50 protein-coding genes, 3 tRNA genes and 1 pseudogene (1 of these 54 cut by a window edge) are annotated in these 57,671 nt (G+C 59.2%); 22 read left to right on the forward strand and 32 right to left on the reverse strand.

Annotation, left to right across the window (positions count from 1 at the left end; translation table 11 throughout):
- Positions 1-1,739, forward strand: partial view of a di-heme-cytochrome C peroxidase gene (locus H3028_RS12460; protein WP_181297323.1) — the 3' portion only. The gene continues 133 nt to the left of window position 1, outside the view; 1,739 of the gene's 1,872 nt are visible here — the last part of the coding sequence; the start codon falls outside the window, past its left edge; the stop codon is at positions 1,737-1,739.
- Positions 1,740-1,762: 23 nt separating this feature from the next.
- Positions 1,763-2,899, forward strand: a complete 1,137-nt coding sequence (locus tag H3028_RS12465) for a catalase family protein (protein WP_181297324.1) — start codon at positions 1,763-1,765, stop codon at positions 2,897-2,899.
- 573 nt (positions 2,900-3,472) lie between these two features.
- Here the strand turns inward: H3028_RS12465 and fabF are convergent.
- Together fabF and H3028_RS12480 are read right to left on the reverse strand one after the other, a co-directional pair.
- Positions 3,473-4,765: a beta-ketoacyl-ACP synthase II gene (gene fabF, locus H3028_RS12475; RefSeq protein ID WP_181297325.1), complete on the reverse strand. Its 1,293-nt coding sequence runs from the start codon at positions 4,763-4,765 to the stop codon at positions 3,473-3,475.
- Between the two features lie 115 nt (positions 4,766-4,880).
- Positions 4,881-5,427, reverse strand: a pseudogene (locus tag H3028_RS12480) (PaaI family thioesterase).
- Positions 5,428-5,548: 121 nt separating this feature from the next.
- Here H3028_RS12480 and H3028_RS12485 point away from each other — a divergent pair.
- Complete coding sequence (locus H3028_RS12485) at positions 5,549-5,836, forward strand: SDR family NAD(P)-dependent oxidoreductase (RefSeq protein ID WP_219920132.1); 288 nt, start codon at positions 5,549-5,551, stop codon at positions 5,834-5,836.
- 177 nt (positions 5,837-6,013) lie between these two features.
- Here the strand turns inward: H3028_RS12485 and H3028_RS12490 are convergent, their stop codons facing one another.
- Entirely contained in the window at positions 6,014-6,580 is a 567-nt protein-coding gene (locus H3028_RS12490) for a TetR/AcrR family transcriptional regulator (protein ID WP_181297326.1), read from the reverse strand.
- Between the two features lie 708 nt (positions 6,581-7,288).
- On the opposite strand from H3028_RS12490, the gene H3028_RS12495 reads away from it, so the two are divergent.
- The 5 genes from H3028_RS12495 to H3028_RS21285 all read left to right on the forward strand — a co-directional run bounded on the left by H3028_RS12495 (position 7,289) and on the right by H3028_RS21285 (position 11,296).
- Positions 7,289-8,287, forward strand: a complete 999-nt coding sequence (locus H3028_RS12495; RefSeq protein WP_181297327.1) for a D-cysteine desulfhydrase — start codon at positions 7,289-7,291, stop codon at positions 8,285-8,287.
- Positions 8,288-8,400: 113 nt separating this feature from the next.
- Positions 8,401-9,198, forward strand: coding sequence for a cystine ABC transporter substrate-binding protein (gene tcyJ, locus H3028_RS12500; RefSeq protein ID WP_181297328.1), 798 nt, complete (start codon positions 8,401-8,403; stop codon positions 9,196-9,198).
- Positions 9,195-9,860 carry a cystine ABC transporter permease gene (gene tcyL / locus H3028_RS12505; RefSeq protein WP_181297329.1) on the forward strand — a complete coding sequence of 222 codons (666 nt, stop codon included), beginning with the start codon at positions 9,195-9,197 and terminating at the stop codon, positions 9,858-9,860. Before tcyJ ends, tcyL begins: the two co-directional genes overlap by 4 nt.
- Complete coding sequence (gene tcyN / locus H3028_RS12510; protein WP_181297330.1) at positions 9,860-10,618, forward strand: L-cystine ABC transporter ATP-binding protein TcyN; 759 nt, start codon at positions 9,860-9,862, stop codon at positions 10,616-10,618. Before tcyL ends, tcyN begins: the two co-directional genes overlap by 1 nt.
- A 333-nt stretch (positions 10,619-10,951) precedes the next feature.
- Positions 10,952-11,296, forward strand: a complete 345-nt coding sequence (locus H3028_RS21285) for an aldehyde dehydrogenase family protein (protein WP_309109543.1) — start codon at positions 10,952-10,954, stop codon at positions 11,294-11,296.
- Positions 11,297-11,510: 214 nt separating this feature from the next.
- Here the strand turns inward: H3028_RS21285 and H3028_RS12520 are convergent.
- The 3 genes from H3028_RS12520 to H3028_RS12530 form a co-directional block, all read right to left on the reverse strand.
- Positions 11,511-11,595, reverse strand: a tRNA-Leu gene (locus tag H3028_RS12520).
- 46 nt (positions 11,596-11,641) lie between these two features.
- A tRNA-His gene (locus H3028_RS12525) sits at positions 11,642-11,717 on the reverse strand.
- Between the two features lie 31 nt (positions 11,718-11,748).
- A tRNA-Arg gene (locus H3028_RS12530) sits at positions 11,749-11,825 on the reverse strand.
- A 272-nt stretch (positions 11,826-12,097) separates the two neighbouring features.
- Between H3028_RS12530 and folD the strand changes: the two genes are divergently transcribed.
- Positions 12,098-12,952: a bifunctional methylenetetrahydrofolate dehydrogenase/methenyltetrahydrofolate cyclohydrolase FolD gene (gene folD, locus H3028_RS12535; protein WP_181297331.1), complete on the forward strand. Its 855-nt coding sequence runs from the start codon at positions 12,098-12,100 to the stop codon at positions 12,950-12,952.
- 99 nt (positions 12,953-13,051) lie between these two features.
- On the opposite strand, the gene H3028_RS12540 is transcribed toward folD, so the two are convergent.
- The 6 genes from H3028_RS12540 to H3028_RS12565 are packed head-to-tail and all read right to left on the reverse strand — an operon-like array spanning position 13,052 to position 18,980.
- On the reverse strand, positions 13,052-14,791 hold the full coding sequence (locus H3028_RS12540) for an ABC transporter substrate-binding protein (protein ID WP_181297332.1): 1,740 nt from the start codon (positions 14,789-14,791) through the stop codon (positions 13,052-13,054).
- A gap of 41 nt (positions 14,792-14,832) precedes the next feature.
- Positions 14,833-15,105, reverse strand: a complete 273-nt coding sequence (locus H3028_RS12545) for a DUF2160 domain-containing protein (protein ID WP_168423838.1) — start codon at positions 15,103-15,105, stop codon at positions 14,833-14,835.
- 10 nt (positions 15,106-15,115) lie between these two features.
- Positions 15,116-15,916 (reverse strand): carbohydrate ABC transporter permease, encoded by an 801-nt coding sequence (locus tag H3028_RS12550; RefSeq protein WP_181297333.1) that lies wholly within the window; start codon positions 15,914-15,916, stop codon positions 15,116-15,118.
- Positions 15,917-15,929: 13 nt separating this feature from the next.
- Entirely contained in the window at positions 15,930-16,793 is an 864-nt protein-coding gene (locus H3028_RS12555; protein WP_168423839.1) for a carbohydrate ABC transporter permease, read from the reverse strand.
- A complete protein-coding gene (locus tag H3028_RS12560) occupies positions 16,790-17,887 on the reverse strand; it encodes an ABC transporter ATP-binding protein (RefSeq protein WP_181297334.1) in 1,098 nt (365 codons plus the stop codon). Before H3028_RS12560 ends, H3028_RS12555 begins: the two co-directional genes overlap by 4 nt.
- A gap of 10 nt (positions 17,888-17,897) precedes the next feature.
- Positions 17,898-18,980 carry an ABC transporter ATP-binding protein gene (locus tag H3028_RS12565; protein ID WP_181297335.1) on the reverse strand — a complete coding sequence of 361 codons (1,083 nt, stop codon included), beginning with the start codon at positions 18,978-18,980 and terminating at the stop codon, positions 17,898-17,900.
- A gap of 220 nt (positions 18,981-19,200) precedes the next feature.
- Between H3028_RS12565 and H3028_RS12570 the strand changes: the two genes are divergently transcribed.
- A complete protein-coding gene (locus H3028_RS12570; protein WP_181297336.1) occupies positions 19,201-21,069 on the forward strand; it encodes a sigma-54-dependent Fis family transcriptional regulator in 1,869 nt (622 codons plus the stop codon).
- A gap of 136 nt (positions 21,070-21,205) precedes the next feature.
- Here the strand turns inward: H3028_RS12570 and cysS are convergent, their stop codons facing one another.
- Together cysS and H3028_RS12580 are read right to left on the reverse strand one after the other, a co-directional pair.
- A complete protein-coding gene (gene cysS / locus H3028_RS12575) occupies positions 21,206-22,591 on the reverse strand; it encodes a cysteine--tRNA ligase (RefSeq protein ID WP_181297337.1) in 1,386 nt (461 codons plus the stop codon).
- The gene (locus tag H3028_RS12580; RefSeq protein ID WP_181297338.1) at positions 22,591-24,261 is read right to left on the reverse strand and encodes a glutamine--tRNA ligase/YqeY domain fusion protein; all 1,671 of its coding nucleotides are present in this window, start codon (positions 24,259-24,261) and stop codon (positions 22,591-22,593) included. Before H3028_RS12580 ends, cysS begins: the two co-directional genes overlap by 1 nt.
- A gap of 201 nt (positions 24,262-24,462) precedes the next feature.
- On the opposite strand from H3028_RS12580, the gene H3028_RS12585 reads away from it, so the two are divergent.
- Both H3028_RS12585 and lpxH read left to right on the forward strand, forming a co-directional pair.
- Positions 24,463-24,957 (forward strand): peptidylprolyl isomerase, encoded by a 495-nt coding sequence (locus H3028_RS12585; RefSeq protein ID WP_168423845.1) that lies wholly within the window; start codon positions 24,463-24,465, stop codon positions 24,955-24,957.
- Positions 24,958-24,962: 5 nt separating this feature from the next.
- Complete coding sequence (lpxH, locus tag H3028_RS12590) at positions 24,963-25,685, forward strand: UDP-2,3-diacylglucosamine diphosphatase (RefSeq protein ID WP_181297339.1); 723 nt, start codon at positions 24,963-24,965, stop codon at positions 25,683-25,685.
- A 4-nt stretch (positions 25,686-25,689) separates the two neighbouring features.
- Here lpxH and H3028_RS12595 read toward each other — a convergent pair whose 3' ends face one another.
- Positions 25,690-26,295: a tRNA-(ms[2]io[6]A)-hydroxylase gene (locus H3028_RS12595; RefSeq protein ID WP_181297340.1), complete on the reverse strand. Its 606-nt coding sequence runs from the start codon at positions 26,293-26,295 to the stop codon at positions 25,690-25,692.
- Between the two features lie 174 nt (positions 26,296-26,469).
- Here H3028_RS12595 and H3028_RS12600 point away from each other — a divergent pair, with 174 nt between their 5' ends.
- Positions 26,470-27,330, forward strand: coding sequence for a universal stress protein (locus tag H3028_RS12600; protein ID WP_181297341.1), 861 nt, complete (start codon positions 26,470-26,472; stop codon positions 27,328-27,330).
- Positions 27,331-27,385: 55 nt separating this feature from the next.
- On the opposite strand, the gene H3028_RS12605 is transcribed toward H3028_RS12600, so the two are convergent.
- The gene (locus tag H3028_RS12605; RefSeq protein WP_181297342.1) at positions 27,386-27,853 is read right to left on the reverse strand and encodes a DUF1289 domain-containing protein; all 468 of its coding nucleotides are present in this window, start codon (positions 27,851-27,853) and stop codon (positions 27,386-27,388) included.
- 397 nt (positions 27,854-28,250) lie between these two features.
- Between H3028_RS12605 and acnB the strand changes: the two genes are divergently transcribed.
- Positions 28,251-30,860: a bifunctional aconitate hydratase 2/2-methylisocitrate dehydratase gene (gene acnB, locus H3028_RS12610; protein ID WP_181297343.1), complete on the forward strand. Its 2,610-nt coding sequence runs from the start codon at positions 28,251-28,253 to the stop codon at positions 30,858-30,860.
- A 207-nt stretch (positions 30,861-31,067) separates the two neighbouring features.
- Here acnB and H3028_RS12615 read toward each other — a convergent pair whose 3' ends face one another.
- From H3028_RS12615 to ppsA, 7 genes are all read right to left on the reverse strand, one after another.
- Positions 31,068-32,060 (reverse strand): OmpA family protein, encoded by a 993-nt coding sequence (locus H3028_RS12615; RefSeq protein WP_181297344.1) that lies wholly within the window; start codon positions 32,058-32,060, stop codon positions 31,068-31,070.
- A gap of 99 nt (positions 32,061-32,159) precedes the next feature.
- Entirely contained in the window at positions 32,160-32,726 is a 567-nt protein-coding gene (gene sigX, locus H3028_RS12620) for an RNA polymerase sigma factor SigX (RefSeq protein ID WP_181297495.1), read from the reverse strand.
- 107 nt (positions 32,727-32,833) lie between these two features.
- The gene (locus H3028_RS12625) at positions 32,834-33,664 is read right to left on the reverse strand and encodes a mechanosensitive ion channel domain-containing protein (RefSeq protein ID WP_181297345.1); all 831 of its coding nucleotides are present in this window, start codon (positions 33,662-33,664) and stop codon (positions 32,834-32,836) included.
- 2 nt (positions 33,665-33,666) lie between these two features.
- Complete coding sequence (locus H3028_RS12630; protein ID WP_181297346.1) at positions 33,667-33,912, reverse strand: CrfX protein; 246 nt, start codon at positions 33,910-33,912, stop codon at positions 33,667-33,669.
- Between the two features lie 54 nt (positions 33,913-33,966).
- Positions 33,967-34,962: a zinc transporter ZntB gene (locus H3028_RS12635; RefSeq protein WP_309109544.1), complete on the reverse strand. Its 996-nt coding sequence runs from the start codon at positions 34,960-34,962 to the stop codon at positions 33,967-33,969.
- A 63-nt stretch (positions 34,963-35,025) separates the two neighbouring features.
- Positions 35,026-35,514: a ribonuclease E activity regulator RraA gene (gene rraA, locus H3028_RS12640; RefSeq protein ID WP_181297348.1), complete on the reverse strand. Its 489-nt coding sequence runs from the start codon at positions 35,512-35,514 to the stop codon at positions 35,026-35,028.
- A gap of 215 nt (positions 35,515-35,729) precedes the next feature.
- Entirely contained in the window at positions 35,730-38,102 is a 2,373-nt protein-coding gene (ppsA, locus tag H3028_RS12645; protein ID WP_181297349.1) for a phosphoenolpyruvate synthase, read from the reverse strand.
- A gap of 584 nt (positions 38,103-38,686) precedes the next feature.
- Between ppsA and H3028_RS12650 the strand changes: the two genes are divergently transcribed.
- Positions 38,687-39,505, forward strand: a complete 819-nt coding sequence (locus tag H3028_RS12650) for a pyruvate, water dikinase regulatory protein (RefSeq protein WP_181297350.1) — start codon at positions 38,687-38,689, stop codon at positions 39,503-39,505.
- 149 nt (positions 39,506-39,654) lie between these two features.
- On the opposite strand, the gene prpF is transcribed toward H3028_RS12650, so the two are convergent.
- From prpF to H3028_RS12675, 5 genes are all read right to left on the reverse strand, one after another.
- Entirely contained in the window at positions 39,655-40,848 is a 1,194-nt protein-coding gene (gene prpF, locus H3028_RS12655) for a 2-methylaconitate cis-trans isomerase PrpF (protein ID WP_181297351.1), read from the reverse strand.
- A 114-nt stretch (positions 40,849-40,962) separates the two neighbouring features.
- Entirely contained in the window at positions 40,963-43,560 is a 2,598-nt protein-coding gene (gene acnD / locus H3028_RS12660) for a Fe/S-dependent 2-methylisocitrate dehydratase AcnD (RefSeq protein WP_181297352.1), read from the reverse strand.
- A 73-nt stretch (positions 43,561-43,633) separates the two neighbouring features.
- Positions 43,634-44,761: a 2-methylcitrate synthase gene (prpC, locus tag H3028_RS12665; protein ID WP_181297353.1), complete on the reverse strand. Its 1,128-nt coding sequence runs from the start codon at positions 44,759-44,761 to the stop codon at positions 43,634-43,636.
- A gap of 80 nt (positions 44,762-44,841) precedes the next feature.
- The gene (gene prpB / locus H3028_RS12670; protein ID WP_181297354.1) at positions 44,842-45,729 is read right to left on the reverse strand and encodes a methylisocitrate lyase; all 888 of its coding nucleotides are present in this window, start codon (positions 45,727-45,729) and stop codon (positions 44,842-44,844) included.
- Positions 45,726-46,448, reverse strand: a complete 723-nt coding sequence (locus H3028_RS12675) for a GntR family transcriptional regulator (RefSeq protein WP_168423862.1) — start codon at positions 46,446-46,448, stop codon at positions 45,726-45,728. The genes prpB and H3028_RS12675 overlap by 4 nt, the downstream gene beginning before the upstream one ends.
- 276 nt (positions 46,449-46,724) lie before the next feature.
- On the opposite strand from H3028_RS12675, the gene H3028_RS12680 reads away from it, so the two are divergent.
- From H3028_RS12680 to pabB, 4 genes are read left to right on the forward strand one after another with little or no spacing between them, the layout of a single operon-like run.
- Positions 46,725-47,261, forward strand: a complete 537-nt coding sequence (locus H3028_RS12680; protein WP_181297355.1) for an ATP-dependent zinc protease — start codon at positions 46,725-46,727, stop codon at positions 47,259-47,261.
- Between the two features lie 4 nt (positions 47,262-47,265).
- A complete protein-coding gene (locus H3028_RS12685) occupies positions 47,266-48,792 on the forward strand; it encodes an inactive transglutaminase family protein (RefSeq protein WP_181297356.1) in 1,527 nt (508 codons plus the stop codon).
- 3 nt (positions 48,793-48,795) lie between these two features.
- Positions 48,796-49,779, forward strand: a complete 984-nt coding sequence (locus H3028_RS12690; protein WP_168423865.1) for an alpha-L-glutamate ligase-like protein — start codon at positions 48,796-48,798, stop codon at positions 49,777-49,779.
- Positions 49,780-49,826: 47 nt separating this feature from the next.
- Positions 49,827-51,182 carry an aminodeoxychorismate synthase component I gene (pabB, locus tag H3028_RS12695; protein ID WP_181297496.1) on the forward strand — a complete coding sequence of 452 codons (1,356 nt, stop codon included), beginning with the start codon at positions 49,827-49,829 and terminating at the stop codon, positions 51,180-51,182.
- Between the two features lie 119 nt (positions 51,183-51,301).
- On the opposite strand, the gene thrH is transcribed toward pabB, so the two are convergent.
- Entirely contained in the window at positions 51,302-51,919 is a 618-nt protein-coding gene (gene thrH / locus H3028_RS12700) for a bifunctional phosphoserine phosphatase/homoserine phosphotransferase ThrH (RefSeq protein ID WP_181297357.1), read from the reverse strand.
- A 186-nt stretch (positions 51,920-52,105) separates the two neighbouring features.
- Here thrH and H3028_RS12705 point away from each other — a divergent pair, with 186 nt between their 5' ends.
- Positions 52,106-52,840 carry a phosphoadenylyl-sulfate reductase gene (locus tag H3028_RS12705; protein WP_181297358.1) on the forward strand — a complete coding sequence of 245 codons (735 nt, stop codon included), beginning with the start codon at positions 52,106-52,108 and terminating at the stop codon, positions 52,838-52,840.
- Between the two features lie 138 nt (positions 52,841-52,978).
- Here the strand turns inward: H3028_RS12705 and cysB are convergent, their stop codons facing one another.
- Positions 52,979-53,953 (reverse strand): HTH-type transcriptional regulator CysB, encoded by a 975-nt coding sequence (cysB, locus tag H3028_RS12710; RefSeq protein ID WP_181297359.1) that lies wholly within the window; start codon positions 53,951-53,953, stop codon positions 52,979-52,981.
- Between the two features lie 329 nt (positions 53,954-54,282).
- On the reverse strand, positions 54,283-55,236 hold the full coding sequence (locus H3028_RS12715; RefSeq protein ID WP_181297360.1) for a putative 2-dehydropantoate 2-reductase: 954 nt from the start codon (positions 55,234-55,236) through the stop codon (positions 54,283-54,285).
- A gap of 275 nt (positions 55,237-55,511) precedes the next feature.
- Here H3028_RS12715 and H3028_RS12720 point away from each other — a divergent pair, with 275 nt between their 5' ends.
- A complete protein-coding gene (locus H3028_RS12720; protein WP_181297361.1) occupies positions 55,512-56,588 on the forward strand; it encodes a 3-deoxy-7-phosphoheptulonate synthase in 1,077 nt (358 codons plus the stop codon).
- Between the two features lie 46 nt (positions 56,589-56,634).
- On the opposite strand, the gene H3028_RS12725 is transcribed toward H3028_RS12720, so the two are convergent.
- A complete protein-coding gene (locus H3028_RS12725) occupies positions 56,635-56,925 on the reverse strand; it encodes a GNAT family N-acetyltransferase (RefSeq protein ID WP_181297362.1) in 291 nt (96 codons plus the stop codon).
- A gap of 418 nt (positions 56,926-57,343) precedes the next feature.
- Between H3028_RS12725 and H3028_RS12730 the strand changes: the two genes are divergently transcribed.
- Positions 57,344-57,598, forward strand: coding sequence for an Lpp/OprI family alanine-zipper lipoprotein (locus H3028_RS12730; RefSeq protein ID WP_168424042.1), 255 nt, complete (start codon positions 57,344-57,346; stop codon positions 57,596-57,598).
- Positions 57,599-57,671: the final 73 nt, after the last annotated feature.

Here is a 57,671-nt window from a genome sequence, read left to right on the forward strand (position 1 = left end):
AATGGAGCGAGGCGGACCGACACGTCTTCTACTACACGCCGCAAGGTACTCAGGTTAAGGGGCTGGAGTACGACTGGTTCCGAGCGCTGGAGCTGCCCTTCAGCCAGGAAAAGTTCGCCGCGCCCAACTACCTAGCACGCTTCGGTTTTCTGATCGATCCCCGCCAGCAAGCCACAGCACAGAACCCGGGAAATTTGCCGGTCGGTTTTGCCCGTCATGAGGATGATGAAACCGGGCGTGCCTATCTGGATATCACTTGTGCGAGCTGCCATACCGGCGAGCTGCGCTACAACGGCCAGGCCATCCGTATCGATGGCGGCGCCGCGATGCATTCGCTGGCCTCGACGGTGCCTACCGTGCGTGGCGGCTCCTTCGGTCAGGCGCTCGGCATGAGCATGGCATTCACTTACTACAACCCTCTCAAGTTCCGCCGCTTCGCCCACGAAGTGCTGGGCGTGAACGACGAACGCGACCGCGATCAGCTGCGCCACGACTTTAAGCAGGTGCTCGACCGGCTACTTGGCACGGCCTATAACGACTGGCACCGCGGCCTGTATCCGACAGAGGAAGGCTTTGGCCGCACCGATGCCTTCGGCCGCATCGCCAACACGGTGTTTGGCGATGCGCTCGATCCGACAAACTACCGCATCGCCAACGCGCCAGTGAGTTACCCGCAGCTCTGGGACATCTGGAAGTTCGATTGGGTGCAGTGGAACGGTTCGGCCATGCAGCCGATGGCCCGCAATATTGGTGAAGCCTTGGGCGTCGGGGCTCGGATGCAACTTTTGCAAGAAAACGGCCAACCGGTACCCGAGGCCGGGCGTTATGCCTCCGGTGTGCGCGTGCGCGACCTGCATACCCTGGAAACTACTCTGATGCGCCTTGCGCCGCCGCGCTGGCCCGAGGAGGTATTGGGCAAAATCGACCTTGAGCAGGCCAGCCTCGGTAGAGCGCTGTACGGCGAGAATTGTGCGTACTGCCATGAGGCCACACCCAAACCGGTCGACAAACGCTTTGCGCCCGACCGCGATCCAGAATGGCGCATGCGAGTGGTGCCCATCTCGATCGTCGGGACCGATCCGAACACGGCGGACAACATCGCCGATCACCGCTTCGATCTGACCCGCCTGGGTTGGACCCAAGGGGAGCTGGATCGGCTGGATGTGCGCCTGTACGGCACATCGTCCGGGCCACTGGACCTGAGCAGCGTTTCCAGTGCCAAGGGCCTGGCCTACATCACCGCCTATGTGGAGGATCGCGCCTATCGCGACGCCGGTATCGGTCCGCAAGAACGCGCCGATTTCAACGGCTACGGCCTGCCGATTGGCGTGCAGGAACTGCGCGGGTACAAGGCACGGCCGCTGGACGGCATCTGGGCGACTCCGCCATTCCTGCATAACGGCTCGGTACCGACGCTCTTTCAGTTGCTGTCACCTGTAGCCGAGCGACAAAAGACTTTCTGGGTCGGCAGTCGCGAGTACGACCCGAAGCACGCGGGCATCCGCACAGAGCGCTTCAAAGGCGGCTTCCTGTTCGATACCTCAACCACCGGTAACAGCAATCGCGGGCATGAATTCCGCGCAGGTTGTCGCGGCGAAGGCGTCATTGGCAGGGCGCTGGCGCCGCACGAGCGCTGGGCGTTGGTGGAATACCTCAAGGTACTCGGCGATCCGCGCATCGAGCCGCTGCTGGAAGAGCTTCCGCCGCGCCCCTACAACCCCGGGCGCACCTGCCCCTGATGGTCTGCACAAGGATTTGCATAATGCTCAAGAGATTCTGGCTCTGGCTCGGTCGCCTGCTTGGCCGATTGCTGATCGCCGTAGTTGCGCTTGGCCTCGTCGGCTGGGCAATTGGCGCCCTCGTCTTTCATTCCAAGTACAGCGGGCCCGTTTCCACAGAAGAAGTGATCGCGCCAACAGAGGATGCCGACACCCAGGCGATCATTGCGGACGCCATCGCTGTAGTCGAACAGCACCGCGATAACACCCGTGTGCTGCGTGACGCGCATGCCAAGGCCCACGGATGCGTGAGGGCTGAAGTTAGAGTCCGTGAGGATATCGCTCCCGCGCTTCGATACGGCGTGCTCAGCGAGCCAGGCAAACAGTGGGACGCCTGGATGCGCCTGTCCAACGGCAACGCCTATCCGCAGTTCGATCGCATCAACGACGCTCGCGGCATGGCAATCAAGCTGCTCGAGGTACCTGGAGACAAGCTCACCGCTGGTCCACGCCACGCCGGCGACCAGGACTTCGTGATGTTCAACCACCCGGTATTCTTCGTCCGCGATGTTGCCGAGTACCGCAGTAATTTCGCGGCCCAGGCCGAGGGCAAGAAGGTGCTGGCTTTCTTCCCCAATGCCGACCCCCGCAGCTGGGAGCTGCGGCATTTGGTGATTGCGCTGCAGACGCTCGCCCCCGCTCCGCAGAGCCCGGTTGCGACCACCTACAGCTCGGTGGCGCCGTACAAGCTCGGCCCGCACAACATTAAATACCGGGTCACCCCTGCTCCCGAACAATGCCCAGACTACCGATTGCCGGAGCAGAACCGCGACCTGCCGAACTTCCTGCGCAGCGCACTCTATCAGCAGCTATCGCTGGACCGAGCCCCGGCCTGCTTTGTCCTGCAAGTACAAAGGCAGAACGCCGCTTATTACATGCCCATCGAGGACACCAGTATCGAGTGGGACGAGGCGATCTCTCCCTTCGAGACGGTTGCCGATGTCAGGCTGCCCGCGCAGGATTTCGACAGTCCCGAGCAAAATATTGATTGCGACAACCTATCCTTCAATCCTTGGCATGCCCTTCCCGAACACCGCCCCATCGGGGGCATAAACCGCTTGCGCAAAGCCGTCTACGAATCCATCAGCAGCTATCGGCTTGAGCGTAACGGTGCGAACTAACGCACCATACGTTAACCACACTGACGTTCGCCTTCTCCGGCACGGGAGAGCCAAACCAAAGCGTCTGTAAACTTGGCGGCGCTTACCCTATCGCCAGCCCGCCAAAAGCTGCATCTGCGCGTCGTTTGGTCCACGTACCGCGCGTGACGCACGAGTCTTCGTCTTGTTTCTCCAAGTGTGAATGCTGCACCTCGATGTGTCCAAAGTTGCGGTCACATCCGTTTGAGACACGCCGTAGCGGGCCGCGCTGTCTGCTGAGACGCGCTTCGGTGTGCGGTGTTGAAATAACGCTGGTGAGTATTGCGGTAGGCCACTTGGGGAAATTTCAACCTGGATGGTCGGGCTCCGCGACCGAGTCGAATATCCAGCGACGGAACGCGGCGACCTTGGGTCGTTCGTGCTGGGCTTCGGGGTAAACCAGATAGTAGGCAAAGTCCTCTAGCAATGTGACCTCCGCATTGAGCCACTTGACGAAGACCGTGTAGACATTCCAGAAGACGGGGCTGTGGTTAAGTTGAGCGCAACTTCGGGCCGCCTTTCTAAGAGGCGGCCTCTTCCGCTTAGGGGCAGGCGCTATCCACGAGAGGGCTCCCAGCGCTTGAACAGCACGCTGGCATTGACACCGCCGAATCCGAACCCATTCGACATGGCGTACTTCATCGGCATTTTCCGCGCGCTCAGGCCAACCAGATCGAGCCCTTCAGCCGCCTCGTCGGGATTCATCAGGTTCAGTGTGGGAGGAACGACCTGGTCGCGTAGCGCCAGGACGGTGAAGATGGCTTCGATACCACCGGCGGCGCCCAGAAGATGCCCTGTACTGGACTTGGTCGAGGTAATGGCCACCCCCGAACCCGTCCCGAAAACCGAGCGGATGGCCGCCAGTTCGCCCCGGTCGCCAACCTGAGTCGACGTCGCATGGGCGTTGATGTGCTGAACCTCACCCGTAGCTACGCCGGCCTGCTTGAGCGCCTGCTTCATTGCCCGTCGCGCACCGTTTCCATCGGCAGGGCCGGCAGTCAGGTGATAGGCATCTGCGCTCGTACCGTACCCGACCAACTCGGCTAAGGGTTGCGCGCCGCGGGCCAGAGCGTGCTCGAGCGATTCGATGACTAACAGGCCAGCACCCTCGGCCATGACGAAGCCTTCCCGGTCACGGTCGAACGGACGAGACGCCTGCTGCGGGCGATCGTTGAATCCGGTTGAAAGTGCACGTGCAGCCGCGAAGCTTCCGAGGGTGACGCGATGAATCGCCGCCTCGGTCCCGCCGCATATGGCGATGTCAGCTTCACCGCTACGGATCAGCCGCGCCGCGTCGCCAATGGCTTGCACGCCAGCGGCGCAGGCAGTGACAGGCGCGCCGAGCGGGCCCTTGAAGCCATGCTGTATAGAGATGTGCCCGGCCGCCATATTGGCGAGAAACGACGGCGCCGTGAACGGTGAAAGCCGGCGTGGCCCTCGATTGTCAGTGGTGCGCACAGCCTCAGCGATAGCATCGAATCCACCGACGCCCGAGGCGATGATGGTCGCGGTTCGCTGCTGCCCTGCCTCGTCGGCAGGATGCCAGCCTGCGTGTGCAAGTGCTTCCTGCGCAGCGACAAGCGCGAACTCGATGAAACGATCCATCTTCTTGCGATCCTTCGCAGCGATATAGCGTTCCGGGTCATAGCCCGCCTCGCTATCCTCCGCCACGCTTGGCACGCGCCCCGCTATGCTGCACCCGGTCCCCTCTGCCAAATCCTCAGGCAGCGCGCGAATACCCGACTGGCCTGCCAACAGACGAGACCACGCAACCTGCGTTCCACATCCCAATGGACCCACGAGCCCGGTTCCCGTGACGACTACTCGGACCGCATTCTGAACACTCATGTCATACCTCGCTATTTTTGAATAGTCCGCACCCGGTCAGGCAATGCCCGTCTCGCAGCCTCCTGGTACCTGCGTGTTCGTGAGCACGTGAACGCTCAGTCTCAACCTCGCACGTTTAAGCTAAGACGTTCGTCCCGAGAATCAAACAGCTGGTCGAGCCGATGGCATAGAGGCGATCATCCACGTCGTAAAGCCGTCCCTCGGCCACCGCGGTCGAGCGACCGACATGCACCACCCTGCCCTCTGCACGCACCGGTCCGACGCCAGCACGAAGCGCACGAATGTAGGTGATGCGCAGATCGGTCGTCGTGTAGCCCTGCCCCGGCTCCAACCGGGTGTGCACTGCACAACCCATGCAGGAGTCGAGCAACATCGCCGCGTATCCGCCGTGAACGCTTCCCAGCGGGTTGTAGTGGCATTCGCCTGGCGTGCCCTGGAAGACGAAATAACCTGTCGCCCATTCCACCGGTACGAAATCCATCAGGTCTTCCATGGGCGGGCGCGGCAGCTCGCCCCCGCCGATCGCATCGAAGAAAAACCAGCGGGGACATGGCCAGCGCCTCTCCGGGTGGCACGGTGCCGACCGGTCCCATCTGGCCACGCATGGCCTCTTCGGCGCCCAGCCAGGCGGCTAACCGTGCTTCACGATCTGCGTATCTCATAGCGAGTCCTCGGCTATCAGCGGTTGCAAGCCATTGGATTATGGTCGACATATAAAACATATGTCGACCATCATGTAAAGCACTCATAAACAGGCACCACGGCGCTGTTAAACATGTTGCGCTGAACGTCACCGCACCAACCCGGCCCGTTCAGGCAGCAGCCATAAATTTCCCCACGTCCGGGCGAGGCGTCGTCATCAACCTCGGATCGGCGGTGGCGCTCGCCCCGGGCCGTTTCAACGTTCCCTACATGGCAACGAAGGGTTATATGCTCAGCCTGTCCGAGGCGTTGCAGGAAGAACTGGCACCAGCCGGCGTGCGGGTGCAAGCCGTGCAGCCTGGAATCACGCGCACAGATATCTGGAAACGCAGCGGGACCGGCATCGAGCAACTGCCGGCGCATATGTGATGGAACTCGAAGCAATAGAGGACGCAGCCTTGCGCGGCTTCGATCTGGGCGAGACCGTCACGCTGCCCTATTGTTTATTGCCAAATTCCGAGGAACTGTAGTCGCTTGCAGCAGCAGGCGCAGCGCTCGGACCGAACCTGTCGAGTGACAAGTGCCCCCTCGCTACCGAAGCGACGACTAGGTTTCGGGCAGCTCGGCGTTAATGAGCCTAAGCAGGCTGGCGCGGGTTTCATCGAGCAGGCGATCAGACACCTGCGGATCAACTACGCTGCGCGACAGCAACAACGCGCCAACCATGGCACTGAGTACCAGCGCCGCATCCTGGCTGCTATCAATGTGAGCGCTGATTTGAGCGAGCCGTTGATTCACCGCCTCGTCGGTTACTGGACTGGCCTGCCCCCGCTGGCCCAACTCAGCCGAGATGGTCGGAAACACGCACCCCTTCGCCGGCTCGGCTCTATGGGTCTTGGACAGATAACGGCGAATGAGGCTCTCCAACGGCTGATCTCCAGCCAGGCTGACTGGAGTGACAGCATCGAGCTCGATTGCGCAATGACGCAAAGCCTCCTCGACCAGCTCGTCCTTGGACTTGAAATGGGCGTAGAACCCACCGTGCGTGAGGTCCAGCGCTTTCATCAGCGTCTGCACGCTGGTCGCGCTCACACCATCACGACGAAAGCGGCGCGCGGCTTCTTCAACGATGCGCTGGCGAGTCTGAGCCTTGTGATCTTCGGAATACCGCATGGACGCCTCAGGAATTCATATGTTGCCCGTCATGCTACGCCTCTGAACCGATTCGGCAAGCTGCGGCGCAGGCGCTCATAAGGGCCAGAACTCGTGGAAAGAGTGAGCAGGAAGGGTTATCAACGACCCACGCAGTGAACCGTAAGCAAGCGAATCGCTTCGCTAAGGATCCGTAGCCGATATCTGATCGGTGGCTGGGCGCTGGCCAATTGTCCGTGTGTCTGGGCTTGGCTAGGCCAGGGCCGGTTCTCGTCTCGATCATCAACGCATCGAGCCAGGCGTCGAAAGGACGATCGAGGGTCGGTGGTGACCAGGATTAGGGTGCGCGTTCTTTTCCTGAGGACATTGATGGTTCTTCGCTCGGTCTCGGCGTCCAGCGCGGACGTGGGTTCGTTGAGCAGGATGTGGGCGTGCCACGGGCGAGCGCCTGGGCAATGGCGATGCGTTGTTTTCGCCGCCGGAGACGGCAGTGGCATCAAAGCCTACGTGCTTGCCAGCCATGTCCTTGCCTGTGGCGTAGTCATCCAGTCCGAGGTCGCTACGAAGTGATTGCTCTGTGCTGCTGTGATAACAGAAGATCAATATTTAGTTGTCATATTCCTTCAAGGGATATGAATCGCAGCGCGATACTCCGCTGGATATCAGCTTGCCGCAGCTCTCGATCGTCTTCTACAGTGATCACATAGCTCTGCGCAGAAGCCTGCTCCCATGCTCACCGACGCCCTCGCCCGTTTCCCTCGCCTTGAACTGATTGCCGCCGCAACGCCGCTGGAACATCTGCCGCGTCTGTCACGTCACGTGGGTCGGGATATCTGGATCAAGCGCGACGACCTCACCCCGCTAGCCCTCGGTGGCAACAAGGCCCGCAAGCTCGAATACCTCGGCGCCGACGCCCTGACCCAGGGCGCCGAGGTGCTGGTCACCGCCGGCGCCATCCAGTCCAACCATGTACGCCAAACCGCGGCGCTGGCGGCCAGGCTCGGCCTGGGCTGCCTGGCGCTGCTGGAGAATCCGCTGGGTACTGCCGAAAGCAACTACCTGAGCAATGGTAACCGCCTGCTGCTCGACCTGTTCGGCTCCGAGATCGAAGCTGTCGCCAACCTGGATAGCGCCGACGAGCTGCTACAGACGACCGCCGAGCGCCTGCGCAGCGCCGGGCGTAAACCCTACGTGGTGCCCATCGGCGGCTCCAATGCGCTCGGCGCCCTGGGTTATGTGCGCGCCGGCCTAGAGCTGGTGGAGCAGATGCACAGCAACGGCGAGGAGTTCGCCGCCGTGCTGCTCGCCTCCGGAAGCGCCGGAACCCACAGTGGCCTGGCCCTGGCGCTGGAATATGCACGGCCAGGCAGCCGGGTGGTCGGAGTCACCGTATCGCGCCCGGATGCGACCCAGCGGCCCAAGGTCGAAGGCCTGCTGCAACGCACCGGCGAGCTGCTCGGTGTCGATGTGCCGACGGGGCTGCAGATCGAACTGTGGGACCAGTATTTCGCCCCGCGCTATGGCGAGCCGAATGCCGGCACCCTGGCCGCAATCCGCCTGCTTGCCGAGCAGGAAGGCCTGCTGCTCGACCCGGTGTACACCGGCAAGGCCTTCGCCGGCCTGCTCGACGGTATTGTCCGCGGCGCCTTCCCCGGCCGGGGTCCGCTGCTGTTCCTGCATACCGGCGGTGCCCCGGCGCTATTCGCCTATCATCCATGGGCACTGTGAGCGCGCACCAGTTATTCCGCACAGTAAGAGGATGATAATTTCTAATTGTTATATGGAATAAATCTCCGCCTTTAGAGTTGTATGACTTCCCCCCGCCCATATAGAGGCCTGCCATGAAATTCACCACTCTGCGTCGCCGTTTCCTGCTCGGCAGCCTAAGCCTGCTGCTCGGTTCCAGCCTTTTCATTCCGGTGTTCGCCGCCGATCTGCTGGATGAGATCAAGGCCAACGGCACCCTCAAGGTCGGCATCGAAGGCACCTACCCGCCCTTCAACTATCAGGACGAAAGCGGGCAGTTGACCGGTTTCGAGGTCGACTTCGCCAACGCCCTGGCCAAGCAGCTGGGGGTCAAGGCCGAGTTCCAGCCGACCAAGTGGGACGGCATCCTCGCCGCCTTGGAATCCAAGCGCCTGGACGTGGTGATCAACCAGGTGACCATCTCCGAGGAACGCAAACAGAAGTACGACTTCTCCACGCCCTACACCGTCTCCGGGATCCAGGCACTCACCCGCAAGGCCGATGCCGACAGCATCAAGAGTCCGGCTGACATGGCCGGCAAGAAGGTCGGCGTCGGCCTCGGCACCAACTACGAGCAGTGGCTGAAAGAGAACGTGCCACAAGCCGATATCCGCACCTACGACGATGATCCGACCAAGTTCCAGGACCTCAACGTCGGCCGCACCGACGTGATCCTGGTCGACCGTCTGGCCGCCTTCGAGATGGTAGAGAAAACCGGTGATCGCCTGGCCGTGGCCGGCGACGCCTTCTCCCGCCAGGAGTCTGGCATTGCCCTGCGCAAGGGCAACCCGCGACTGCTCGCCGCCATCGACGCGGCCATCGCCAAGCTGCGCGCCGACGGCACCCTGAAACAGCTTTCCGAAAAGTGGTTCAAGACTGACGTCACGCAATGATCAGCAGCCTACAGCTGGCGCTGGACTCGCTGCCCTTCCTGCTCAAGGGCGCGTGGTGGACGGTGGTGCTGAGCCTGGGCGGAATGTTCTTCGGCCTGCTGCTGGGCTTCGGTCTGGCCCTGCTGCGGCTGTACGGCTACCGGCCGCTGCAGTGGCTGGCGCGGATCTACGTGTCGTTCTTCCGCGGTACGCCGCTGCTGGTGCAGCTGTTCATGATCTATTACGGCCTGCCGCAACTGGGCATCCAGCTCGATCCGCTGCCAGCCGCGCTGATCGGTTTCTCGCTGAACATGGCGGCCTACACCGCCGAGATCCTGCGCGCCGCCATCGCCTCCATCGACCGCGGCCAATGGGAAGCGGCCGCCAGTATCGGCATGAGCCACGCGCAGACCCTGTACCGGGCCATCCTGCCGCAGGCCGCACGTACCGCCCTACCGCCACTGGGTAATAGCTTCATCTCACTGGTCAAGGACACCGCCCTGGCCGCCACCATCCAAGTGCCAGAGCTGTTCCGCCAGGCTCAGCTGATCACCGCACGCACCTTCGAGATATTCACCATGTACCTGGCCGCCGCGCTGATCTACTGGTTGCTCGCTAGCGTGCTGGCGTATTTCCAGGGTCGCCTGGAAGACCGAGTCAACCGCCACGAGCAGGACGCCTGATGATTTCCGTGCGCAACCTGAAAAAATCCTTCAACGGCCAGGAGGTGCTCAAGGGCATCGACCTCGACATAGCCCCCGGCGAAGTGCTGGCGATCATCGGCCCCAGCGGTTCGGGCAAGACCACCCTGCTGCGCTGCCTCAATCTGCTGGAGCAACCCAGCGCCGGGCAGATCAGCGTCGGTCCGATCCACATCGACGCCGATAAACCGCTCAAGGCGCAGCAAGGGCTGATCCGCCAGCTGCGCCAGCACGTCGGTTTCGTGTTTCAAAACTTCAACCTGTTCCCCCACCGCACCGCCCTTGAGAATGTCATCGAAGGCCCGGTGCAGGTGAAGAAGGAGCCACGCCCCCAGGCCCTCGAACGCGGCCGCGCATTGCTGGCCAAGGTCGGCCTGGGCGGCAAGGAAGGCGCCTATCCCGGACGCCTCTCCGGCGGCCAGCAGCAGCGCGTGGCGATTGCCCGCGCGCTGGCCATGCAGCCGGACGTGATCCTGTTCGACGAACCGACCTCGGCGCTCGATCCGGAACTGGTCGGCGAAGTGCTCGCCACCATCCGCGGCCTGGCCGAGGAAAAGCGCACCATGGTCATCGTCACCCACGAGATGAGCTTCGCCCGAGACGTGGCCGACAGGGCGATCTTCATCGATGACGGGGTGATCGTCGAACAGGGCGACGCCAGGCAGTTGTTCAGTGCGCCGCAGCACGAACGCACACGGCAGTTCCTCAGCAAGTTTATCGGCGACTACCAGGCGCACTAAACCGCCCAGCCGGCGTCCGCCTCCATCCGTTCAAGAGCATGAGCACTACATGTCCCGAGTTTCTGTCGACGCGACCTACCGCTCATCACCGCCAAGCAGGAAGTGCTCGCACGGATTGCCCAGCGCTAGCAGGCCCTCGCCCTGATCCCCAGGACCTGCGGCTGAAGATAACGCTGTATGCCGCCGAGGCGCTGCTCGACGAGATGGTCGTGCTGTATCGGCGAGGATTGTCCGGCGCAGCGCCAGGATGAGCTGCTGGGGACGGGCCCTCCTGCATGGGCGGCTCGCATCCTTTGCTCTAGCGAGAACGTATTGTTCGCTGGATCGACCTGAGTGGCTCTCCGCCGAAAGCATGAAGAAGTTGTCGATGGAGTCGGGCGGCAATGCACCGACTTTATTTTCGACGACGCCGATCTCGACCTGACCGTCGAGAACGCCATCGCCGGCAAGTTTCGCAATGACGGCCAGACCTGCGTCTGCACTAACCGTTTCTACGTTCAGGACGGCAGCTACGACGAGTTCGCCCAGCGCCCCATCGCTCGGGTCCGCCATCTGTCGGCAACGGCTTCGATGAAGGCGCCGAGCAGAGGCCCACTGATCAACCAGGCTGCGGTTCAGCAGAGTCGAAGCCCATGGCCGCTCGCGCTCATCATGAATGCAGATCACCAGGACGGATGATACGTCTAACTCATTGATAATCAATGACTTTCAGGCTCATCCGGAATGACCTTACCCGTTTTTTATGGGTCAGACTAAATCGCGGCAACAGCTAGAAAGGCGGGGTTTTGACCTGCCGCACACATCCATGGAATGCGCAGGGAACACATACGCGCACTTTCGCACTACCCCAGACACACGAAAGCCCCGAGTTACGGGGCTTCAGCGTTTTACATGGTGCGGACGGAGAGACTCGAACTCTCACACCTTGCGGCGCCAGAACCTAAATCTGGTGTGTCTACCAATTCCACCACGTCCGCAAACTTTTAAACGAAAACGCCAGGCACTGCCTGGCGTTTCGGAATATGGGGTGGACGATGGGGTTCGAACCCACGACCGCAGGAGCCACAATCCTGTGCTCTACCAACTGAGCTACGCCCACCATATTGCCTTGCTTATGCCAGAGCCCTTAATGGCGCACCCGGCAGGACTCGAACCTGCGACCATCCGCTTAGAAGGCGGATGCTCTATCCAGCTGAGCTACGGGCGCTTTTATCTGCATCCTATCTGAGCGCAGACTTCAAGCTCCAGCCATTGAAGGCCTTGGGCCTTCAAAAGCCGTCTTACCCAGCAGCAAGCTGTGCTCGACAAGCGGGGCGAATCTTAATGGGCCGCCCGCAAGTCGTCAACACCAAAACCGAAAAAAATTCAGTCAGGTAAAGGAGTTACGGGAATCTACCGTCGCATCGCCTTTGCCGGACGTTGTCACCGTGCGAGAATGCCCGTCCTTTTTCAATCCTTCTCCATGGTTAATCACGCGTCATGACCGCAAAACTGATCGACGGTAAAAAGATTGCTGCCAATATCCGCCAGCAGATAGCCGGCCGGGTTGCCGAGCGATCTCGGCAAGGTCTTCGGGTCCCGGGGCTGGCAGTGATCCTCGTGGGCACGGACCCGGCCTCTCAAGTCTATGTGGCACACAAGCGCAAGGACTGCGAGGAAGTCGGGTTCAAGTCCACTGCCCATGATCTGCCGGCGGCGACCAGCCAGACGGAGCTGTTGGCACTTATCGATCAGCTCAATGATGATCCGCTTATCGATGGCATTCTCGTGCAGCTTCCCTTACCCAAGCATCTGGACGCTTCGCAGCTGCTGGAGCGCATCCGTCCGGACAAGGACGTCGATGGCTTCCATCCCTACAATATTGGCCGTCTTGCACAGCGTATGCCTCTGCTCCGCCCTTGCACGCCGAAAGGCATCATGACGCTGCTGGAAAGCACTGGCGTCGGTCTGCATGGGCTCAACGCAGTGGTTGTCGGCGCGTCCAATATCGTCGGGCGGCCCATGGCGCTGGAGCTGCTGCTAGCAGGCTGCACGACGACCGTCACCCACCGGTTCACTAATGACCTGGCCGACCACGTCAAGCGTGCCGACCTAATCGTGGTCGCGACGGGGATCACCGGCCTGGTAAAAGGCGATTGGATCAAGGAAGGCGCTATCGTCATTGATGTTGGAATCAACAGACAGGCCGATGGCAAGCTGGTTGGCGATGTTGAATTCGACGTAGCGGCAAAGCGCGCCAGCTGGATTACACCGGTGCCCGGCGGTGTTGGCCCAATGACCCGAGCCTGTCTGTTGGAAAACACGCTGCACGCGGCGGAGCATTTGCACACATGACCTGAGCGGAGGGTGGATATCACCACGCTCTCGATCCAATGCTAATAAAAACGGCACCCTCAGGTGCCGTTTTTATTAGCGCTTACAAAAGCATCGGGCTTAGCGGTCCTGCTCCCAAGACTTGATCAGCTCGTCATAGCTGACGGTCTGGCCCTGGGGCTTTTCGTTGTCCAGCTTGGGTTTCGGCGAGCCGGGCTGGCTAAGCCAGTACTCAGGATCGCGTGGCTCATTTAGTTTGGGTCCGCATTTCGGCTGTACGTTGGCCCGTTCCAGTCGCGCCATCATGGTGTCCTGCGCTTCGGCTAGACCGTCCAGCGCTTCCTGAGGCGTCTTGTCGCCGCTGGCCGCTTCGGCGATGTATTGCCACCACAACTGCGCCAGGCGCGGATAATCTGGAACGTTAGTTCCGGTCGGCGTCCACTGGACCCGCGCCGGGCTGCGGTAGAACTCGACCAGCCCACCGAGTTTCGGCGCAGCTTCCGTCATCGCATCGGAGTTGATGTCAGATTCGCGAATTGGCGTCAGCCCAACCAGCGTTTTCTTCAACGACACGGTTTTCGCGACGGTGAACTGCGCATAGAGCCACGCAGCAAGGCGACGCTTCTCGGGTGTGGAGTTCAGGAAGGTCCAGGAACCAGCATCCTGATAGCCGAGCTTCATGCCCTCCTCCCAGTACGGCCCTTTGGGTGACGGCGCCATCCGCCACTTCGGCGTGCCATCCTCGTTGACCACCGGCAGACCCGGCTTGGTCATATCGGCGGTAAAGGCGGTGTACCAAAAGATCTGCTGGGCGATGTTGCCCTGCGCTGGAACCGGACCGGACTCGGAGAATGTCATGCCCTGAGCCTCACGCGGCGCGTACTCACGCATCCAGTCGACATATTTCTGCGTCGCATAGACCGCCGCCGGCCCATTGGTTGCACCGCCGCGGGCAACGCTCGATCCGACCGGATGGCAATCCTCGACGCGAATGCCCCACTCGTCTACCGGTAAGCCGTTTGGCAGGCCCTTGTCGCCGGCGCCCGCCATGGAGAACCAAGCATCGGTGAAGCGCCAGCCTAGCGATGGATCTTTCTTGCCATAGTCCATATGGCCATAGACGCGCTCGCCGTCGATTTCCTTGACGTGCTTGCTGAAGAACTCGGCGATGTCTTCATAAGCGGACCAGTTCACAGGCACGCCGAGCTCGTAGCCATAGCGTTCCTTGAACTGCTGCTTCAGCTCGGGTCGTTCGAACCAGTCGGCACGAAACCAATACAAGTTGGCGAACTGCTGTACCGGCAGCTGATAAATTTTGCCGTCAGGCCCGGTGGTGAACGAGATCCCGATGAAGTCATCCAGGTCGAGCGTTGGCAGCGTGTAATCCTTGGCTTCGCCCTCAATCATGTCGCTGATGGCAACTGCCTTGCCGTAGCGGAAATGCGTGCCGATCAGATCGGAATCGTTGATATAGCCGTCATAAATGTTCTTGCCGGACTGCATTTGCGTCTGCAGTTTTTCGACAACATCGCCCTCCTGCATCAGGTCATGCCGCAGGCGAATGCCAGTGATTTCGCTGAACGCCCGGGCCAGGGTTTTGGACTCATATTCATGCGTGGTGATGGTTTCCGACGCGACATTAATCTCCATTCCGCGGAAGGGCTCGGCGGCCTTGATGAACCAGCGCAGCTCCTCCATCTGTTGTTCCGGCGATAGGGTCGATGGGTTGAATTCCGACTCGATCCATTTCTTCGCCGCATCCTCATAGGCATCGGCCCACGCCGTACCTGCCAAGCCGGACAACGTCAGCAGGGCCGTGAGCGCCATGCCATGTCGGGTGTTGTTTTTATTCTCGAACATAAACACCTCCTTTGAGTTTTTCGGAGGGATGAGCTGCGAGCTCAACCCCAGCGCATCACTGCAAACAACCAGACGAGAGACAGCGCGGACGCTATCCAGATGCTCCAGTCGGTCAGCCCTATCAGCAGAAGATGCCAATAGGCGCTGCCCAGAAGTCCAATGAACAACCGATCGCCGCGCGTGGTGACGATGGGCAGAAAGCCTTTGCGTGGCACACAGGGCCGCCTCAGCTCCCATGCGCTCATCAGTGTCAGCATCAGACCGATGACCGCGAAAAACACTGCGGTCGGAGTGGTCCAGGCCATCCAGTTCATGTGCTATCTCCTATACCCGACCCAGGGCGAAGCCCTTGGCCACGTGATTGCGGACGAACCAGATCACCAGCATGCCGGGAAGAATAGTCAGCACACCGGCGGCCGCCAGCACGCCCCAGTCGATCCCAGAAGCCGAAACGGTACGAGTCATCACCGAGACAATGGGTTTGGCGTCCACCGAGGTCAGCGTGCGAGCCAGCAACAGCTCAACCCAGGAAAACATGAAGCAGAAGAACGCCGTCACACCAATGCCCGAGCCAATCAGAGGGATGAAAATCTTTACGAAGAACTTGGGAAAGCTGTAACCGTCGATGTACGCGGTTTCATCGATTTCCTTCGGCACGCCAGACATGAAGCCTTCGAGAATCCATACCGCCAGGGGAACGTTGAAAAGGCAATGGGCCAAGGCCACCGCGATATGCGTATCGAACAACCCGATTGACGAGTAAAGCTGAAAGAAGGGCAGCAAAAAGACCGCCGGCGGCGCCATGCGATTGGTCAGCAACCAGAAGAACAAATGCTTGTCGCCGAGAAAGCGAAAGCGGGAAAAGGCATAGGCGGCGGGCAACGCCACGGTCAACGAAATGATTGTGTTCAAACATACGTAATACAGCGAATTGATGTAGCCGCTGTACCAGCTACGGTCGGTAAAGATTACCTTGTAGTTATCCAGTGTCAGGTCTTGTGGCCAAAGCGTAAGCCCACCGAGAATTTCAGTGTTGCTCTTGAACGACATATTGATCAGCCAGTAGATCGGCACCATTAAAAAGGCGATGTAGAGGATCAGTACCACTCGCTTGCGCAGGTTCATGGGCGGGGCCTCGTCATTTCTGGTCGCCATGGGTCATGGCCGTATAAAACAGCCATGACACCAGCAGGATGATCAGGAAATAGATCAGCGAGAACGCCGCCGCCGGGCCTAGATCAAACTGCCCCACCGCCATTTTGGTCAGCGTCTGACTGAGGAACGTCGTGGCGTTGCCCGGACCGCCACCGGTGAGTACGAACGGCTCGGTGTAAATCATGAAGCTGTCCATAAAGCGCAGCATCACAGCGATCAGCAAAACGCTCTTGAGCTTCGGCAACTGGATGTAGCGGAACACCGCCCAAGCCGACGCCCTGTCGATACGTGCGGCTTGATAGTAGGCATCCGGGATCGCTCGCAAGCCGGAGTAGCACAGCAGCGCGACTAACGAAGTCCAATGCCATACATCCATCACCAGCACCGTCACCCAGGCATCCCGAGTGTTGGACGCGTAGTTGTAGTCAATGCCCAGTTCGCGAAGGCTGTAACCCAGCAGGCCGATGTCGGCGCGCCCGAAGATCTGCCAGATCGTCCCGACAACGTTCCAAGGTATCAGTAGCGGAATCGCCATCACGATCAGGCAGAGAGAGGCCCAGCGGCCGCGGGTCGGCATCGTCAGCGCTACCGCGATGCCCAACGGAATTTCGATTAACAGGACGCAGCCGGAAAAGATGAACTGCCGCAACAGCGAGTCATGCAGGCGAGGGTCATGGAGAATCTGGCGATACCAGTCTGCGCCGACAAAAAAGCGCGTCGAGGAATCGAAGATGTCCTGAACCGAGTAATTCACCACGGTCATCATCGGTAGGATGGCGCTGAAGGCGACCAGCAGAAACACAGGCAATACCAGCCACCAGGCGCGATTATTCTGGATTTTGGTCATGGCCGCTCCTCTACCAGCCGGTCATCGGCATAGAGCATCAGCCACTGGGCAGGAAAGCCCACCCAGGCCTGCCCTTTTGGTACGGGCTGATCCTCTGGCAGGCGCGCCTTGAGCAGATGGCCTTGCAGCCGGAGCGTGAGTATTTTGTAGGTACCGAGGTCTTCTACCCGCACGACCTCGGCCTGCATCCCACCGGTTGTTGTTTCTTCCGTCACCTGAACGAATTCCGGGCGGATGCCAATCTGCAGACGACTTTCCGCCAGGTCGGCCGACCGAGCCGCCAGCGCTCCGGAGAGCGGCAGGTGCTGATCGCCAAAACCAACACCGCCTACCTCGGCACGGACCTCGATCAGATTCATGCCGGGACTGCCGACAAAGAACCCGACAAAGGTGTGCTGTGGCCGCTCGAACAGCTCCCGCGGCGTACCGAACTGGACGATCTGCCCGCCATGCATCACCGCGATCTTGTCGGCGAACGTCGAAGCCTCCAGCTGATCGTGAGTTACGTAGATCATCGTGATATTGAACTGCTCATGAATTTGCTTGAGCTTGCGGCGCAACTTCCATTTCAGATGCGGATCGATCACGGTCAGCGGCTCGTCGAAGAGAATCGCCGACACGTCGTCCCGTACCAGACCGCGCCCCATGGAGACCTTCTGTTTCTCATCCGCGGTCAGGTTGCGGGCTTTGCGCTTGAGCAATGGATGAAGGTCAAGCACCTCGGCAATTTCGTGCACCTTGCTGGTGACCCGCGCTTCCGGGACGCCCTGGTTACGCAACGGGAAGGCCAGGTTGTCGAACACGGTCATGGTGTCGTACACCACCGGAAACTGGAAAACCTGGGCAATATTGCGCTGTTCGGGCGTCATCCTGCTCACCTCGCGGGCGTCGAACAGCACCTGGCCCTCGGATGGGCTGAGCAATCCGGAAATGATGTTGAGCAACGTCGACTTGCCGCATCCGGAGGGGCCCAAAAGAGCGTAGGCACCGCCCTGCTCCCACACATGGTCCATCTCACGAATCGCATAGTCCTCCGCCCCGCGCGGCTGCGAGTTGTAGCTGTGGGCAAGGTTCTTCAAGCGAATCTCAGCCATGGTGCTCTCCTCAGATGCGTCGAGCCGGTGCCTGGGCCAACTGGCCAGCGGCATCGAACACAAACAGCTTGTGGGTCGGCACATACACCCGAATCGGCGAATCCACCGCGTAGTCGTGCAGGCCCTGCAGGTGCAGCACGAGACTGAAATGGTCGTTGCGCACATGGAGAAAGGTTTCCGAGCCACTGATTTCCGCTAGCTCGACGATCCCGGACACCTCCAGATCGTCGTCATTGGAGGGCACGAGCCCAATATGGCTGGGACGAATGCCGAACTGGTACTCGCCCTCGCTCAGGGTCCGCAGGTCTGCGTTAAGCGGAAAATGCATGCTGTCCTGAAAGCTGACTTCGTTGGCGCCAATCCTGCCCGGCAGCAGATTAATCGGCGGCTCGGAGAACAGCTCGGCACTGAGCATGTGGCTGGGCCGGTGATAAACCTCGGAAGTCGGCCCGCTCTGTATCACTCGGCCCTCATGCAGGACGGTTGCCGTTCCGCCCAGCGCCAGCGCCTCATTGGGCTCGGTGGTGGCATAAACGGCGATGCTGCGCCGAGTCTTGAAGAGCTCGCGCATCTCCTGACGGAGCTCTTCACGCAACTTGTAGTCGAGGTTGACCAGCGGCTCGTCGAACAGAACCAGATCCGCATCCTTGACCAGCGCTCTAGCCATCGCGGTGCGCTGCTGCTGGCCGCCGGATAGTTCCAGTGGATACCGCTGAAGGAATTCTTCGATATGCAGCATCTCGGCAGTTTCACGCACCTTGCGCTCGATATCCGCCTTGCTCACCCCAGCCTGACGCAGCGGCGAAGCAATGTTCTCGAAGACACTCAGCGTCGGGTAGTTGATGAACTGCTGGTAGACCATCGACACGTTGCGCTTGCGCACGGGTACCCCGGTCACGTCCGCGCCGTTCATCAGGATTCGCCCTTTGTTCGGTTTGTCGAGCCCGGCCATAAGGCGCATCAGCGAGGTCTTGCCCGACAGGGTTCGCCCGATCAGTACGTTGAACGAGCCGGGTTCGAAAACCAGGCTGGCGTCGTCGATATGCAGGTGGCCATCGACTGTCTTGGTGACGTGTTCCAGCGTGAGGGACATGCCGCATCCTTCTAATTGTTATGGAAAGACGCAGAGCGATATCCATGCCAGCCCCGAACAACGGCTCTAGCGTGTGGTTTGCTGCGAGAACTGTGTTCTCAACCGTTCAAAATGAACAATTGTGAACATTGACACTGAACATAAATGAACAAGACTGTTCAAAGCAGCCAGACGCGACGGCAGCCTATAACAACAAGAATTGCACCCTCAGAGAGGCAACATGGCCGACCCAGCCCAGTCCATCTCACATCAGGCTCTGGTAGAGGATTCCTGGAGCCGCTGCGAACGCTACGGGTTGAATCCGCTTAGCATCCCCAGTTTCGGCCAGCCGGCAGAGCAGGACGTTAACGCCCTGTTGGAGCGTCAGCGAAGCCTGGTGCAAACCACCCAACGCGAAGTGCTGCCGTACTACGAGAACATCCTTTCGAACTCGAGCTGCCTGATTCTTCTGGCGGACAGCGGCGGGCAGTTGCTCGAATCCTGGGGGGATCGGCGCTTCGTCGAGCCCGCGCAGCAACGAGGCTTCAAGCCCGGCGCGAGCTGGATGGAGCGTGACACGGGGACCAATGCGATCGGCACCGCGTTGGCCAGTGGGCAGGCCGTTCATATTCAGCGCGATGAGCACTTCCTCAAGGCCAACCGCTATCTGTCCGGTGCGGCGTCACCGATCTTCGACGCGCAGCGCCAGTTGATTGCGGTGCTCGATGTCTCCAGCGACAGCTACCTTCCGCCTTCGCACACCCTCGGCATGGTCAAGATGATGAGCCAATCGGTGGAGAATCGGCTGATCCTCAATCTTTTCCACGATGATTATTTCCAGCTGACCTTCAACACCGGCCAGGACAACCTCGACAGCCAGTGGGCTGGATTGCTGGTATTCGACGAGTCCGGGTTGATCGTCTCGGCTAACCGGCGTGCCGACAATCTGCTCGGCGTGGCGTTGGCGCGCACCCGCATCGACAGGTTGTTCGACATTCCCCTTCTGCAGCTGGTCAATCAACCCGAAGACCAACCCTTGCTATTGCGAGCGATGGGCCGCCATCGTTTTCACGGCATCGTTCGACGCCCACAGAAGCCACGCATCCAGCCTCGCGACTTCCGCAAGGCACCCAGACCGGAACAGCCTATCGATCTGGCTGGTATCGACCAGGGCGACCCGCAGGTCCATAAAGTGATTCACCAGGCCCAGCTCATGCTGGAAAAGAACGTTCCGATCCTCGTGCACGGTGAGACGGGCGTCGGTAAGGAAATACTGGTCAAGGCGTTACACGCAGCCAGCTCGAGGGCTAAAGCCCCTTTGATCGCGGTGAATTGCGCGGCGATTCCCGGCGAGCTTATTGAAGCAGAACTGTTTGGCTACGAGAAAGGCGCATTCACCGGCGCACATCAGAAAGGCAGTCTCGGCTTGATCCGCAAGGCTGACGGGGGCGTATTGTTTCTCGACGAGATCGGCGATATGCCGCTGAACCTGCAGGCACGCCTGTTGCGTGTGCTGCAAGACCGTAGCGTCCAGCCGCTCGGTGGCGGACAGCCCTTCCCGGTCGACTTTCGGTTGATTTGCGCAACGAATCGCTCGCTACGCCAAGACGTCGAAAGCGGTCGTTTCCGCCAGGACTTGTTCTATCGCGTCAGCGGCCTCAGCGTGGAGCTGCCACCGCTACGAGCCCGTCGCGACAAGCAGGCCCTGATCCAGCGCATCTGGGAGCAACACCGGGAGCCCCAGCAATGGGCTGGATTGAGTGCCGACGTACAGCGCCTGTTCGAAAACCACCCCTGGCCGGGAAACATACGCCAGCTGAGCAGCGTGATCCAGGTTGCGCTGGCGTTGGCCGAGGATCAGCCGATCCGCCTGGAGCATCTGCCGGACGATTTCTTCGTCGACCTTGAGAAAAACGCCGACACCCACGACCGAACGGAGCTACTCCAGCCCTCGCCCAAGACCACCCAGCTTCCATTTACTTCAAATCAGTCGTTGCGTTCGCAATTCGAGGCCTGTCGCGGCAACGTTTCGCACCTCGCCCGGCACCTGGGTGTCAGCCGCAACACCCTCTACAAGCGCCTGCGTGCCGAGGGAATCTGGAAAGGATAAGGCGTCGAGGCGCCGGTCGGCCCGCACGCCAAGCGCCAAAAAGCACAGCGCCTTACACCGCACCGCTGGCGCGCCCCGCGGCGAATGCAGGCCGAAGGCCTGCCCGATCACCTCAGAACAAGCACAACAGTCAGGGTTATTCGCCCAGACGCCAGGTCGTGCCGCCTTTGCCGTCTTCCAGCACCACACCCATGGCGGTCAACTGGTCTCGGATACGGTCGGACTCTGCCCAGTTCTTCTCGGACCGGGCTTGCAGTCGAGCGGCAATCAGCGCCTCTACCTGGGCCGCATTCACCTTGCCTGCGGCGCCGGCCTGCAGAAAGGCGTCTGGGTCCATCTGCAACACGCCGAGCACACTCGCCAGTTCTTTCAAGCGAGCCGCAAGTGCCCCGGCGCCTTGCTGATCGGTTTCGCGCAAACGGTTGACCTCGCGAGCCATTTCGAACAACACGGCGCACGCTTCAGGAGAGTTGAAGTCATCATCCATGGCATCGCCGAACCGCGAGGTGAAACTCTCGCCGCCTTCGGCAGACACGTCGGGAAGGCCCCTGAGCGCGGTATAAAACCGCTCCAGCGCGCCTTTAGCCTCTTTAAGGCTGTCCTCGGAATAGTTGATCGGGCTGCGGTAATGGCTCGAAACCAACAGGTAGCGCACCACTTCCGGCTGGTACTTATCCAACACATCGCGAATGGTGAAGAAGTTGCCCAACGACTTGGACATCTTCTCGCCATCGACGCGGACCGCACCGGCATGCATCCAGGCATTGGCGTACTGCTTGCCGGTGGCCGCTTCGCTTTGCGCGATCTCGTTCTCGTGATGCGGAAACACCAGATCAGGACCACCGCCGTGAATATCGAAGGTCTCGCCCAAGCAGCACGTGGACATGACCGAGCACTCGATATGCCAGCCCGGACGGCCCGCGCCCCAGGGCGACTCCCAGCTCGGCTCGCTCGGCTTGGCCGCCTTCCAGAGCACGAAGTCCAGCGGATCTTCCTTGGCTTCGTCGACTTCGATGCGCGCACCGATTTTCAGATCCTCGATCTTGCGCCGCGACAGCTTGCCGTAGCCGACGAATTTGCCGACCCGGTAGTAGACATCGCCGTTCCCCGGCGCGTAAGCGAAGCCTTTGTCGATTAGGGTCTGGATCATGCTGTGCATGCCAGCGATGTACTCGGTGGCACGCGGCTCATTATCGGGACGCAACACGTTGAGCCGCGCCTCATCCTCATGCATGGCGGCGATCATGCGCCCGGTCAACGCTTCGAAGGTCTCGCCGTTCTGCTGAGCGCGACGGATGATCTTGTCGTCGATATCGGTGATGTTGCGCACGTAAGTCAAATCGTAACCACGCTGGCGCAACCAGCGTGAAACCACATCGAACGCCACCATGACCCGCGCATGACCGATATGGCAGAAGTCATAGACCGTCATGCCGCACACGTACATCCGCACCTGATTGCCGACCAGCGGCTTGAGCGGCTCCTTGGCTTTGGTCAGGGTGTTGTAGATCGACAACGCCATTACTGGCCTCCCCAAGAATCACGCAGCGTCACAGTACGGTTGAACACCATGGCGTCCGGCCGGCTGTCTTTGCGGTCGACGCAGAAATAGCCTTCGCGCTCGAACTGGAAGCGATCTTCAGCTTCGGCCGAGGCCAGCGAAGGTTCGGCGCGGCAACCCTTGAGCACGATCAGCGATTCGGGATTGATGTTGTCAAGGAAGCTACCGCCATCCCCGTCTTTCTCGGGATTGGCAGAGCGAAACAGGCGATCGTACAGACGCACCTCACACTCGACGCTCTCAGCGGCTGGGACCCAGTGAATAACGCCCTTGACCTTGCGGCCTTCCGGGTTCTTGCCGAGGGTTTCGGGGTCATAGCTGCAACGCAGCTCGACCACGTTGCCTTCGGCATCCTTGATTGCCTCGTCGGCACGGATCACGTAGCTGCCACGCAGACGAACCTCACCGTTAGGCTCTAGGCGCTTGAATCCCTTCGGCGGGTTCTCCTCGTAATCTCCGGCGTCGATATAGATCTCGCGTGAGAACGGCAACTGGCGCGCCCCCATGTCCTGCTTCGGATGGCGAGGCAGCTCGAGGTTTTCTATTTGGCTTTCAGGATAGTTGGTGATGACGACTTTCAGCGGCTTGAGGACGCACATGGCACGTGGCGCATTGGCGTCCAGGTCCTCGCGAATCGCGAATTCGAGCATGCCGATATCAACCACGCCGCCCGCGCGGTTCACCCCGATCATGTCGCAGAAGGTACGGATCGACGCCGGCGTGTATCCGCGCCGGCGATAGCCGCTGAGCGTCGACATCCGCGGGTCGTCCCAACCACCGACGTGCTTTTCATCGACCAGCTGCTTGAGCTTGCGCTTGCTGGTGATGGTGTAGTTCAAGTTGAGGCGGGCGAACTCATACTGACGCGGGCGCGCCGGAACCGGCAGGTTTTCGAGGAACCACTCGTAGAGCGGACGGTGATCTTCAAACTCCAGGGTACAAATCGAATGAGTGATGCCTTCGATGGCATCCGACTGGCCATGGGTGAAATCGTAACTCGGGTAGATGCACCAGTCATTGCCGGTCTGATGGTGATGCGCATGGCGGATTCGATAGAGAATCGGGTCGCGCAGGTTCATGTTCGGTGAGGCCATGTCGATCTTCGCGCGTAACGCCTTGGCACCGTCAGGAAATTCGCCGGCCTTCATCCGAGCGAACAGGTCCAGGTTTTCTTCCACCGAGCGATCCCGGAACGGGCTGTTCTTACCCGGCTCGGTCAGACTGCCGCGGTACTCCCGAGCCTGCTCTGACGTCAGGTCGCAGACGTAGGCCTTGCCAGCCTTGATCAGTTCGATGGCCCAATCATGCAGCTGGGCGAAATAGTTGGAGGCGTAGCGTTCCTCGCCCGCCCACTGGAAACCGAGCCACTGGACGTCGCTCTTGATGGCATCGATGTATTCCTGATCTTCTTTCGCCGGGTTGGTGTCGTCGAAGCGGAGGTTGCACTCGCCACCGAACTCCTGGGCCAGACCGAAATTCAGGCAAATCGACTTGGCATGGCCGATATGCAGGTAACCATTGGGCTCGGGCGGAAAGCGCGTGACGATCTTGGCATGCTTGCCGGATTCCAGGTCGGCCTGGACGATCGGGCGGAGAAAATTGGTGGCTGCGGTAGTCTCAGGCTTGCTCATGGTGTCCTTAACGATCTGCGAGTGCGCGCCTCAGGGTAGGCCCGCCAAATCAAAGCGCTTATGATAGCGGACCCGTCAACCCCCTGACAGAGCAAAGCGCCCGGCTGCGCAACGCACTGCGGCAGCGACGTTCATCCTCGCTATCGCGCCGGCCACGCTGTCGCGACACGACTTCTACCTTTTCTCATAAGGAAGGCCTCAATGATCAAGCTGCATACCAATCATGGCGTCATTACCGTCAAGTTGTTCGAAGACAAGGCCCCGGAAACCACCGCCAACTTCAAGGAATACGTGAAGAGCGGCCACTACGACGGCACGATCTTCCATCGCGTGATCAGTAACTTCATGGTCCAGGGCGGCGGCTTCGAGCCCGGCATGAAGCAGAAAGCCACCCGCGCCCAGATCAAAAACGAAGCCAACAATGGCCTTTCCAATAAGACCGGCACTTTGGCCATGGCACGCACCATGGAGCCGCACTCGGCATCCGCCCAGTTCTTTATCAACGTCAAGGACAACGATTTCCTCGACCACACCGCGCCGACCGTCCAAGGCTGGGGCTACGCCGTGTTCGGCGAAGTGGTCGAAGGCATGGACGTGGTCGAAAAAATCAAAGGCGTGCCCACCACTATGAAGTCCGGCCATCAGGACGTCCCAGTAGAAGATGTGGTTATCGAGAAAGCCGAGATCGTCGAGTAACCGTATTGATTCTGCTGATTTCTGATCTGCATCTAGAGGAAAAACGCCCGGACATTACCCGGGCGTTTCTTCGTTTTCTCGAGACTCGAGCGATCCAGGCCGAGGCGCTTTACATCCTCGGAGATTTCTTCGAGGTTTGGGTCGGCGATGACGGCATGACACCCTATCAGCACGAAATAGCCGGAGCGCTGAAAGCGCTAAGTCAACGTGGAACCCGTATCTACCTGATGCATGGCAACCGCGATTTCATGGTCGGTAAAGCATTCTGTCGCGAGGCAGGATGTACGCTTCTGGCCGATCCGCATATCGCACAGCTAGCCGGCGAGCGGGTATTGCTGATGCACGGCGACAGCCTGTGCACCCGAGACGAAGGCTATATGCGGCTACGGCGCTGGCTGCGTAACCCGATCAGTCTGTTCATCCTGCACAACCTCTCCCTCGCCAAGCGTCAGAAATTGGCCCAGAAGCTGCGATCGAGCAGCAAGGAAGAGACGCGGATGAAAGCCAGCGATATCGTCGACGTTACGCCCGACGAAGTGGCCCGGGTCATGCAACGCTACAACGTCCGTACACTGGTTCACGGTCATACCCACCGTCCCGCCACGCATTCGCTGCAGATCGATGGGCAACCCGCCAGGCGCATCGTATTGGGTGATTGGGATCGCCAAGGCTGGGCCTTGCAGGTCGACGAAGCTGGCTTTCATCAGGCGCCGTTCGACCTTAGCTGATAGATCAGGCGGCGCTCGGTACGCCGCTGTGAAAGCGAAACTCGCTATCGGGGCTTTCGATCAGCTCGCGTTCACGTTCACGCACCCGAACGATGGTCTCATCGATATCCGCCACATCCCCATAGAGATACGCCAGCTTCAGATAATCCTGAAAGTGCCTCGCCTCGGATTTCAGCAGGCCGTGGTAGAACTTGCTCAGCTCTTCGTCCAGATGTGGCACCAGCATCGCAAAACGCTCGCAGGAACGCGCCTCGATAAAGGCTCCGATCACCAGTGTATCGGTGAGCCGATAGGGCTCATGGTTACGCACCAATTCCCGCAAGCCAGCGGCGTAACGTGATGAGCCGATGTTACGCAGGCCAATCTCACGCTTGCGGATGATCGATAACACCTGTTCGAAATGCCGCAGCTCTTCCCGGGCCAGACGCGACATTTTGTTCTGCAGGTCGGGCTTGTCGATATACCTGAACATCAGCTGGAAGGCCGCGCCTGCAGCCTTTTTCTCGCAATTGCCGTGATCGATGAGCATCACGTCCTGATTTTGCAGCGCAGCGTCGACCCACGCAGCGGGTGTGGCACAGCCAAGAAATTCATTCAATTCGGGAAGCATGGTGAGGTCGTATTCGCAAAATAAGGTGAACGGCAGTGGATACCGACTCAATGCCGCGGACGGCGCATTATACGAAGCATGCTCTCCACGGCCAGTGCTGGTTGGCCTGAGTCAGACCCAGAAGGGTTCCCTTGGCTATAGTGAAGTCATACGAAACCGCAAGCGGAGCCGATCATGCAAGCCATTCGCTGTATTCTCGTAGTAATCGATCCAAAGCTGCCTGAAAACCTGGCACTGAAGCGGGCGCGCCTGATCGCTAGCGTCAGCCAGACACAACTGCGCCTGCTGGTTTGCGACGGTAAGCATGATCACCGCGACTACCTCGCCAAGCTTCGTGCGGAGCTGGAGAACCAGGGGCATACCGTAGCCACCCAACAAGCCTGGCACGACAATCTTCACCAGACGATTATCGCGGTACAGCAAGCCGAAGGCTGTGGCCTGGTGATTAAACAGCACGTCGCCGATAACCCGCTGAGGCGCACATTGCTGACTCCGGACGATTGGAAACTACTGCGTTATTGCCCCTGCCCCGTGCTGATGGTCAAGACCGAAGCGCCCTGGACTGGCGGTACGGTGCTCGCGGCTGTCGATGTAGGCAACGCAGATCTCGAACACCGCACGCTCCACGCCAGCATCGTTAATCATGGCTACGAAATCGCCTCGCTAGCCGAGGGCAGCCTGCATGTCATCAGCGCCCATCCCTCAGCCATGCTTTCAGCCGCGGACCCCGCTTTCCAACTGAAGGAAACCATCGAAGCGCGCTATCGAGATGCCTGCAAACAGTTCCAGACCGACTTCGATATTCCAGGTAGCCATCTACACATCGAAGAGGGTCCGGCAGATGCCCTGATCCCCCGCGTCTGCCATCAACTACAGGCGGTTGTTACGGTCATCGGCACGGTCGCCCGCACTGGCTTCTCAGGCGCACTGATGGGCAATACCGCCGAAGTGGTGCTCGATGCCCTGGAAAGCGACGTCTTGGTATTGAAACCGGACGGCATTATCGAACATCTGGAGGATCTGGCACGCCGTTAGCGGCATGGATGGCGCCAGCAGCAGCCGGACGCATGCCGCTACTGCTTGTGCCAAGCTAGCCGTTGGTTTCGCTCGGAAACCCTGGCGCGATGTAGCGCTGGTAATGCGCTTCTGACAGAAGAAAGAATTCCCGGTCGATGGCGTCACGAAGCTCGGGTAGAGACCAGTCACGGAATTCGGGAAGCAAAACGACGCCGTACGCCTCGAGCTGTTGAATAACCCGCGCGCCACGAGCGATAAGGTGATAGGCCCAGCAGTACGGCGACTGGTCCGCGACAAAGCGAATCTGCCGGCTTTCCAACTGGCGGCGCAACAGTTCCGCGTCGAAGATATCCAGCTTCGCAGCCATTACCTGCGCCAGCAGTAGCTCCAGCCTCAGCCAGACGGCGCGCTTGCCCTCCTCGCCATAAGCATTCCAGTTCACCACTTCATGGTGGAAACGCTTGCAGCCGCGGCAGACGAGATCACCGTAAACGGTGGAACAGAGGCCCACACAAGGAGTTTTGATGCGCTGATTGGACATAACGGGCGGTGAATCGAAGGACAGCGCCGCATCTTAGACTTTTGTCCAAGCCGGGTCACGGAAGAATCCACCCAGAAGCCCGCTCCTGGTTGCGCAGCCCGGGCCGCGCGGGGCGCCGAGATCTTTTCGAGAGGGCTTGCAGGAACCAGCCGAATTCGCTCGCCACGGCGTTTCACTTAACTTTACGGGTCCGTTCCAGTAGAATCAGCCCGCCGTTTTAGGCGCCACAATCCGCAAGAAGCTGTTTTCAAAGCGTCACGAGCACAGTTGACCGGCTACCTAACGGGTGCGCAGATCCCTCTAACCTGCGCACCCGTCACCGGCGTAAAACTTTGAAAACAGCTTCCGGATGTGCGTCCCGAGACACCCAAGGGACCAATGATGAGGGTATAAAACTGTGCTTGAAGCCTATCGCAAACACGTAGAAGAGCGTGCCGCCCAGGGCGTCGTGCCCCAGCCGCTGAACGCCGAGCAGACCGCAGGCCTGGTCGAACTTCTGAAGAACCCGCCAGCTGGCGAAGAACAATTTCTCCTCGACCTGATCACTAACCGCGTTCCGGCGGGCGTGGATGAAGCCGCCTACGTCAAGGCTGGCTTCCTCGCTGCCATCGCCAAGGGCGAAGCTACCTCGCCACTGATCAGCAAGCAGCACGCCGTAGAGCTACTAGGCACCATGCAGGGCGGTTACAACATCGTCACGCTGGTCGATCTTCTGGACAGCCCGGAACTGTCCGATACCACCACGGAACAACTCAAGCACACCTTGCTGATGTTCGATGCCTTCCATGACGTAGCCGAGAAAGCTAAGGCCGGCAATGCCAATGCCAAAGCCGTCCTGCAGTCCTGGGCCGAAGGCGAGTGGTTCAAGAATCGCGCCCCGGTAGCAGAGAAAGTCACCCTGACCGTATTCAAGGTCACTGGCGAAACCAACACCGACGACTTGTCCCCCGCGCCTGATGCCTGGTCGCGCCCGGACATCCCGCTGCACGCCCTGGCCATGCTGAAAATGGCGCGCGATGGCATCAACCCCGACGTACCTGGCTCGGTTGGCCCGCTCAAGCAAATGGAAGAGCTAAAAACCAAAGGCTTCCCGGTTGCCTACGTTGGTGATGTGGTCGGTACCGGCTCGTCGCGCAAATCCGCCACCAACTCGGTGCTGTGGTTCTTCGGCGATGACATCCCGAACGTACCGAACAAGCGCGCTGGCGGCTTCTGCTTCGGCACCAAAATCGCGCCTATCTTCTACAACACCATGGAAGACGCCGGTGCCCTGCCGATCGAGTTCGATTGCTCCGATCTGGCCATGGGCGACGTGATCGATGTTTACCCGTACAAGGGCGAAGTCCGCCGCCATGGTAGCGATGAGCTGGTCACCACTTTCCAGCTGAAAACCGACGTCCTGCTCGATGAAGTTCGCGCCGGCGGCCGTATTCCGCTGATCATCGGTCGCGGCCTGACCGAAAAAGCACGTGCCGAACTGGGCATGGGCCCGTCCGATCTGTTCAAGAAGCCGGAAGCACCTGCCGAGAGCAACAAGGGCTTCACGCTCGCGCAGAAGATGGTCGGTCGCGCCTGCGGCCTCCCGGAAGGCAAAGGCGTCCGTCCGGGCACCTACTGCGAGCCGAAGATGACCACCGTCGGCTCGCAGGACACTACTGGCCCGATGACCCGTGACGAGCTGAAAGACCTGGCTTGCCTGGGCTTCTCAGCTGACCTGGTAATGCAGTCGTTCTGCCACACCGCGGCCTACCCGAAGCCGATCGATGTCACCACCCACCACACCCTGCCGGACTTCATCATGACCCGTGGCGGTGTTTCCCTGCGTCCGGGTGACGGCATCATCCACAGCTGGCTGAACCGCATGCTGCTGCCGGACACCGTCGGTACCGGTGGTGACTCGCACACCCGCTTCCCGATGGGCATCTCATTCCCGGCCGGTTCCGGTCTGGTTGCCTTCGCTGCTGCTACCGGCGTAATGCCGCTGGATATGCCGGAGTCGGTACTGGTTCGCTTCAAGGGCAAGATGAAGCCTGGCATCACGCTGCGCGATCTGGTTCATGCGATCCCCTACTACGCCATCCAGAAAGGCCTGCTAACTGTCGAGAAGAAAGGCAAGAAGAACATCTTCTCCGGCCGCATCCTCGAAATCGAAGGTCTGAACGATTTGACGGTCGAGCAAGCGTTCGAGCTGTCAGACGCGTCTGCCGAGCGCTCCGCTGCGGGGTGCACCATCAAGCTCCCAGAAGCGGCGATTGCCGAGTACCTGCAATCGAACATCACGCTGCTGCGCTGGATGATCAACGAAGGCTACGGCGATGCCCGCACCCTGGAGCGTCGCGCTCAGGCAATGGAAGCCTGGCTGGCCAAGCCGGAGCTGCTGGCTGCCGATGCTGATGCCGAGTACGCCGAAGTTATCGAAATCGATCTGTCCGAAGTCACCGAGCCGGTTCTCTGCGCGCCGAATGACCCGGACGATGCTCGTCTTCTCTCGAGCGTTCAGGGCGAGAAGATCGACGAAGTCTTCATCGGTTCGTGCATGACCAACATCGGTCACTTCCGCGCCGCCGGTAAGCTGCTGGACAAAGTGGAAGGCGCCCTGCCGACCCGCCTGTGGCTGTCACCGCCGACCAAGATGGATCAGCATCAGCTGACCGAGGAAGGCTACTACGGTATTTACGGCCGCGCCGGTGCGCGCCTGGAAATGCCGGGCTGCTCGCTGTGCATGGGTAACCAGGCACGCGTGGAAACCGGCTCGACGGTGGTCTCCACCTCGACCCGTAACTTCCCCAACCGCTTGGGCGATGCAACCAACGTGTACCTGGCTTCTGCCGAGCTGGCAGCAGTCGCTTCGATTATCGGCCGCCTACCGACCGTCGAGGAGTACATGGTCTACGCCGCACAGATCGATACCATGGCAGCGGACGTCTACCGCTACCTGAGCTTCGATCAGATCGCTGAGTTCCGCGAGTCCGCGGCCAACGCCAAGATCGACGTGGTTGCTGTTTGATACTTTAGCGCTCCAATGAAAAAGCCCGCTTCGGCGGGCTTTTTCATGCCTGACTTTTCATCAGGCGAGGCCGTATAGGCGAGGCATCCTGATAGTCAGCGCCCCTGATCACCAAGCGCAACGCTCAACGCTCAACGCTCCGCAATTAAAAGTGCTGGGCGAAAAAAAGCCCGGCACTGCCGGGCTTTTCTTGAAACAAGGTACGAATTAACGAACCTGTGCTTCGACCTCTGCTTCTACGCGGCGGTTGATCTGACGGCCTTCCTCGGTGCTGTTGTCAGCTACCGGGCGGGCTTCGCCGTAACCGACCGAATCGACGCGCTGGCTCTCGACGCCGTACTGGTTGACCAGCACTTCACGAACAGCCTGGGCACGACGTTCGGACAGACGCTGGTTGTACTGATCAGTGCCCACCGAGTCGGTGTGACCTTCAACAGTGGTGCTGGTCTGCGGATACTGCTGCATGAAGTCAGCCAGGTTCTTAATATCGCTATAGCTCTCTTCGCGAACGCGCGCCTTGTCGAAATCGAACTTGACGTCCAGCTCAACACGGACCAGCTCCGGCTCTGGTTCTGGCTCGGTATCAACGATCGGAGCCGGTGCTGGCTCCGGAGTCGGCTCAACCTGCGCGACCTGCTGCTGTGCGCCGCCGCCGAAATTCAGGCCGACACCTACCCCAGCCATCCACTCGCTGTCGCCGGCATCAATGTTATGCATGCCATCAACGCTGGCTTTGGCGAAGAAGTTTTCGGTGAAGTAGTACTTCAGGCCCGCACCAATGTTCGCAAAGGTGCTGTGGTCACGGCCGCTACGTGCAGCCTGACCGATGCTCTGATGAGCCATACCGGCAGAAACGTATGGACGCAGACCTACGCCCGGCTGACCGAAGTGGTAGGCCGCATCAAGTGAAGTCAGGTTGCCCTTGATGTTCTTATGTCCGCCGCCCGCTACAGGTTCGTCCGAAGTGACGTCATGGTATTCACCATAGGACAGACCCAGGGAGACGTCGTCGGTGAGAAAATAGCTGGCGCCAGCGCCATAGAGCTCGCCTTCATCTTCGAAGCCACGGGAGCTGTCGGAGAAGTAGTGCTTGCCGAACGCCTCCACCTCTACAGCGCCCTGACCCTGGGCGAGCGCGCTAAAAGAAGTGGCTGCAACCAAGGAGCTAATTACAACGCCTAAGGTGTTTTTAAGTTTCATCCGTAAATCCCCATCTGGTGGTGAGTATCAGAACAATCTAAGGAAACCGGCTGTCTATAGGCCAAGCTGTTTCGCTACCAGTAAGACAACTTGTTGCCGTTAAGTTTCAGCAATCCCCGAAAATTTTTCGCGTAGTTTATCCAGCGCTCGCTTGTATCGCATTTTCGTTGCGCTTAGCCCCATATGCATAATGTCGGCAATTTCCTGAAACTCCAGCTCTGCAACAAAACGCAGGACGAGTATCTCTCGATCAATCTGATTCACATGGGTCAGCCACTTGTCTAGCCCCGCCTTCTCCTCGAGATTCGGTGCCTTTTCCTCCGACGCCTCTTCGACCGGATCGAGGCTCAACGCATCAAGTAAGCGGCGCTTGCGGCGTTCTTTCCGATACTGCGTGATACATTCGTTGTAGGTAATGCTATATAGCCATGTCTTAAACTTCGACTTGCCTTCAAAGTTCTTCAGGCCGTATAAAACTTTGAGCATCACTTCTTGGCAGACGTCATCTGCGTCTCGGTCGTTCCCCAAATAGCGCGCACACACATTGAAAAGAGTTCGCTGATATCTCCGCATCAACTCTTCATATGCACGCGTTATGTGAAACAGCTCGGCATGAGCTCGCTGCACCAGCTCTTCATCAGAAAGCTGGCGGGGGTCATAGCTCATGGTGGGCGGATGGGCTTTAGTCAAGACGCTTCGAACCGGCAAAAGTCGTGGCCGCCATTCACGTTAACCGTAAAAAAGGGGCGACGCACTTTAACAGATTCCCGGACCTAGCGGCTGCCCACTCGCTGCTCAAGCAGCACTCTATTGGCAATCGAGACCAATTCACCGTCATCGGTGAGTAGCAGGGTCTTCGCCGTACCGATCTCTTCGATTTCGCCTTCCAGCTGCAATCCGTCCAGGCGCACCCGCTGTCCGACTTCGTAGAGCTCACGCACATAGATGCCCGCCAGGATCTGACTGACCAGTTCACGACTACCAAGTCCCAGCGCCAGCGCAACCGCCAATCCGACGGAAATCAGCGCAATCGCGACCACATAATTGAGCAGTTCGGTTTTGACTTCGAGCTGACCAATTGCCACCGAGATAATGATGATGATTACCAGGCCTTGAGCGACCCGCCCTAGTCCACTGGCATATTCAAGGCCAACGCTTTCTGCAGCGCCTCGAACCAGGCCGTTAACCAACTGAGCCAGCAAAACGCCGACAAGCAGGATCAATCCCGCCCCGAAGACCTTCGGTACGTACAGCGTGAGCATATCGAGTGTCGCCGACACCCGTGCGAGACCCAAGGATTCAGCTGCAGAGACAAGGAAGATCAGCAACACGAACCAGTAGACGATCTTGCCGATCAGTGTCGATATCGGTACGCGAATGCCGGCACGACCGAGCAGCTTGGTCACTCCCGTGCCTGCAACCAGTCGATCCAGGCCTACCTTCGCCAGGACTTTCGAGAGCAACGTGTCCAGCAACTTTGCGACGACAAAGCCGATGGCGACGACCAGCAGCGCGCCAAACAAACGCGGTATGAACGCCGCAATGGGAGCCCAAAGCGCGCTCATTGCACCCAGTAAGCTCTGGCTCCAAGGATCGAGTTCCATGATCAGTCAGCCTTATCGAAAGAAGAATGGAAGGAGGCACGACGACGTGTGACAGTCGAGGTATGCGGCGCGCCATTGCTGAACGCAATCAATACGGCCTGCACCCAACGCCCCATCAGAGCGAAAAGATCGCCTGCGCCAACCTGACGGTTGGCTGTCTTGAGTACGCGATCGAGGCAAGCATCGTCGTCACGCGCCGACTGCGCGTTAAGCATGTCCCGCAGGGATTCTTCGAAGGGATCGCGCATGGTTACCTCGCTAACGGTCTGATCTAGACGGCACGTTCATAGAAGTGGTCACATTTACACCCACTTCAGTCGGCGGAAGATCCACCATTGAAAACACGCCACCGCAGCGATGATTACGCACGCCACCGCAAAGCCGTACGGGTTTTCGGAACCCGGGATGCCGCCCACGTTGATTCCAAGCAAGCCGGTGAGAAAACTCATCGGCAGAAAAAAACCAGTGATGATGCCAAGTAGGTACATGGTCCTGTTCATCCGCTCGCGCATTCGCCGCTCTTCCGCTTCAAGCACCAGATTGACTCGTTCGCGGACCAACTCCAACTCCTCGAGGTAGCGGATCAGTCGATTGTTCAGCTCGTTCCAGTAGTCCGTGTCGTCATCCACAAACCAGGGCAAACGATTGCGCGTCAGCTGTGCGTAGATCTCACGCTGCGGCAGCAGGAACCGGCGTAGACTTGCGGCTTGCCGCCGCAGCGACAACAGTTTGTCCTGAGGCGGCGTGTAACGCTCGTCCGTCTCGACCCGGTCCTCCTCCTCGTCCAGCTTCTCCGTCAGCACGGCAACCAGGTCATCCACCCGATCGGTCAATGCATCGGCAAGGCTGAGCAGTATTTCGGATGAGGTTTTCGGCCCGACACCAGCCTCCAGCTGCTGTAGCACCGCCTCAGTGGACCGCAGCGGACGCAGGCGCAACGAGATGACCCGCCGAGCATCTGCGAAGACCCGCAGCGAGACCATATCCTCGGGCTCGGCATCAGGGTTGAGATTGACCCCACGCAGGAACAGCAGCACCTCGTCCGCGGGCAAGGCGAGCAGACGTGGCCGGGTGTTTTCCTCCAGCAACACGTTGCAAACGAACTCAGTCAGCCCACTTCGCTCCCGCAGCCAGGCCTGAGCCTGCGTCTGACTGCGATCCCAATGAAGCCAAAGGCTTTCAGCCTCTGTCAGCTCCAGCGAAGGAATATCTGCGTAGGCAAGCTGGCGTGCCCCACCCTGCCCGTCCAGAACCAGCGCATGCAAAAGGCCCGAATGGTCATTTTTCTCAGACAAAATCGCTTTCCCCTTAGATCGCAAAAAGCCCGGCATAGCCGGGCTTCGGTAACCGGATGCTACAACTCAGCCGGGCATCTTTAGCGCCTCGGGCGAGACCACAATGCCGTTATTGTCGGCATACACGTACTCACCGGGACGGAAAGTAACCCCGCAGAAGGTGACTGGAACGTTAAGATCGCCAATGCCTCGCTTGTCGGTCTTCATAGGATGACTAGCCAGCGCCTGCACGCCAAGTTCGGTTTGCGCGATGACGTCAACGTCACGGATGCAACCGTAGATGACCAGCCCTTCCCAACCATTACGGGCCGCCTTTTCTGCAAGCATGTCGCCCAACAGTGCACGTCGTAGCGAACCACCGCCATCGACCACCAGCACCTTGCCGGTGCCGCCGACGTCCACCTGCTCCTTGACCAACGAATTGTCCTCGAAGCATTTGATGGTCACGATCTCTCCGCCAAACGAATCGCGGCCGCCAAAATTGCTGAAGATCGGCTCGACTACCTGCACCAATTCAGGATAGGCGTCGCATAGATCGGGAGTGACGTATTGCATGATTAAGCTCCTTCAAGTGAGACGTAGGGCGCCAGCAGGCCGCAATCTGGCCCAGCGTATAGCGCGCCGCAAGACGCAGTGCAGGGTTCGCCACCAACGATATCGCATTCGAAATAAGCAACAAGCGTAGTGATCGAAACGCATCACACTCGCCACCGACCCCTATTTGCACCGACGAAAAAAAGGGCGGAAACCGCCCTTTTTGCCACTCGCGATCAGTTGATCTCGGCGTCCGCCAGGAAGAACCAGGTATCCAGTACGGAGTCCGGGTTCAGCGACACGCTCTCGATGCCCTGCTCCATCAGCCACTTGGCCAGGTCAGGATGATCCGAGGGGCCCTGACCGCAGATGCCGATGTACTTTCCTGCCTTATTGCACGCCTGAATTGCACTGGCCAGCAACTTTTTCACGGCAGGGTTACGCTCGTCGAACAGGTGAGCAATGATGCCGGAATCGCGATCCAATCCGAGTGCAAGCTGCGTCATGTCGTTGGAGCCGATGGAGAAACCATCGAAGAACTCGAGGAACTCATCAGCCAGCAGAGCGTTGGACGGCAGCTCGCACATCATGATGATACGCAGGCCATTTTCGCCACGCTTGAGACCGAACTGCCCGAGGATGTCGATGACTTGCGATGCCTCGCCGAGCGTACGCACGAAGGGCACCATCAGCTCTACGTTGGTCAAGCCCATCTCATCGCGCACCTTGCGCATGGCGCGGCACTCGAGCTCAAAACAATCACGGAATGATTCGCTGATGTAGCGCGAAGCACCACGGAAGCCGAGCATCGGATTCTCTTCTTCCGGCTCGTAGAGCTTGCCGCCGATCAGGTTCGCGTACTCATTGGATTTGAAGTCAGACAGACGCACAATGACTTTCTTCGGCCAGAACGCTGCAGCTAGCGTGCTGACGCCCTCGACGAGCTTCTCAACGTAGAAGTCGACCGGATCGCCGTAACCCGCAATACGCTTCTCGACGCTGGCCTTGATGTCCGCAGGCAAGCCGTCAAAATTCAACAACGCCTTGGGATGCACACCGATCATGCGATTGATGATGAACTCAAGACGGGCCAGACCCACGCCCTCGTTCGGCAGCTGGGCGAAATCGAAAGCGCGATCCGGGTTGCCGACATTCATCATAATCTTGAATGGCAACTCGGGCATGGCGTCGATGGAGTTCTGACGGATATCGAAACCCAGTTCGCCTTCGAAAATCAGCCCCGTGTCGCCCTCGGCGCAGGTCACGGTGACGCGCTGGCCGTCCTGCAATAATTCTGTGGCGTTGCCACATCCAACGACTGCCGGAATGCCCAACTCACGAGCGATGATGGCCGCGTGGCAGGTGCGGCCGCCGCGATTGGTGACGATGGCACTGGCGCGCTTCATTACCGGTTCCCAATCCGGGTCGGTCATGTCCGATACCAGCACGTCGCCTGGCTGAACCTTATCCATCTCGGATACGTCATGGATAATCTTCACCGGGCCTGCGCCAATGCGCTGACCGATAGCGCGGCCTTCGACCAGCACAGTGCCTTTTTCCTTGAGCAGGTAACGCTCCATTACGTTGGCGCTGCTACGGCTCTTAACGGTTTCAGGACGCGCCTGAACGATGTAGAGCTGACCATCATCACCGTCTTTTGCCCACTCAATGTCCATCGGACGACCGTAGTGCTTCTCGATGGTCATGGCCTGCCGGGCAAGATTGGCGACTTCTTCGTCGGTCAAGCAGAAACGCATGCGCTCGGCCTGATCGACGTCGACGGTCTTGACCGACTTGCCGGCGCTGGCTTCTTCACCATAAATCATCTTGATTGCCTTGCTGCCCAGGTTCCGGCGCAGAATCGCCGGACGCCCGGCTTCCAAGGTGTGCTTATGAACATAAAACTCATCGGGGTTTACGGCGCCCTGCACGACGGTCTCGCCGAGGCCGTAAGCGCCGGTGATGAATACCACGCCGCGAAAGCCCGATTCGGTATCCAGCGTGAACATCACGCCAGCGGTACCCGTCTCCGAACGCACCATGCGCTGCACGCCGGCGGACAGTGCGACCAGCTTGTGGTCGAAGCCCTGGTGCACGCGGTAGGCGATTGCACGGTCATTGAAGAGTGAAGCGAACACTTCCTTGGCGGCACGAATTACATTGTCCACGCCGCGGATATTGAGGAAGGTTTCCTGCTGGCCGGCGAAGGAAGCGTCAGGCAGGTCTTCGGCGGTGGCCGACGAGCGAACCGCTACTGCCATGTTCTCGTTGCCGCCTGCCATTTCGGCAAACGCGGTACGGATATCGGCGTCCAGCTGCGGCGGAAACTCAGCTTCCATTACCCAGCCGCGGATCTGCGAGCCGGCTTTTGCCAGCGCATTAACGTCATCGACATCCAATGCATCTAAAAGCGCGTGAATCTGCTCATTGAGACCGCTGAGCTCCATGAAGTCACGATAGGCCTGAGCCGTGGTGGCGAAACCGCCAGGCACCGAAACGCCCGCACCGGCGAGGTTGCTGATCATCTCGCCCAGGGAGGCGTTCTTGCCCCCTACACGCTCAACATCATGATTGCCGAGCTTATCGAGGGAAACTACGTACTCTACCAAGGTGAACCCTCCAGATTTGGCCTCTCGATCCCTTCAACCTATTGTTTGCTTGAGGTATCAGACATGAGATCCGCGCTTCTGCGTCAGAATGAAGGCCAGAATGTTAGAATAGTGTTAAAAAAAAGCAACAAACTCGCGTGTCCAATGGCTGCACCCTGGGTGTATCGCCGGGGTGGAGTCTACAACATGCACCTCCGACCAGCGGGTGTCTCAAAGCGAACCATTACGTTGTCTCTGCGCACAGTTCACAGGGAAACCGCAACGCGCTACCGCCGTTTAATTTAGTTCACCTTGAAGGTCTCCATCTGGACCGCCCTGAAGACACACGGGAACAGCTCGTGGTTCCGCTTACGGAGCTGGCTGAGGATACTTTGCGGGAGTTGATCGACCTTGAGGATCTGGGGATGGGACCAATCGTGGATAGAACAAGGTGATCTCTCCACGTTGTGCAGGGAAGTCGGTTCGTGCCAATCCGCGGTACGGTGGCCTGACCCCGCAAAATAAGTACAATGCGGCCAATCGAGGCTCGGCGAAGGGGCCTACTATAGCTGAGAACCGTTTCTTGACTTAAGGTCCCAGATGCAATGAAACGAACTGCATTCTTCATATCCGACGGTACTGGAATCACGGCCGAAACACTCGGCCAGAGCCTGCTGGCACAGTTCGAAAACATCAGTTTCACCAAGCTGACTCGGCCGTATATAGACACAGCCGAAAAAGCGCGGGCAATGGTACAGCAAATCAATAAAGCGGCGGAAAGCGACGGCGCGCGCCCGATCATATTCGATACGCTGGTAAACCAGGAGATTCGCGACATCCTGGCCGAGTCCAATGGCTTCATGATCGACATCTTCTCGTCTTTCCTTGCTCCGCTGGAACATGAATTGATGTCACGTTCCTCCTATTCTGTCGGCAAATCCCATTCGATCAGCCATAACGCCAATTACATGGAGCGAATCGACGCAGTCAATTTCGCTCTCGACAACGATGACGGGGCCCGCACCCACTACTATGACAAGGCTGACCTGATTCTGGTCGGTGTCTCCCGATGCGGCAAAACGCCCACCTGTCTGTACATGGCGATGCAGTACGGCATTCGTGCAGCAAACTACCCCCTCACCGAAGACGACATGGAACGCCTGCAACTGCCTGCCGCGCTGAAGGCTCACCGGGACAAGCTGTTCGGACTGACCATCGATCCGGACCGCCTTACGGCGATTCGCAACGAGCGCAAACCCAATAGCCGCTATGCGAGTTACGCTCAATGCGAGTTCGAGGTTCGCGAGGTGGAAAATCTTTTCCGCCGGGAGAACATCAACTACATCAACTCCACACATTTCTCGGTTGAGGAGATCTCCGCCAAGATCCTCGTGGAAAAAGGCGTCGAGCGCAGACTGAAATAAGCACCGCTTCGCTAGACAACGAAAAGTCCGCTTAGTGCGGACTTTTGCATTTCGCCATAGATCTTTTAGCGGGAACAGGACGGGGGAAACCTACCACCGCAATATCTTCGTCCCGTATCGCCCCGGACCGCTAAGAGGAAATCGGCTCGCTAAAAAGAATCAGCCGGTACGCGCACCCAGCCCTCCATTATCACGCGTGCACTGCGGCTCATGATGGCCTTGAGCACCGTCCACTCGCCGTTGACCTGGGTGGCCTCGGCGCCGACTCGTAACGTCCCGGACGGATGCCCGAACACCACTGCTGTGCGGTCACCCCCTCCAGCGGCGAGATTCACCAGCGTGCCTGGGATCGAGGCGGCGGTACCGATTGCGACGGCTGCGGTGCCCATCATGGCGTGGTGCAGCTTACCCATCGACAGCGCACGCACCAGCAGATCAACGTCACTGGCCGAGACCTGCTTACCGCTCGAGGACATGTAGTCTGCTGGCGGCGCGACGAATGCCACCTTGGGCGTATGCTGGCGGCTGGCGGCCTCACCGATCTCCTTGATCAGCCCCATGCGCAAGGCACCATGAGCACGGATGACTTCGAACATCGCCAACGATTTCAGATCACCATTGATCGCGCCCTGTAATTCAGTGCCTGTGAAGCCGATGTCCGCAGCGTTGACGAACACCGTCGGGATACCTGCATTGATCATGGTCGCCTTCAGAATACCGACACCCGGCACATCCAGGTCGTCGACAAGATTCCCCGTGGGGAACATCGAGCCACCGCCCTCACCTTCTCCGTCGTCTGCCGGGTCGATGAACTCCAGCACGATCTCGGCAGCAGGGAAGGTCACGCCATCCAGCGCGAAATCTCCGGTCTCCTGCACCTCGCCATTGCTGATCGGCACGTGGGCGATGATCGTCTTGCTGATGTTAGCCTGCCAGATGCGCACGCTGCAGACGCCATTGCGCGGTATCCGCTCCGGATCGATCAGCCCCGCATGCAGGGCGAAGGCGCCGGCTGCCGTGGAGAGATTCCCGCAGTTGCCACTCCAATCGACGAAAGCACTGTCGATCGAGACCTGGCCGTAAAGGTATTCGACATCATGTTCGGGGCGATCGCTTTTCGAGAGAATCACGCATTTGCTGGTGCTGGACGTCGCGCCACCCATCCCGTCGGTGTGCTTGCCGTAAGGGTCCGGACTACCGATCACGCGCATGAACAGCTTGTCCCGCGCCTCGCCCGGGACCTGTGCCGCGGGCGGCAGATCCTGAAGACGAAAAAACACGCCCTTGCTGGTGCCGCCACGCATGTAGGTGGCCGGAATTTTTAGTTGCGGTGCTTGAGCCATAGAAAAACTTGCCTCGTCAGATGCCACGACCAACCGATCGCCGCATGAGTTCACTATTGCCAGGAAAGGCAGCCCTGCTGCATCAACGCCGCCGGGCTGCTCTCTTCGCCGCCGTCAGGACTGATTGAGGAAGTCCTTGGCAAAGCGCTGCAATACGCCGCCGGCATCGTAGATTGATACTTCTTCGCCAGTGTCGAGGCGGCAAGTCACTGGTACTTCAAGCCGCTCGCCAGTCTTGCGGGTGATCACCAGAGTCAGCGTGGCACGCGGGGTGCGCTCGCCGATCACGTCAAAGGTTTCACTGCCGTCGATATCCAGGGTCTTGCGGGTGGTACCCGGCTGGAATTCCAGCGGCAGCACGCCCATGCCAACCAGGTTAGTACGGTGGATGCGCTCGAAGCCCTCGGCCACGATTGCCTCGACACCTGCCAGCCGAACACCCTTGGCGGCCCAGTCGCGGGAGGAGCCCTGCCCATAATCCGCGCCGGCGATGATGATCAGCGGTTGCTTGCGCTGCATGTAGGTTTCGATCGCTTCCCACATGCGCATGACTTTGCCTTCCGGCTCGACGCGGGTCAGCGAGCCCTTTTTCACCTGGCCATCTACCACGGCCATCTCGTTCACCAGCTGCGGATTGGCGAAGGTGGCGCGCTGGGCGGTCAAATGGTCGCCGCGGTGGGTAGCGTAGGAGTTGAAATCCTCTTCCGGCAGGCCCATTTTCGCCAGATACTCTCCGGCGGCGCTGTTCAGCAAAATCGCATTGGACGGCGATAGGTGATCGGTAGTGATGTTGTCCGGTAGCACGGCCAGCGGACGCATGCCCTTGAGCGAGCGTTCACCCGCGAGCGCGCCTTCCCAATACGGTGGACGACGAATATAAGTCGACATTGGCCGCCAGTCGTACAGCGGGCTTTCGGCCTCGACCACCGTCCCCAGGTCGAACATCGGGATGTAAATCTGCTTGAACTGCTCGGGTTTCACCGACGCAGCGACGATGCGGTCAATCTCTTCATCGCTCGGCCACAGGTCTTTGAGGGTAACCGGATTACCCGACGGGTCATGGCCAAGCACGTCCTTTTCGATGTCGAAACGCACGGTACCGGCGATGGCGTAGGCGACTACCAGCGGTGGCGAGGCGAGAAAGGCCTGTTTCGCGTACGGATGAATACGGCCATCGAAGTTGCGATTACCCGAGAGCACCGCGGTGGCGTACAGGTCTCGATCGATGATTTCCTGCTGAATCTCTGGGTCCAGCGCTCCGGACATGCCGTTGCAGGTGGTGCAGGCGTAGGCGACGATGCCAAAGCCTAGCTTTTCCAGTTCGGACAGCAGGCCGGCGTCCTCCAGGTACAGCTTGGCCACCTTCGATCCTGGCGCGAAGGAGGTTTTCACCCAGGGCTTGCGCAGCAGTCCGAGTTCGTTGGCCTTCTTAGCCAGCAAACCAGCAGCCACGACATTTCGTGGATTGGATGTATTGGTGCAACTGGTGATAGCGGCAATGATCACCGCACCATCCGGCATCAACCCCTGTGCTTCTTCAGCGAGCGCCTTGTCCAGGTCCGTGGCGATCCCGCGCTCATGCAGCGCCGAGGTCGGCAGGCGGCGATGCGGGTTCGAGGGACCGGCCATGGTGCGTTCGACGCTGGACAGATCAAATTCCAGCACCCGCTCGTATTCGGCATCAACCAGTGCATCGGCCCAGAGCCCGGTGGTCTTCGCGTACTGCTCGACCAGTGCCACCTGTTCCGGTTCTCGACCGGTCAGTACTAGATAATCGATGGTCTGCTGGTCGATGTAGAACATCGCCGCCGTGGCGCCGTACTCGGGGCACATATTGGAGATCGTGGCGCGATCCCCAATGGTCAGGCTGGCCGCGCCTTCACCGAAGAACTCGACGTACGCACCGACCACCCGCTCCTTGCGAAGAAACTCAGTCAAAGCCAGGACGATGTCAGTACAGGTGATGCCTGGCTGATGTTTGCCAGTCAGCTTAACGCCGACGATATCCGGCAGACGCATCATCGAGGCGCGACCGAGCATCACGGTTTCGGCCTCCAGACCGCCGACACCGACGGCAATCACTCCCAGGGCATCGACGTGCGGGGTGTGGCTGTCGGTCCCTACGCACGTATCAGGAAAGGCGACGCCACCCCGTGCTTGAATCACCGGAGACATCTTCTCCAGGTTGATCTGGTGCATGATGCCGTTGCCGGCCGGGATCACATCGACGTTTTTGAATGCGGTCTTGGTCCATTCGATGAAATGGAAGCGATCTTCGTTGCGGCGCTCTTCGATCGCGCGGTTCTTTTCGAACGCTTCCGGATCGAAGCCGGCGAATTCCACAGCCAACGAATGATCGACGATCAACTGGGTCGGGACCACTGGATTAACTTTGGACGGATCACCGCCCTGCTCAGCAATCGCATCGCGCAGACCGGCGAGATCAACCAGAGCGGTCTGACCGAGAATGTCGTGACAGACCACGCGCGCCGGATACCACGGGAAATCCAGATCGCGCCGGCGTTCGATGATTTGCTTGAGCGAATCAGCTAACACGGCCGGATCGCAGCGGCGCACCAGCTGCTCAGCCAGTACACGCGAGGTATAGGGCAGCTTGTCGTAGGAACCCGGCTGGATGGCTTCGACCGCGGCTCGGGTATCGAAGTAGTCCAGCAGTGTGCCGGGCAACGGTTTGCGGTGTTCTGTATTCATGCCGGAAGACTCGATCCAGTGGATATTCAGAGGCAAGGTCGGGGAAACCGCTGGTGCGGCCTCCCCCTTTTGATCAGCGTTCAGCGATCGGGACAACCTTGCGCTGTTCCGGGCCAACATATTCGGCACTCGGCCGGATAATACGATTGTTGGCCCGTTGTTCGATGACATGGGACGCCCAGCCGGTTACCCGCGAACAGACGAAGATCGGCGTAAACAGCTTGGTCGGAATGCCCATGAAGTGGTAGGCGGAAGCGTGGTAGAAGTCGGCGTTCGGGAAGAGCTTTTTCTGCGCCCACATGGTTTCGTCGACCGCGACCGAAACCGGGAACAGAACGGTATCACCGACTTCCTCGGCCAGTTTCTTGGCCCAGACCTTGATGACTTCGTTACGCGGATCGGATTCTTTATAGATCGCGTGGCCGAAGCCCATGATTTTGTCCTTGCGCTCGAGCATGCCGAGGATGCCCTGTACCGCATCGTCCGGCGACTTCCACTGCTCGATCATGTCCATCGCCGCTTCGTTGGCACCGCCATGAAGCGGGCCACGCAATGAGCCGATGGCACCGGTTACACAAGAGTACATATCCGACAGGGTCGAGGCGCAGACGCGTGCAGTAAAGGTCGATGCGTTGAATTCGTGCTCGGCGTAAAGGATCAAGGAAACGTTCATCACCTTGACGTGCAGTTCGCTCGGTTTCTTGCCATGCAGCAACGCCAGGAAATGCCCGCCCAGAGTGTCTTCGTCGCTGGTGCACTCGATTTGCGTCTGCTGGTGCGTAAAGCGGTACCAGTAACACATGATTGCCGGAAACGCGGCCATCAAGCGCTCAGCCACATCGCGCTGCTGCTCGAACGAAAGCTCCGGCTCCAGCGTACCCAGCACAGACGCACCGGTACGCATCACATCCATCGGATGCGCATCGGCCGGAATCCGCTCCAGCACTTCCTTCAGCGCAGCCGGAAGGTCGCGCATAGTTTTCAGCCGTGCCTTGTAGTCAGCCAGTTGCTGTGCAGTGGGCAACTCACCGTAGAAGAGCAGGTAGGCGACCTCCTCGAATTCGGATTGCGCCGCCAGATCTCTGACATCGTAACCACGGTAAGTCAGGCCCGCACCAGTCTTGCCGACGGTGCACAGCGCGGTCTGCCCGGCAACTTGGCCACGCAGGCCAGCGCCACCCAATACTTTAGCTTCGGCCATTGCTCTCTCCTTATTGGATTTGTTCTGGATACTGCAAATTATTCTTCGATCGGTCGGAACGTCAGGCGTCCCACTTCGTTTCAGCTTTTCTTCTGGGCGAACAGCGCATCGAGGCTTTGCTCGAAGGCGTGGTAGTTAATGCGCTCATACAGTTCCATGCGCGTCTGCATGGTATCGACCACATTCTGCTGCGTGCCGTCGCGACGAATCGCGGTGTAGACATTTTCCGCAGCCTTGTTCATCGCACGGAACGCCGACAGCGGGTACAGCACCAATGAAACATCCGCGCCAGCCAGCTCTTCAGTGGTATACAACGGCGTCGAACCGAACTCGGTGATGTTGGCCAGGATCGGCGCGCCGACTTTTTCGGCAAACAGCTTGTACATCGACAGCTCGGTGATCGCCTCGGGGAATACCATATCGGCTCCCGCTTCGACGCAGGCCTGCGCCCGCTCCAGCGCGGATTCCAGCCCTTCCACCGCCAGCGCATCGGTACGCGCCATGATGACGAAGCTGTCATCAGTACGGGCGTCGACCGCTGCCTTGATCCGGTCGACCATTTCCTGCTGCGAGACGATTTCCTTGTTCGGACGATGACCGCAACGCTTGGCGCCCACCTGATCTTCGATATGAATCGCTGCGGCGCCGAACTTGATCATCGATCTGACAGTGCGCGCCACATTGAAGGCCGAGGATCCAAAGCCGGTATCGACATCCACTAACAGCGGCAGATCGCAGACATCAGTGATGCGCCGCACGTCTGTCAGCACATCATCCAGACCGCTTATGCCGAGGTCCGGCAAGCCGAGCGAACCGGCCGCAACGCCGCCGCCCGACAGATAGATCGCCTTGAAACCGGCACGCTTGGCCAGCAATGCGTGGTTGGCGTTGATCGCGCCAACCACCTGCAGTGGATGTTCACTGGCCACCGCATCACGAAAACGCTGGCCGGGAGTGGGAAGTGTCATGCCTCACCTCTTGGTTGTGGTGTCTGTTCCTGAGCGGTTTGATAGTGCCGCTCGATATTGCGCTTGGATGCGCCGATATGCCGACGCATCAACAATTCGGCCAGCTCCCCGTCACGGTCGGCAATGGCGTCGAGAATCCGATGATGCTCAGCGAAAGCCTGGTGCGGACGGTTCGGCGTTGCGGAGAACTGGATGCGGTACATCCGCACCAGCTGATACAACTCGCCACACAGCATCTGACTCAGCGTGCGATTACCGCTGCCCTGAATGATCCGGTAGTGGAAATCGAAGTCTCCCTCCTGCTGGTAGTACCCAACGCCGGCCTTGAACGCCTCGTCTCGCTCATGGGTGTCTAATACGCGACGCAACTCGTCGATTTCGGTCTCACTCATGCGCTCGGCAGCGAGCCGGCAGGCCATGCCTTCCAGTGATTCGCGAATTTCATAGAGCTCGATCAACTCCGCATGGCTGAGCGACACCACACGAGCACCCACATGCGGTACGCGAACCAGCAGCTTCTGCCCTTCGAGGCGATGTATTGCCTCGCGCAGCGGGCCGCGGCTTATGCCGTAAGTACGCGCAAGCTCGGGCTCGGAGATCTTGCTGCCGGGGGCGATATCACCTTTCACGATCGCCGCCTGGATCAGCCGAAAGACATGCTCGGAGAGGGTTCCGCTGTCGAGCTGATCAGGACGGGGGGCTTCCAGGGTATCGAGCATGATTGTTGACACCTTTACTGACATTGGGCAGAAGTTAAGCCTCAAGCACCCAAAAGGTCAATGATACAAAAGTAGATTGTCTACACTTCTCCAGTTATCCCCCATTAAGCGAGGCGCTCCCTAGTCGCGAGCCAACCATACAAGCCTAGTCGCGCGCGCGGAGGGCCATGCTAGAATGCGCCACCATATACCGCGGCCGGCGTTCGCCTCGCCACGCACTCATTTCCATGGGCGGTCGTTCTGCCCATGCTCCTCGACTCGACTAATTCTGGATCTATGAGCGCCAAATCTCGTCTCCTGCTGCTCTGTGCCCTAGTCTCTCCGCTCCCCGTCCAGGCTGATGAAAAAACCATCTACGGCCTGAATGAACATGTTGCACTGCCCGAGTTCGGCCTCGAAGTGCCCGCCAAACTCGACACCGGCGCGCAAACCGCGTCACTCAGTGCGCGCGACATCGAGCGATTCAAGCGCAACGGGAAGCCTTGGGTCCGCTTCTATCTCGCTATTGACGAGGCCCACCACCGCCCGATCGAGCTGCCCTTGCAGCGCATCAGCAAGATCAAGCGCCGGGCCGGAGACTTTGATCCGGAGGAAGAAAAGACGTACACACCGCGCCCCGTCGTAGAGCTCGATTTGTGTATGGGCAAGGCTAAACGCAGCATTGAAGTGAACCTCACGGACCGAAGTGCATTCCAATACCCACTTTTAATAGGTTCCGATGCGCTTACTCGCTTCGAAGCCCTGGTCGACCCAAGTCTTAAGTACGCCGCTGGCAAGCCCGGCTGCATCATCGAATCCGACGCTGACGAGTAATTCCATGCGCGCCCTTACCCTGCATCTAAAAATTCTGATCCTTCTGCTCGTCACACTGGGCATTGCGATCACCGCGTACCAGATCTTCATTCTCGGCATTCCGATCACCGAAGATGAAACCGATGATCTGTGGAACATCGATGCCAAGGTGGAATTTCAGGCCAATCCGCGCGAGCCGGTGAAGCTGCAGATGTATGTGCCGCCTCTGAATCAGAAATTTGTCAGCCTTAACGAAAGCTTCATATCCAACAACTACGGCGTGAGCATCAACCGTGCCGATGGCAACCGTCGGGTCACTTGGTCCGCGCGGCGCGTCAACGGCAATCAGACCCTGTACTACCGCCTGGTACTGACCCGTCGCTATAGCGGCGAACAAACCAAGGCTACCGGCCCGATATTCCGCGACAGCATTCCGGTCGAAGGCGCAGAGAAGATTGCCGCCGAAGCACTGCTCTCGCCGATCCGCCAACACTCGGCGGATGTCGAGACCTTCATCAGTGAGGCCATCAAGCGTGTCAACAATGTCGAAGACGACAACGTCAAACTGTTGCTCGGTGGTGACTCTGCGACCGCCAACAAGGCGCGCGTAATCGAGCTGCTGCTCTCCATCGCCCACGTCCCGATGGAGCGCGTCCACACCATACGGCTATTGGCCGACATGGCGCAGACACCGGAGCTGTGGTTGCGCAGCTTCAACGGTGACAAGTGGTTGTACTTCAACCCCGAAACCGGCGAGCAGGGCCTGCCGAAAGACCGTCTGGTCTGGTGGACCGGCGACGAGCCGCTCCTGACACTTGAAGGTGGGCGCAATCCGCAGGTGACGTTCACGCTCAACAGCAGCGAGATGAATGCCATCCGCCTGGCGAAACTGACCGACGAGAACACTGACGCCGACTTCCTCGAATATTCTTTGTACGGCCTGCCGCTGCAAACTCAGCAGACCTACCAGATCATGATCATGATCCCGATCGGCGTGCTGGTGATCCTGATTCTGCGCAACCTAGGTGGGCTGCAGACGCTAGGCACCTTCACCCCCGTGCTGATTGCACTGGCCTTCCGAGAAACCCAGATCGGTTTCGGCATCATTCTGTTCACGGTCATTACGGCGCTCGGCTTATCCCTGCGTTCGTATCTGGAGCATCTCAAGCTGCAGATGCTGCCGCGCCTTTCAGTCGTGCTCACGTTCGTTGTAGTGCTGATTGCGGTGATCAGTCTGTTCAGCCACAAGCTCGGGCTTGAGCGCGGGCTGTCCGTGTCGCTGTTCCCGATGGTGATTCTGACCATGACCATCGAACGCTTGTCCATCACCTGGGAAGAGCGCGGCGGCGGCCATGCTTTCAAGGTGGCGGTCGGCACGCTGATCGCAGCGAGCCTGTCGTTCCTGTTGATGAACATCCCGGAGCTGACCTATTTCATCTTCACCTTCCCAGCGGTGCTACTGATCATGGTGGGCTTCATGCTGGCGATGGGTCGCTACCGCGGCTACCGCCTGACCGAGCTGTTCCGTTTCAAAGCCTTTCTGAAGGATTGAGCCATGTTCGGTCTAATCAAGACATGGAAGGCCCTGGAAGCCAAGGGCATCATGGGTATCAACCGCCGCAACGCGGACTATGTACTCAAATACAACAAGCGCAACCTGTACCCGATCGTTGATGACAAGATCATCACCAAGCTGCGCGCCATTGAAGCCGGGATCGATGTCCCGGAGATGTACGGCGTCATCGAGACCGAACGGGATATCGAAAAGCTATCGGAGATCGTCAAGGATCACGTTGATTTCGTGGTTAAGCCAGCTCAGGGCGCGGGCGGCGATGGCATTTTGGTCATCGCTGATCGTTTCGAGGGCCGCTACCGGACCGTGTCCGGAAAGATCATCACGCACGACGAGATCGAGCATCAGATCTCGAACATCCTCACCGGGCTCTACTCGCTCGGTGGTCACCGCGATCGTGCACTGATTGAATACCGCGTCACGCCGGACCCGATCTTCAAGAGCATCAGTTACGAAGGCGTCCCGGACATCCGTATCATCGTCCTCATGGGCTACCCGGTAATGGCGATGCTGCGGCTGCCAACACGGCAGTCCGGCGGCAAGGCCAACCTCCATCAAGGCGCGATCGGCGTCGGCGTGGATCTCGCGACGGGCATCACGCTGCGCGGCACCTGGCTGAACAACAAGATATCCAAACACCCGGACACCACCAACGCAGTGGATGGTGTGCAGCTGCCGAACTGGGACGGATTCATGAAGCTCGCCGCTGGCTGCTATGAGCTTTGCGGGCTGGGCTATATCGGCGTCGATATGGTGCTGGACCAGGATAAGGGACCGCTGATTCTCGAGCTCAATGCACGCCCCGGTCTCAACATCCAGATCGCCAATGACTGCGGCCTGACCCACCGCGCACACGCCGTGGAGAACCGGATCGAGGAACTTAAGAAAAAGGGTATCCAGGAGACGGCTGAAGAGCGGGTGCGATTCGCCCAGGAGCTTTTCGGCCATATACCGACCCACGCGTGACCCAAGGCCCGGCCGAACAGCTGGGCCAGTCTTGGACCTATCGTCGAATGCCTCTCTGCACGGTACATCCGCTTCCCTACCAGCCCGATTCAGCCCACTGGTTCGAGCGCATTCGCCATGCACCCGGAGCGGTATTGCTCGATTCCGGCCGCCCGGTCGCTGAACGCGGGCGTTACGACCTGTTGAGCGCCTGGCCGATTCAGACGCTGGAGCCAGGCCTAACAGAAGCCGGCACCAGTTTCTTCACGCGCCTTCGTAGCGCGCTGCAAGCCCTCGGCGAGGCAGAACTTCCGAAAAACCTTGAATTGCCTTTCGCCGGTGGTCTGCTGGGCTTTCTTGGCTACGATTTCGGCTCGCGGCTCGAACGGCTCCCTACCGCCGCTGCGCAGGACCTGGAGCTACCGCCGGCACGATTCGGTCTGTATGCCTGGGCATTGATAAGCGACCACCAGCGCCAGACCGCTCAACTGGTTTTTCATCCGAAGCTAGGCAGTGAAGACCGGGCCCGTCTGGTCGAACTGTTCCAGTCGGACTATCGGCCAGAGCACACATCGTTCAGCCTTGAATCACCGTTCACGCCCGATCTGCAGCGTTCCGAGTACCAGAGCGCCGTCGAGCACATTCAGCGCTATATCCAGGCTGGTGATTGTTATCAGGTGAATTTCGCGCAACGCTTCCGCGCCCCGTGCACGGGCGATCCATGGCAAGCCTATCGAGCCCTGCGCGCCGCATGCCCGACACCTTACTCAGGTTTCATGACCATCAAGGGCGGCGCCATCGTCAGCCTGTCCCCGGAACGCTTCCTACGTCTTAGCAACGGGACCGTCGACACGCGTCCAATCAAAGGCACACGCCCTCGCCGGGATGAACCGCAGGCCGACCTGGCCGAGGCCCAGGCGCTATTGGCCAGCACGAAGGATCGCGCGGAAAACCTAATGATCGTCGACCTGCTACGCAATGATCTCGGCCGTAGCTGCGAGATCGGCAGCGTCAGGGTGCCGGAACTGTTCTCGCTGGAGAGCTATCCGAATGTGCACCATCTGGTGAGCAACGTCAGTGGCACCCTGGCCGCGGGCAAGGACGCACTGGATCTCCTGGCGAGCAGCTTCCCTGGCGGATCAATAACCGGCGCGCCGAAAATCCGCGCCATGCAGGTGATCGATGAACTGGAGCCCACCCGCCGTTCAATCTATTGCGGCTCGTTGCTCTATCTGGACGTACGAGGTGAGATGGACAGTTCCATAGCCATCCGCACGCTGCTGATTCAAGATGATCAGGCCACCTGCTGGGGCGGTGGGGGGATTGTCGCGGATTCCGACTGGCAGGCTGAATATCAGGAAACCTTCGACAAGGTGAAGGTGCTGATGGAGACGCTGGAAAGGCTGGAAACTGGAAGCGCTTGACCTACGCCGCATGGGTTGATGGCGCCTTGTTTACCAGCCAAAGCACCCCTCACTGCGTCATGGTGGATCGATGAAGCGATCCACCATAGGTGTTCCAAGTTCGTGGCTTTCGGGTGCCGTTAAAGCTCGAGCTTGCGATTCGATGCCTTGAGAAATTCTTGTTTGAGCTCCGCGAAGGTGTGCACAGCCGGGAACTGTGGGAATTCGCGAATGACGTTATCCGGCGCGTGAAAGAGAATGCCGGCATGCGCCTCGGAGAGCATGGTTGTGTCGTTATACGAATCGCCAGCGGCAATGACCCGATAGTACAGGCTCTTGAGCGCGATCACCGACTGCCGCTTGGGATCCTTCTGGCGTAGCTCATAGTTGACGACGCGTCCCGACTCGTCAGTGATCAGGCGATGGCAAAGCAGCGTCGGGAAGCCCAGCTGACGCATCAGCGGTTGCGAAAACTCATAGAAGGTATCCGACAGGATCACGACCTGAAAACGCTCACGCAGCCAGTCGACGAACTCGACAGCACCGTCGAGTGGCTTCAGCGTGGCTATGACCGCCTGAATATCCGACAGCTTCAGCCCATGCTCGTCGAGAATGCGCAGGCGCTGCCTCATCAACACATCGTAGTCAGGAATGTCCCGCGTGGTCGCCCGGAGCGACTCGATTCCGGTGGCCTCGGCAAAGGCGATCCAGATTTCCGGAACCAGCACACCTTCCAGGTCGAGACAGGCTATTTCCACGGGCCACTCCTCAAAGCAGAAAAAATTGAAGCGGCACTCTAACGGCAAGGGCTGAGTGACGCAACGCGACGCCTTATGCATTAAAGTTAGGCCCGGTCGGCTCAACGTTATTTAGTGTCATAAAGCCTATTTGATAATATCCGCGGCCAGCAGTGCGCGCCCAGCGCCAACCAAGGAAGCCGCCTGATGAGCCAAACAATTGATGTAGCCGAGCTGGCAGCCGCCTATGCCGGCAAATCTCCGCAAGACATACTCAAGCTTGCCTTCGACCTGTTCGGCGATGATCTGTGGATCTCGTTCAGCGGCGCTGAGGACGTCGTGCTAGTAGACATGGCCTGGAAACTGAACAAGAACGTAAAGGTGTTCAGCCTCGATACTGGTCGCCTGCACAGCGAAACCTATCGCTTTATCGAGCAGGTCCGTGAGCACTACGGCATACCCATCGAGATCATGACCCCAGACCCGGCCCTGCTGCAGCCGATGGTCAACGAGAAAGGACTGTTCAGTTTCTACCGCGACGGCCACGGCGAATGCTGCGGCATTCGTAAGATCGAGCCTCTGCGGCGCAAGCTATCGGGCGTTCGTGCCTGGGCTACCGGTCAGCGTCGGGATCAGAGCCCTGGCACGCGCAGCCAGGTGTCGGTGCTGGAAATCGACAGTGCCTTCTCGACGGCGGAGCACACGCTGTACAAGTTCAACCCGCTGGCGCAGATGACCAGCGAGGAAGTCTGGGGCTATATCCGCATGCTGGAGGTGCCGTATAACAGCCTGCACGAACGTGGATTCATCAGCATCGGTTGCGAGCCATGCACACGCCCGGTGTTGCCGAACCAGCACGAGCGCGAAGGTCGTTGGTGGTGGGAAGAGTCCACGCAAAAAGAGTGCGGCCTTCATGCCGGCAATCTCATCGCAAAAAGTTAAGCTGCTTCGCTTAAACGATTCTGGGCGCCGACTCTGCCGAATCGGCGCCCAGACGGATCAAGCGGCCATCGGAGCTGGCGCTTGCTTCGATAGGCTATTCGAGCGACGCCGGAGACACCACAGCAACCGACAACCCGACTAGAACGTCGGCAGATCGACACCCGCAAACAACTCGTCCAACTCGACCTTGTTTCGACATTGCACAGCCTTTTCGAGCATCTCTCGATCAAGATGCGGCGCGAAGGTTTCGATGAAATCGCACATGAAACCGCGCAGGAATGTACCGCGACGGAAACCGATTTTGGTCACGCTGGACTCGAACAGCTCGCTGGCATCGAGCACCACCAGGTCCGGATCGAGTTTGGCATCGACCGCCATCCGCGCAACGATCCCAACACCCAACCCCAGGCGTACATAGGTCTTGATGACGTCGGCATCGGCTGCGGTGAACACCACTTTCGGTGACAGGCCCTTATGGCTGAACGCCTCGTCGAGCTTGGAACGCCCTGTGAAACCGAACACGTAGGTCACGATGGGGTGTTCCGCCAAGGCTTCGAGCGTGAGCTTTTCCAGCTTCGTCAGCGGGTGGCCCTGCGGTACCACCACGCAACGGTTCCAGCGGTAACACGGCATCATCACCAGATCACCGAACAGCTCCAGGCCCTCGGTGGCGATAGCGAAATCCACGGTACCGTCGGCAGCCATTTCCGCAATCTGCATGGGCGTCCCCTGATGCATATGCAGCGAGACGTCAGGGTACTGCTTGATGAAAGCGCTAATCACCTGCGGCAAGGCATAGCGAGCCTGCGTGTGGGTAGTCGCGATACTCAAGGTGCCACGCTTTTCGTTGGAAAACTCCTGAGCGATCTGTTTGATGCTGTCGCATTTGCGAAGAATTTCGCCGGCCGTGGTGATAATCCGTTCGCCCGCAGGAGTCACTCTGGTCAGATGCTTACCGCTACGCGCGAAGACTTCCACGCCCAGCTCGTCCTCAAGCAATCGAATCTGCTTGCTGATGCCGGGTTGTGAAGTGAACAGGCTCTGCGCCGTTGCCGAGACATTGAGGTCATGATGCGCTACCTCCCAGATGTAACGCAGTTGCTGAAGCTTCATAGAGATCCCTCAAAGGCCAATGGCGTCTGAACGCCACCACTTTTTATAACTTCGTGCACCGGAACGTTGGGATTCTAGGCCATTTCCGTATGTATCGCCTGCAACGACTCGAGCGCCGGTAGCCACACTGCAATCTTTCTAATCTAAGAACACGAGCGTATCCGGGAACCATTGCCGGGTCTGCCAGCCCGATCGCATTCCCAGTACGCCAACGCCGCGAGCATTCACTGAATCTCGCGGCCTCGGTTGAGCTTAGCAGCCGGAACAAAATCCACTACCGCCCCTAGCACCCACCCGGCGGGCGGCTGAGTCCAACCAGGCTGACTGACCTAGCGATCCGCGCGCGCCGAAATAAAACACAAGGTCTGATATAGCGCCTCGGTCTTCGGCATAGCGAATCCGGCTGCTGCTGCCGCGGCCAGCGGAGCGGCATAGATCGCATCAAGCTCCAGCGGACGCCCGTGCACGTGATCGTGGTACATGCTTGGCAGGTAATTGGGCATGTGGTCAGTTGATTTCATCATCCGATCCACCAGCACGTCAGGGACTGGGTAGCCACAGGCCGCCGCCGCCCCACAGGCTTCCAGCATGATCGATCTGACCAGCGCCCGGCTGTCCGGATTGGACATCAAGGGTGCCGTGCCTGCATCCAGCAGCACCGAAAGGCCGTTGTAAGGCATGTTCCAGACCAACTTCTGCCAGCGCGCCTGAGCCAGGTTGATGGCCGCACTGGAATCGACACCCGCCGCTCGGAACATCACCACGCCCGCTTCAACCAAGGCCTGTTGTTGCTCTTGGGTTTCCGCCGGCCCCGAGTGATAGCCGAGGTTGACCCCGCCAAGTGCCTGATGCTCTACGACGCCCAGAGCCGAGCGGTGTGCACAGATGAAACAGAGGCCGCCCATCAGGTGAATATTGCTCGGTAGAACCTGACGCAGGCCCTCCTCGATTCCCAGGCCGTTCTGCAACACCACGACCTTGGCATCCTCCCCCGCTGCCTCCACGATCAGCGGAGCCAGCTCTGGGTTGCTGGTGCTTTTCGCGCCGACCAGCAGCCAATCGCACTTGGGCATGTCGGCGGCGCTGCGATAGGCCTGCACCGCATCCAGATGCAACGCGCCATGCAGCGCGCTGTTTACCTGCAGCCCGTTCTGCCTGACTACGTCATATTCGCTGCGCAGCAGAAAGTGCACGTCGTAGCCGGCTCGGGCGAGCATCACGCCGTAGAAGCCGCCAATGGCGCCAGTGCCGATAATTCCGATTCGAGGTTTAAGAGCGGTCATGCAGGACTCCAGCTACAGGTCATTGGAACGCAGATCTAGCGCGGTCAAATCGCCACCTTATCAGCGTCCCGAAGCAGCGCCCAGTCGCTGTGATTCGGTTGCTTTCTGAACGCGTAATGATATTGGGCACACCGAGGCGCCTGTCCGGCCTCAAGATCATTGTCGAGGCGACGCAATACGCGATAAGGTTCCGCTTCCCCGCTGCGCCCTCAAGCCCTGCTCCGCCGCACCGGGATTCGCTGGCGGACGGCACCCGAGACCCTGATGAGAACACGATGGCTGATTTACCGATCGATGACCTTAACGTTTCCTCCAACGAGACACTGATCACGCCGGAACAGTTGAAGCGTGAAATACCGCTGACCTCCTCCGCGCTGAAAACCGTCTCCGAAGGACGCCAGGTGGTACGCAACATTCTCGACGGCAAGGATCATCGCCTGTTCGTCGTGATAGGCCCCTGCTCGATTCACGATCTCAAGGCTGCGCATGAATATGCCGAGCGCCTCAAGGTGCTGGCCGAGAAAGTGTCGGACAGCCTGTTTCTGGTCATGCGGGTGTACTTCGAGAAGCCACGCACCACCGTTGGCTGGAAAGGCCTGATCAACGATCCTTACATGGATGACTCGTTCAAAATTCAGGACGGCCTGCACATCGGCCGGCAATTGCTGCTCGACCTCGCCGAGATGGGGCTGCCGACTGCCACCGAAGCACTGGACCCTATCTCACCGCAGTATTTGCAGGACCTAATCAGCTGGTCGGCCATCGGCGCACGTACCACCGAATCCCAGACACATCGCGAGATGGCGTCGGGCCTGTCGTCTGCAGTGGGCTTCAAGAACGGCACCGATGGCAGCCTGACCGTTGCGATCAATGCGCTGCAGTCCGTTTCCAGTCCGCATCGCTTCCTCGGCATCAACCAGTCCGGCGGGGTTTCCATCGTCACCACCAAGGGCAACGCTTATGGTCACGTTGTGCTGCGTGGCGGCAATGGGAAGCCCAACTATGATTCGGTCAGCGTGGCGGTGTGCGAACAGGAACTGAGCAAGGCTGGCATCACTCCCAACATCATGGTCGATTGCAGCCACGCCAACTCCAACAAGGATCCGGCACTGCAGCCACTGGTAATGGACAACGTGGCCAACCAGATCCTCGAGGGCAACAACTCGATCGTCGGACTGATGGTGGAAAGCCACCTAGGCTGGGGCAGCCAGTCGATTCCGAAAGATCTGGCAGACCTGAAATACGGCGTGTCTATCACTGACGCCTGTATCGATTGGGACGCCACCGAGAAAGCCATCCTCGGCATGCATGGAAAACTGAGGGAGGTACTGCCCAAACGCGCCCGCGGCTAGCGGTGGGCTGAATAGACGAGAACGCCGGTTACCGGCGTTTTTCTTTTTACTCGCCGTCGATGTCGCCCGTTGGGTTGCCCTGCCGTTCGATATACCACTCGACATAGGAACAGGACGGAATCACCGTATAGCCCTCGCGCGCGGCGTAATCCAGCGCATGCTGAGCCAGCACAGCGGCGACACCGCGACCACGCAACGCGTCGGGTACGAAGGTCCGATAGAAATCCAGGGTCTGCTTGCCAAGATCCACATAAGCCAGATAGGCGCGATAGCCATCCACGGTAGTCTCGAACTGATGGCCCGCTCGATCATGGTTGATGGTTAGCTTGTCGGTCATCTCGCCTCCTCTGCAGGCTTGCCCTGCCTTTGACTTGGGAGGGTCCATGCGGAGCCCGCACATTCCCCATTTTTGTTGTTAGTTGGACGATGCATGCTACCGCCATGTAAGACTCCGCTTCAATTGCTTAAAAGTTGGTGGCGCTAGCGCAGGGCAACCGAAACATTGGTCAGTTGCAAACGCATCGCAAAGTGCAACTTTTCAGGCTTCCCGCCGGTCCATGTAACGAGTGCAGCGGCTGGCTCTGATTGTTTTTCAATCAGCTTATCCAGCAGCTGCCATGAAACGAATGAGGCTGCAGAAAAATTGTGGTAGCAGCTGCTTGCCTCAGTTTACTTAGCGCAACTTATCGGTAGTATGTGCGCGCCAACTTTCCATAACGGAAGTTGCCATGGATTTCATCCTTAAGGGGAACAAGATGAACAACGTTCTGAAATTTTCTGCTCTGGCTTTCGCCGCAGTTCTGGCTACTGGTTGCAGCAACAGCATGACCAAGGAAAGCGAAGCCCGTCTGACTGCGACCGAAGACTCCGCCGCCCGTGCTCAGGCTCGCGCCGACGAAGCGTACAGCAAGGCCGACGAGGCTCTGCAGGCTGCTCAGAAGGCTCAGCAGACTGCTGACGAAGCCAACGAGCGTGCACTGCGTATGCTGGAACGCGCCAGCCGCAAGTAAGCTTCAGGCGATAAAAAAAGCCGACCTGCAACCAGGTCGGCTTTTTTGTGGGCGGCGGAGCAACCGCCCCGCC

The organism is Pseudomonas sp. Q2-TVG4-2 (genome assembly GCF_013620795.1).
In the GTDB taxonomy this organism is placed as follows: domain Bacteria; phylum Pseudomonadota; class Gammaproteobacteria; order Pseudomonadales; family Pseudomonadaceae; genus Stutzerimonas.

Excerpts from the sequence above, each read along its gene's own strand:
- cysB (WP_181297359.1), bottom strand. The coding sequence starts at position 53,953 with ATGAAGCTTCAGCAACTGCGTTACATCTGGGAGGTAGCGCATCATGAC.
- H3028_RS12725 (WP_181297362.1), bottom strand. The coding sequence starts at position 56,925 with ATGACCGACAAGCTAACCATCAACCATGATCGAGCGGGCCATCAGTTC.
- H3028_RS12615 (WP_181297344.1), bottom strand. The coding sequence starts at position 32,060 with ATGAAACTTAAAAACACCTTAGGCGTTGTAATTAGCTCCTTGGTTGCA.
- H3028_RS12560 (WP_181297334.1), bottom strand. The coding sequence starts at position 17,887 with ATGGCTGAGATTCGCTTGAAGAACCTTGCCCACAGCTACAACTCGCAG.
- tcyJ (WP_181297328.1), top strand. The coding sequence starts at position 8,401 with ATGAAATTCACCACTCTGCGTCGCCGTTTCCTGCTCGGCAGCCTAAGC.
- tcyN (WP_181297330.1), top strand. The coding sequence starts at position 9,860 with ATGATTTCCGTGCGCAACCTGAAAAAATCCTTCAACGGCCAGGAGGTG.
- H3028_RS12495 (WP_181297327.1), top strand. The coding sequence starts at position 7,289 with ATGCTCACCGACGCCCTCGCCCGTTTCCCTCGCCTTGAACTGATTGCC.
- tcyL (WP_181297329.1), top strand. The coding sequence starts at position 9,195 with ATGATCAGCAGCCTACAGCTGGCGCTGGACTCGCTGCCCTTCCTGCTC.
- H3028_RS12605 (WP_181297342.1), bottom strand. The coding sequence starts at position 27,853 with ATGTCCAATCAGCGCATCAAAACTCCTTGTGTGGGCCTCTGTTCCACC.
- H3028_RS12580 (WP_181297338.1), bottom strand. The coding sequence starts at position 24,261 with ATGAGCAAGCCTGAGACTACCGCAGCCACCAATTTTCTCCGCCCGATC.
- H3028_RS12465 (WP_181297324.1), top strand. The coding sequence starts at position 1,763 with ATGCTCAAGAGATTCTGGCTCTGGCTCGGTCGCCTGCTTGGCCGATTG.
- H3028_RS12565 (WP_181297335.1), bottom strand. The coding sequence starts at position 18,980 with ATGTCCCTCACGCTGGAACACGTCACCAAGACAGTCGATGGCCACCTG.
- H3028_RS12685 (WP_181297356.1), top strand. The coding sequence starts at position 47,266 with ATGCGCGCCCTTACCCTGCATCTAAAAATTCTGATCCTTCTGCTCGTC.
- rraA (WP_181297348.1), bottom strand. The coding sequence starts at position 35,514 with ATGCAATACGTCACTCCCGATCTATGCGACGCCTATCCTGAATTGGTG.
- H3028_RS12730 (WP_168424042.1), top strand. The coding sequence starts at position 57,344 with ATGAACAACGTTCTGAAATTTTCTGCTCTGGCTTTCGCCGCAGTTCTG.
- H3028_RS12715 (WP_181297360.1), bottom strand. The coding sequence starts at position 55,236 with ATGACCGCTCTTAAACCTCGAATCGGAATTATCGGCACTGGCGCCATT.
- H3028_RS12570 (WP_181297336.1), top strand. The coding sequence starts at position 19,201 with ATGGCCGACCCAGCCCAGTCCATCTCACATCAGGCTCTGGTAGAGGAT.
- prpC (WP_181297353.1), bottom strand. The coding sequence starts at position 44,761 with ATGGCCGAAGCTAAAGTATTGGGTGGCGCTGGCCTGCGTGGCCAAGTT.
- H3028_RS12550 (WP_181297333.1), bottom strand. The coding sequence starts at position 15,916 with ATGAACCTGCGCAAGCGAGTGGTACTGATCCTCTACATCGCCTTTTTA.
- H3028_RS12600 (WP_181297341.1), top strand. The coding sequence starts at position 26,470 with ATGCAAGCCATTCGCTGTATTCTCGTAGTAATCGATCCAAAGCTGCCT.
- H3028_RS12545 (WP_168423838.1), bottom strand. The coding sequence starts at position 15,105 with ATGAACTGGATGGCCTGGACCACTCCGACCGCAGTGTTTTTCGCGGTC.
- acnD (WP_181297352.1), bottom strand. The coding sequence starts at position 43,560 with ATGAATACAGAACACCGCAAACCGTTGCCCGGCACACTGCTGGACTAC.
- H3028_RS12540 (WP_181297332.1), bottom strand. The coding sequence starts at position 14,791 with ATGTTCGAGAATAAAAACAACACCCGACATGGCATGGCGCTCACGGCC.
- sigX (WP_181297495.1), bottom strand. The coding sequence starts at position 32,726 with ATGAGCTATGACCCCCGCCAGCTTTCTGATGAAGAGCTGGTGCAGCGA.
- H3028_RS12705 (WP_181297358.1), top strand. The coding sequence starts at position 52,106 with ATGAGCCAAACAATTGATGTAGCCGAGCTGGCAGCCGCCTATGCCGGC.
- H3028_RS12680 (WP_181297355.1), top strand. The coding sequence starts at position 46,725 with ATGAGCGCCAAATCTCGTCTCCTGCTGCTCTGTGCCCTAGTCTCTCCG.
- prpF (WP_181297351.1), bottom strand. The coding sequence starts at position 40,848 with ATGGCTCAAGCACCGCAACTAAAAATTCCGGCCACCTACATGCGTGGC.
- H3028_RS12585 (WP_168423845.1), top strand. The coding sequence starts at position 24,463 with ATGATCAAGCTGCATACCAATCATGGCGTCATTACCGTCAAGTTGTTC.
- pabB (WP_181297496.1), top strand. The coding sequence starts at position 49,827 with ATGCCTCTCTGCACGGTACATCCGCTTCCCTACCAGCCCGATTCAGCC.
- H3028_RS12690 (WP_168423865.1), top strand. The coding sequence starts at position 48,796 with ATGTTCGGTCTAATCAAGACATGGAAGGCCCTGGAAGCCAAGGGCATC.
- H3028_RS12595 (WP_181297340.1), bottom strand. The coding sequence starts at position 26,295 with ATGCTTCCCGAATTGAATGAATTTCTTGGCTGTGCCACACCCGCTGCG.
- H3028_RS12720 (WP_181297361.1), top strand. The coding sequence starts at position 55,512 with ATGGCTGATTTACCGATCGATGACCTTAACGTTTCCTCCAACGAGACA.
- H3028_RS12490 (WP_181297326.1), bottom strand. The coding sequence starts at position 6,580 with ATGCGGTATTCCGAAGATCACAAGGCTCAGACTCGCCAGCGCATCGTT.
- cysS (WP_181297337.1), bottom strand. The coding sequence starts at position 22,591 with ATGGCGTTGTCGATCTACAACACCCTGACCAAAGCCAAGGAGCCGCTC.
- H3028_RS12650 (WP_181297350.1), top strand. The coding sequence starts at position 38,687 with ATGAAACGAACTGCATTCTTCATATCCGACGGTACTGGAATCACGGCC.
- H3028_RS12675 (WP_168423862.1), bottom strand. The coding sequence starts at position 46,448 with ATGCTCGATACCCTGGAAGCCCCCCGTCCTGATCAGCTCGACAGCGGA.
- fabF (WP_181297325.1), bottom strand. The coding sequence starts at position 4,765 with ATGAGTGTTCAGAATGCGGTCCGAGTAGTCGTCACGGGAACCGGGCTC.
- H3028_RS12630 (WP_181297346.1), bottom strand. The coding sequence starts at position 33,912 with ATGCGCGATCCCTTCGAAGAATCCCTGCGGGACATGCTTAACGCGCAG.
- H3028_RS12555 (WP_168423839.1), bottom strand. The coding sequence starts at position 16,793 with ATGACCAAAATCCAGAATAATCGCGCCTGGTGGCTGGTATTGCCTGTG.
- folD (WP_181297331.1), top strand. The coding sequence starts at position 12,098 with ATGACCGCAAAACTGATCGACGGTAAAAAGATTGCTGCCAATATCCGC.
- prpB (WP_181297354.1), bottom strand. The coding sequence starts at position 45,729 with ATGACACTTCCCACTCCCGGCCAGCGTTTTCGTGATGCGGTGGCCAGT.
- H3028_RS12625 (WP_181297345.1), bottom strand. The coding sequence starts at position 33,664 with ATGGAACTCGATCCTTGGAGCCAGAGCTTACTGGGTGCAATGAGCGCG.